Here is a 56497-nt window from a genome sequence, read left to right as displayed (position 1 = left end):
GGACAAGGTTGAAACCTTTGCCGATGTGCAGCGGCACGTCTCGGCGCGGGCAGGCGATTCTCTGAAATTTGTCGTCGAACGCAAGGGGCAGGAGGTCAGCCTGACTGCCACGCCGGAGCTGGCCGAGCAGAAGGATGCCCTGGGCAATCCGGTGAAAATTGCCGTGATCGGCGTGGTGAACAACCAGGAATACGGCAACTTCCGGCGGGTGACCTACAACCCCATCGAATCAGTCGGACAGGCGGTGCGTGAAAGCGGTTTCATCATTGCCCGGACAGGCCAGTTTTTCAGCCGCTTTTTTGCAGGCAGGGAAGACAAGTGTCAGCTGGGCGGGCCGGTCAAAATTGCCACGATGGCAGGGCAGGCGGCCAGTCAGGGGGTCGACTGGCTGATTCAGCTGACCGCCATGCTGTCGATCGGCATCGGTTTGCTCAATCTTTTCCCCCTGCCGCCGCTGGATGGCGGGCATTTGATCTTTTACGCCGTGGAAGCGGTCATCCGCAGGCCGGTGAGGCCAGCCGTTCAGGAGATTTTCTTCCGTATGGGCTTCCTTCTGGTGCTTGGATTCATGGGTTTTGTTGTGTTTAACGATCTTTTCGCCTGCCGGTGATGAAAATTAAACATTAGTGAAAATTACAGAGGTGGGGTGGAAAAGCGTTATGATCTGTTTACTATAAGCTGTGAATGGCGTGGCAGGGATGCCACGCTTTCGTGTGAAGTAAATAGATTTTAACCGTAAGCCTTGCGTGTATGTAAAAACCGGCTATGACGGTGTGCGAGTAATTGCTTAGTCCGGGATCTCGCCCGGGGACAACGAGAAACAAAGGTTTAGTAGGCCTATGGCGGCAAGTTCAAAATTCGTTGGTGCAGCGTCGGCGCTCGCCATTTCAGCGGCTCTGGTAAGTTCGGGAGCGATCGTTACGACGGTTGCGGGGATTACAGCAGCACAGGCAGCAACCGTCAGCCGCATTGAAGTGCGCGGGAATACCCGTGTGGATGCCCAGACGGTCAAGGACAATCTCGGCATCACGCCAGGCAAGCCTTTCTCCAACAATGACATTGATGCTGCCACGAAGCGCCTGTTCAACACGGGTCTGTTCGGCGATGTGCGCATCACCCAGTCCGGCGGTGCATTGATTGTCACCGTGTCCGAGCACCAGGTCGTCAATCAGGTTATTTTCCGCGGCAACAAGAAGATCAAGGATGCGCAGCTCTCCGGTGCAGTGCAGTCGAAGTCGCGCGCTGCATTCAGCCAGCAGACGCTTGATGCCGACACCGAGGCAGTCCGCGCCGCTTATCGCAACATCGGCCGCAGCGATGCTACGGTAAGTTCGCGCACCATGGATCTCGGTCAGGGTCGCGTCAACGTGGTCTTCGACATCAATGAAGGCGACCGTACCAAGATCGCCAACATCGTGTTCGTCGGCAATCATGCCTTTGGCGAACGCCGTCTGCGTGACGTGATTTCGACCAAGCGTTCCAACCCGTTGTCCTGGCTGACACGCAATGACGTGTACAGCGAAGATCGCATGCGGGCGGACGAAGAGTCGCTGCGCCGCTTCTATTACAATCGTGGTTATGCGGATTTCCGTGTGATCTCGTCGACAGCCAATCTCGACGCGGCAAGCAATGAGTACACGATCACCGTCACGGTTGAAGAGGGTGAGAAGTACAAGTTCGGCGGCGTAGAGATCCAGAGCTCGGTTGAAGGTGTCGATACATCCAAGCTGGGTGGTCTCGTCAAAACCTCCGAAGGCGATGTCTACAACGCCAAGGAAGTCGAAGACTCCATCATCAAGCTGTCCGAAAAGGTGGCTGGCCAGGGTTACGCCTTTGCCAAGGTTGAACCGCGCGGTGACCGCAACTTCGAGAACCACACGATTTCGGTCGTCTACAACATCGACCAGGGTCCGCGCGCCTATCTCGAGCGCATCGAAATCCGCGGCAACGAGAAGACGCGCGACTACGTCATCCGCCGTGAATTCGATGTGAGCGAAGGCGATGCGTTCAATCAGGTCCTGATCCAGCGCGCCAAGAAGCGTCTGGAAAACCTTGAATTCTTCCAGACCGTCAACATTTCGACCGCTCCCGGCTCGCAGCCGGACCAGGTTGTCCTGGTTGTGGATGTTGTCGAGAAGTCGACCGGTGAATTCTCCATCGGTGGCGGTTATACGACGGGTGGCGAAAGCCCCGGACCGACAGTTGAAGGCTCGATCACCGAGCGCAACTTCCTTGGCCGCGGCCAGTTCATTCGTATCGGTGCCGGTGGCGGTCTGAACAACAACCGCACCTATTCGCTGTCCTTTACCGAGCCTTACTTCCTCGGTCAGCGCATTTCGGCCGGTTTCGATCTGTTCAAGCGCCAGTCCGGCGTCAATGACAAGTACGAAACCGATTTGACCGGCGGTACGATCCGCTTTGGTCTGCCGATCACCGAAACACTGACGGCGGGTGTCGCTTACAACCTGTCGCAGGAAAAATACACGATCGAAGACGCTGCCAAACTTCCTGACGGCACACCGGATCCATCGCAGATTTCGCAGGCATTCGTTGACGCGGCAAATCGCGGTACATGGATCAAGTCGTCGGTCAGCTGGTCGCTCGTCTATGACACCATCGATGACCGCAAGAATCCGCATGATGGTCTCTATGCCAAGTTCAACCAGGAATATGCTGGTGTCGGCGGCGATGCCAACTACCTGAAGACAACGTTCAAGGGCAGCTATTACAAGACGCTTTCCCAGGAAATGGACATTGTCGGCCTCGTTGGTGTCGGCGCGGGCTACATCAAGGGATTTGGCGACGATCTGCGCGTGTTTGACACGTTCAAGAACAACCAGGACATGATTCGCGGCTTCAAATACGCCGGTATCGGTCCGCGCGACTTGAGTGTGGCGGATGCCAAGGGCAGCTTCCTCGGTGGTAACACCTACTTCAATGCCACTGTGGAAACGCAGTTCCCGCTGCCGGTTGTTCCTGAGAGCCTGGGTATCCGTGGTGCCCTGTTTGCCGATGCGGCCACGCTGTACGGCAACGACCTCAAGCAGGCATCGAACACCAGCATGGAATGGCGCGCATCCGCGGGTGTAAGTATCATGTGGGCATCGCCGTTCGGTCCGCTGCGCTTCGACTACGCTTTCCCGGTCAAGAAGGTGGATGGCGATCAGGTGCAGAACTTCAACTTCGGCATGTCGAGCAAATTCTGATAGATTGCTGACCTCCCGGGGGAGCATATTTCCCCGGGGGAGAAAGTTAGTCGATGGCCGATCCGATCTTTTATGAGCCACTGCTGAACGTGACTGTTGGTCAGATCGCCGATCTGACCAATGGCGTTCTTGTGGACAGTTCTCTGGCCAACCGGCCGGTCGTCCGCCTCGCATCCCTGGCGGACGCCGGTCCCGATGCGCTTGTGTTCATCGATGGCAAGAAGAACGCGCAAAACCTCGAAGGTTTGAAAGCCGCCGGCGTGTTGTGCACGGACGAAGTCAAGGCAAGCGTGCCCAAGAATGTTGCGGTCATCGTCAGCCGCCATCCGCAGCAGGATTTCGCCGCCATTGGCCGTGCGCTTTATCCGCGGGCGGTCAACGCGCATCTTTGGAGCGGCGAGGAGACGGGTGTTTCACCACACGCCATCATCGATCCGACGGCCGAAATAGAAGACGGTGTGACGATTGAACCCGGTGTCATCATCGGCAAGCGTGTTTCCATTGGCGCCGGGACCGTCATTGCCGCCAGCGTGGTGATCGGCAATGGCTGCAAGATCGGACGCGACTGCTATATCGCGCCGAGCTGCTCGGTGCAGTATGCTTTTCTCGGCAATCGCGTGCTGCTGCATCCGGGCGTGCGCATTGGCCAGGACGGTTTTGGCTATGTTCCGGGTAAGGCCGGCCTCGACAAGATGCCTCAGCTTGGCCGCGTCATCATCCAGGACAATGTTGAAATTGGCGCCAACACGACCATTGATCGCGGCGCACTCGCCGATACGGTGATCGGTGAGGGCACGAAAATCGACAATCTCGTGCAGATTGCCCACAATGTTCGTATTGGACGCCATTGCGTGATTGCTGCGCAATGTGGCATTTCCGGCAGTGTGGTGCTTGGTGACATGACGATGCTGGGCGGAAGTGTCGGGATCAAGGATCATGTCAATATCGGTTCCCGCGTTGAGATTGCCGCGGCAAGCGGCGTGATGAATGATATTCCGGACGGTGAGCGGTGGGCCGGTGCGCCCGCGCAGCCGTTCAAGCAATGGTTCCGCGAAATCGCGAGTGTCCGCGCGATGACCAGGACCAAGAAGGAGAGCAGTTCAGATGAATGAAAATGTACAGGCGAGCAGTCTTGGCGTCGCGGACATCCAGAAGCTTCTGGCAAATCTGCCGCATCGCTATCCCTTTCTGCTGATTGATCGCATCGTTGATATCGATCGCGATGTCTCGGCAACGGGTATCAAGAACGTCACGATCAATGAACCGCATTTCGCCGGTCATTTTCCTGAACTGCCGATCATGCCCGGCGTTCTGATCGTTGAAGCCATGGCCCAGACCGCCGGTGCCATCGTGCTGTTCCACAATGGCAGCGGCAAGCCCGGCAAGGTCTTCTTCATGACCATCGACAATGCCAAGTTCCGCAAGCCTGTCGTGCCGGGTGACCAGCTCAAACTACGCGTGACCAAACTCAAGCAGCGCGGCAACATCCACAAGTACAGCTGCACTGCTGAAGTTGACGGCGTCAAGGTGGCCGAAGCTGACGTGGCGGCAATGGTCAGCTTCCCCGAAGAAGACGAGACCGGGGCTTGATGTCCAGTTCCAGCATCCATCCCACCTCGATTGTCGAGGCGGGCGCAAAGATTGGCGACAGGGTAACCATCGGACCATTCTGCCATATCGGACCGGAAGCGGTCATTGGCAATGATGTTACCCTGCTGAGCCACGTGGTCATCATGGGCGCGACGACCCTCGGTGATGGCGCCAAGGTCTATCCCAATGCCATTCTGGGCGGTGATCCGCAGAACACCAAGCACAAGGGCGGGCACACCACGCTTGTTATTGGCCGGAACTGCACCGTCCGCGAAGGCGTCACGATGAATCGCGGCACCGATGGCAGCCGCGGCTTTACTACGGTTGGCGACAACTGCATGTTCCTGGCCTATTCGCACGTGGCGCATGATTGCGACATCGGCGATAATGTCACCTTCGCCAACAATGTCATGATCGGCGGCCATGTGTCCGTCGGCAACAATGTCATCATTGGCGGCGGCGCTGCCTTGCATCAGTTCGTGCGCGTTGGCCACCATGCTTTTGTCGGCGGGCTTGCGGCGGTGGCACTCGATGTCATTCCCTACGGCATGGTGATCGGCAATCACGCCTATCTGGGCGGCCTCAATATTGTCGGCATGAAGCGGTCGGGCATGGCCCGTCCGGAGATACACAATCTGCGCCGCGCCGTGCGCATGCTGTTTGACCGCAGCAAGCCGGTCCGCAACCGCGCCGGTGACGTGCGTCTTGCCTTTTCCCAGTCGCCGGCGGTTGCCGACCTGGTCGATTTCATCACCGCTGATACCAAACGTGCCTTCTGCACGCCGCCCCTCGGTTCCGGAATCGAGACCAGCGACAGTGACGACAACAGCTAAGACACCGGACGGGACGCGGCCAGCGGCCATAACCGGCCGCACGGCGATCGTCGCGGGCAATGGGCTCCTGCCGATTTCCATCGCGGAAAGCCTGCAGAAACAGGGCGCCAATCCCTTGATCATAGCCATCAAGGGTGAGGCATCGCCTGAGATCAATGCACGCAAGCACGCGGAAATCTCGATCGTCGAGCTGGGCGGCCTGATGAAAATCCTGAAATCGGAAGATATCAGCAATGTCGTGCTGGCGGGCGGCGTGCGCCACCGGCCGGAATTTTCAGCGGCGCTGCGGCCCGGCAATGGCAATCTCGTCGCGTTGTATCGTTTCATGCGGGCTTTCCGCCTCGGCGACGACGGTTTGCTCAAGGCCGTGATCGCAACCATTGAATCCTATGGTTTCCGGGTTGTCGGTGCGCACGAGATCGTTCCGGATATTCTTGCGCCTGAGGTGGGAACGATCACCCGGAAGAAAGCTGATCAGGCAAGCATTGCCGACATGCGGGCCGCCCGCGAGGCGGCCATCATGATCGGCTCGCTCGATATCGGGCAGGCGGCCATCGCCGTCGGCAGCCGCGTGGTAGCGCTGGAGGGCGTGGAGGGCACCGATGCCATGCTGCAGCGGGTGGCCGAACTGCGCATTGCCAAGCGGATCAACCGCAAGGGCGGCGTGTTGGTGAAATGCGCCAAGCCGCAGCAGGAGGTGCGCGCGGATTTGCCTGCTATCGGCGTGAGCACCGTGGAGAATGCAGTGAAGGCCGGCCTGAAGGGCATTGCCATCGAAGCACGGCGCACGCTGATCCTGGGCTATGCCGAAACAATCGCAGCTGCCAATGAAGCCGGTATTTTCATCGAAACTTTTGCGCAGGAGGCCGAGTGAAAACAGCAGCAAAGCCACTGCGCCTGGCCATTGTCACCGGCGAAGAGTCCGGCGACTTGCTTGGTGCCGACCTGGTTCAAGCGCTGCGCCGGCAATATCCGGGCGAGGTGACCTTGACCGGCGTTGGCGGGGAGCATCTTTCGGCTCTCGGTCTCAACTCCCTGTTCGACCAGCACGAAATCGCTCTGGTCGGCCTGACGGCCATCGTCACCAAACTGCCGCAGCTCATCCGCCGCATCGCCCAACTGTCCAAAGCCATCATCGCGGCGAAACCCGATTGCCTCGTCATTATCGACAGCCCGGATTTTACCCATCGCGTTGCCCGCAAGGTGCGGGCTGCCGACCCATCGATCCCGATTATCAACTATATCAGCCCCTCAGTCTGGGCCTGGCGCCCGGAGCGCGCCAAGGCCATGCGCGGTTATATCGATCATGTGCTGGCGATTTTGCCGTTTGAAGTGCAGGCCTTGAAAGATCTCGACGGTCCGCCCGCCACCTATGTCGGCCACAGGCTGGTGACTCATGCCCCGCTGTTGGCGGCTGCGGAACGGAACCGGGTACGGGAAAGCGGTTTCGCTGATAGAACCGAACATAATCTTGTTGTCCTGCCGGGATCACGTAGAGCTGAAATATCAAGCCTTTCCAAGCCCTTCGGCGAAGCAATTGACCTTTTGGCAGAGCGGGGAAACCGCTTCAGGCTGACATTGCCGACGCTTCCCAAGGTCGAACCCCTGGTGCGCCAGCTCACCGCCGGCTGGAAAGTCCAGCCCAACATCGTGGTGGGTGAAGCGGAGCGTCTGAAAGCCTTTGCCGAAGCCGATGCCGCGCTCGCCGCTTCGGGCACCGTATCGCTCGAACTCGCACTGGCACGCATCCCGACGGTGCTCTCCTACCGGCCTGACTGGCTGGCGCGGATGTTCATTGCGCCGCGCATCAAGGTGTGGAGCGCCGCCTTGCCCAATATCATCGCCGACAAGCGGGTCGTGCAGGAATATTTCAACCAGTTCGTTCGTCCCGGTCCGCTGGCCCGCGAAATCGAACAGTTGCTGAAGCCCGGCCATGCCAGGGCCTTGCAACTCGAAGGTTTCGATGAGATCGCGGCGCTGATGCAGACCGAACGGCCATCCGGCGAGATTGCCGCCGGGAAAGTCCTTGAATACGTGCATCAGAGGGCCTGAGGAACAGGCTTCTGGATATGAAAAAGGCGCCGAACGGCGCCTTTTTTCGTATTCTGGATGATCTTATTTGCGGTTGCCGACCGGAACGTAGTCGCGCTGCGTTGCACCGGTGTAGAGCTGGCGCGGGCGACCGATCTTCTGGTGCGGGTCTTCGATCATTTCCTTCCACTGCGCAATCCAGCCGACGGTGCGGGCAACGGCGAACAGCACCGTGAACATGGTGGTGGGGAAGCCGAGCGCCTTCAAGGTGATGCCGGAATAGAAGTCGACATTCGGATAGAGCTTCTTTTCGATGAAATATTCATCGGTCAGGGCAATGCGCTCCAGTTCCATGGCGACATCGAGCAGCGGATCGTCCTTGATGCCGAGTTCGGCGAGAACTTCCTTGGTGGTCTGCTGCATGATCTTGGCGCGCGGATCGTAGTTCTTGTAGACGCGGTGACCAAAGCCCATCAGGCGGAACGGATCGTTCTTGTCCTTGGCGCGGTTGATGAATTCGGGGATGCGGTCAACCGTACCGATTTCGCCGAGCATGTTGAGCGCGGCCTCATTGGCACCGCCATGGGCCGGGCCCCAGAGGCAGGCAATGCCCGCAGCGATACAGGCGAACGGATTGGCACCGGACGAACCGGCAAGCCGCACCGTCGAGGTCGAGGCATTCTGCTCGTGATCGGCGTGCAAAATGAAAATCCGGTCCATTGCGCGGGCAAGAACCGGATTTGGGACGTAATCTTCGCACGGCACGGCAAAGCACATGTGCAGGAAGTTGGTGGCGAAATCGAGATTGTTCTTCGGGTAAACGAAGGGCTGGCCGATATGGTACTTGTAGGCCATGGCAGCCAGGGTCGGAATCTTGGCGATCATGCGGATGGATGCAACCATGCGCTGATGCGGGTCCGAAATATCGGTCGAGTCGTGATAGAATGCAGACAGGGCGCCGACGCAGCCGACCATGACAGCCATGGGATGGGCGTCACGGCGGAAGCCGCTGAAGAAGCGCGACATCTGTTCATGCACCATGGTGTGGTGCGTCACGCGATAGTCGAAATCATGCTTCTGGCTCTTTGTCGGCAGTTCGCCGTAAAGCAGGAGATAGCAGGTTTCGAGGAAGTCGCCCTTTTCGGCGAGTTGTTCGATCGGATAGCCGCGATGCAGCAAAATGCCTTCGTCACCATCGATGTAGGTGATCTGCGACTCGCAGGAGGCTGTGGATGTAAAACCCGGATCGTAGGTGAATGCACCCGTGTTCTTGTAGAGTGTTCCAATGTCCACGACATCAGGTCCGATGGTGCCTTTTTTAATCGGTAACGCAAACTCGTGACCATTCAGATCGATGTTGACGCTATTCTCAGACATTGCCGTTCCTTTCTTGCTTCAGCTCCCGCTGACATCCCGTGTACCATTCCGAAGTTCGCTGCTTGAGCAGTAGACTCTCGTCGAACTTCGGAAGTGAAAGCACACGAGTTACTTCATATTCCAGTATGCCTTTGAAACAGGTTGTTCCTTCCAGGCAGGTGATTTTCTGACCTCTGCGTTCAGCGTACTGGCCCAAAGCCTCGACCTCTTTCCAAGGTCTTTATCCTGATTTTCTCAGGCACGACACCGTAGCCGAACGGCGCAATGTTGCAATGCAAAAAATGCACCGTCAGGGCTGCGGATTAACCTTTTATCCGGTCCTCGATACGCCCCAGCGACTCCTCGCGGCCAAGCACCGCCAGCACGTCGAAAACCCCCGGAGATGTTGCTCTTCCCGTCAGCGCGGCGCGCAGGGGCTGGGCAATTTTACCCAGCTTCAACCCGGTGTTTTCCGCATGAACCCGCACCGCCGCATCCAAGGCTTCGGCGGTCCAGTCATTGACGGCCGATAGTGCCGGGAAAACGCCGGAAAGCACGCCCAGGCCTTCTTCGTTCAGAAGGCCGGCGGCTTTTTCGTCCAGCGCCAGCGGGCGCTGTGCAAACAGGTACTTTGCACTGTCCGCCAGTTCGACCAGCGTCTTGGCACGCTCCTTCAGGCCGGGCATGGCCGCGAGCAACTGCTGGCGGGTCCGGTCATTGAGCCGCGACAGAATGTCCGCGCCGCCCTCAATCTCAGGCAGGATGTCGATCATCGCCTTGACCAGATCGGCATCGGCGGAGAACCGCATGTAGTGGCCGTTGATCGCCTCGAGCTTCTGAAAGTCGAAACGCGATGCGCCGCGATTGATATCGGAAATTTCGAACCACTCGATCATCTGGGCATCGGACATGATTTCGTCGTCGCCATGGCTCCAGCCGAGCCGGACGAGATAGTTGCGCAAGGCCGCAGGCAGATAACCCATGGCCCGATAAGCCTCGACACCGAGCGCGCCGTGACGCTTCGACAGTTTTGCCCCATCCGCACCGTGGATGAGCGGAATATGGCCCATGACCGGGATAGCCCAGCCCATCGCATCATAGATGATGGCCTGACGCGCCGCATTGGTCAGGTGATCGTCGCCGCGGATGATGTGGGTGACGCCCATATCATGGTCATCGACGACAACCGCGTGCATGTAGGTCGGATTGCCGTCGGAACGCAGGATGATGAAATCATCGAGATCCTTGTTGGGAAAGCGCACATCGCCCTGCACGAGGTCGCGCACGAGCGTTTCGCCGTCCTGCGGTGCCTTGATGCGGATAACCGGCTTGAGGCCCGCAGGGGCTTCCTTCGGATCACGATCGCGCCAGCGGCCGTCATAGCGCGGCGGGCGGCCCTCGGCGCGCGCCTTTTCGCGCATTTCCTCAAGTTCTGCCGGTGAGGCATAGCAATAATAGGCCTTGCCCTTGGCAACGAGTTCCTCGGCAACCTCCCGGTGACGGGGCGCGCGCTCATACTGCGACACCGCATCGCCATCCCAATCAAGGCCCAGCCATTTCAGGCCATCGAGAATGGCCGTGACAGCCGCTTCCGAGGAGCGTTCGCGATCCGTGTCTTCGATGCGCAGCAGCATCTTCCCGCCGGTGTGCTTGGCATAGAGCCAGTTGAACAGGGCCGTGCGGGCACCGCCAATATGGAGGTATCCGGTCGGGGAGGGTGCAAAACGGGTAACAACAGGTGACGACATAAGGACTCCAACAGACGTCTCGGCCATTAGCCTAACATCCAATCGATTTGATCTGGCGTTGATGTAGCATAGGAGCGCTGTCGTGCAAGGGCATAGGCAGAATTGGAGGCAAATGCAGGGGCCGGCCACCAGTACACAAACGAGTGAACGACAGTTTTTTGATCGTCCGGCGGACGATGAGCCGGGTATTGCGACTCAAATGCCGCGGGATAATGCTGTTGGCGCACCACGCGTGAGTCTGTCGGCAAGGCTGCGTTGGCGTATTGGGTTGGGGCGTGATCTGCTTCCAGCAATCTCCCAGGCATTCTGGCGGGACCATGATCGCGGCAGCCTTTTCCTGTTTGTTCCGGTTTTTGCCGGCAGCGGCGCCATCGTCTATTTCTGCCTGCCATCGGAACCGCGGCTGAGCGCCATTCTCTTTGGATTGACCGCCCTTGCCGGGTTCAAGCTCCTGGCGCATGAACGGCATCTGGCGGGGATGTGCCTTTCCGCTGCCCTGCTGATTGTGGCGGGCATGCTCTGCGCCAAGCTGGAAACGCTGCGTCTGGATACGCCGATGCTCGGTTCTGCCGTCACCACGCGGCTGACCGGCCGCATCGCCGCGATCAACCGTGCCGGGCGGGGCGGCTGGCGCGTGACGGTGGATGTGATAGCCACGGAACGCCCGCAACTGCGCTATGCCCCGGCAAGGCTGGTTGTATCGGCCCGCGCCCTGCCTGCGGATGCTGCCATAGGCAGCGGTTTGCGCGGACTGGTGCATCTGCGCCCGCCATCCGGGCCGGTGCGATCGGGCAATTACGACTTTGCCTTCCACAATTACTACAGGGGCATCGGCGGCAGCGGCTTCTTTCTCGGCAGGCCCGAAGCGGTTGCCCTGCCGGAACCAGCTGATTTGACAACCAGAACATTGCTCATGGTTGCCACAATGCGCCAGACACTGACCGATCGCATTGCCGGTCATATGCCCGGCGAAACCGGAGCCATTGCCGCGTCGCTGATCACCGGCCAGCGCGATGGCATCAGCGACGCCACCAACAACGCCATGCGGCTGAGCGGCCTGTCGCACATCCTCTCCATCTCGGGATTGCACATGGCGCTTGTGGCTGGAATCGTTATCGGCTCGCTGCGTGCCGGCATGGCCTTTTTCCCGGATTTTGCTGCACGCTATCCCATCAAGAAGTTTTCGGCCTGCGCGGCGTTGCTGGCGTCGGCGTTCTATCTGCTGCTCTCTGGTATGGACGTGGCGGCCCAGCGCAGCTTTGTCATGCTCGGCGTGATGCTTGTCGCCATGACGGCGGATCGTGCCGCCTTGTCTTTGCGCAATGTCGCTCTGGCTGCTCTGGTGACCATCGCCATCGCGCCGCATGAGGTGATGGGGCCAAGCTTCCAGATGTCCTACTCGGCCACGGCCGCACTGATCGCATTTTACGGCTGGTGGTCGCCGCGCAGGACCGCCCGGAATGCCCGGCGTGCATCCCGCAGCGGCCTCTTGCTGCAATTGCCCGGCAAGATCGGCGACCATGTCAGTGATATCGCCCTCACATCCCTGGTCGCCGGGTCGGCCAGCGCGATCTTTGCCGCCTACCATTTCAACAATACCGCGCCGCTTGGACTGATCGGCAACGCCTTCGCCTTGCCGGTGGTCTCGGTTCTGGTCATGCCTTTCGCCGTACTGGCGTTGCTGCTGATGCCGTTCGATCTGGATTTTCTGTCCTTCGCCGTCATGGAACGCGGCATCGACCTCGTGGTCTTCATTGCCCATCACGTGGCGGCGCTCTCGCCCTCGGGCAATCCCGGTCCGATGCCGCAGCCGAGCCTGATCCTGATGAGCGTGGGGCTTGTGATCCTCATTCTCCCGTCATCATGGCTGCGCCTTTGCAGCCTGCCGCTGTTTGCTGCCGCCGCCCTGATCATGGCACGCGCAGCGCTGCCGGATATCGTCCTGTCGGAGGATGGCCGGCTGGCCGGTGCGCGCAATGGCACGGCGTTGATGATCAATCGCCCGCTGGGCGGTGCCTTCACCCTCGACAACTGGCGGCAGGGCTATGGGCTGGATCAGATCGTCAAACCGGCAGGAAGCGGCAAAGTAGCATTGGAGGGCGCGTTCGAATGCGCCGGAAAGCTCTGTATCACGCGTGAGCCGGGCGGCCTCATCATTGCCTATACGGATGATCCCGCGCAACGGGATGCGGCCTGCAACGCGGGCAATATTGTCGTGCTGGGCTTTGCCGGTGTCGAAGCCGCTTGCCCCGTGCCCGGCCCGATGGTGATCACGCGCCGCGATCTGGCGTTGAACGGCGCCGCCGAAATCCGGTTTGGTTCGGCTGCGCAAGGGCAGGGCGACCTGACGGATGTGTCGAAAGCCGCAGAAGCATTGGAGCAAAGAGTGCAGTCGGCCCGTCTGACCTTCGCGATCGGTCCGCCGGACCGGCCATGGAACAGCTATCGCATCCATTCCAATGCGGCGCGCAACCGGCCGGAGCGTTCGCGCAAGGCCCATGCGGCCAAAGGCGTCCCGAACAATGCCGGACGGGACGCTGCGGACGGTCAGTAACGGCGGATCAGGCCGACAAGCTTGCCCTGCACCCGCACGCGGTCCGGTCCGAAGATCCGCGTTTCATAGGCAGGATTGGCCGCTTCCAGGGCAATCGAGGCACCCTTGCGGCGAAACCGCTTGAGGGTGGCTTCCTCGTCATCGACCAGCGCCACGATGATTTCGCCGGGGCTCGCGGTGTCGCCGCGCTTGATGACAACGGTATCGCCGTCAAAAATGCCCGCTTCGATCATCGAGTCACCCTTGACCTCAAGCGCGTAATGCTCGCCGCTGCCGATCATATCAGGCGGCAGGCTGAGCATGTGGGTCTGGTTCTGGATGGCGGAAATCGGCACACCGGCGGCAATCCGGCCCATGACGGGAATGCTGACATTGGCAGGCATGTCCATGTCATTGGAGGCGCGCGGCTGCGGTTTCGGCGGGGCCACATTGCGTCCGAGACTGCCCTCGATGACGCTCGGCTCGAACTTTCTCTGGCTGTTGAGGCCGGGTGCGATGGAGTCGGGCAGGCGCAGGACTTCCAGCGCGCGTGCCCGGTTGGCAAGCCGGCGAATGAAGCCGCGCTCTTCCAGCGCGGTGATCAGCCGGTGAATGCCGGATTTGGAGGCCAGATCCAGCGCATCCTTCATTTCGTCGAAGGATGGCGGAATGCCTGTCTCCTTCAGACGCTCATGAATGAAGAGAAGAAGTTCATGTTGTTTACGCGTGAGCATCGGCGATCCTTTAGCAGGGAATCGGAAAAACAAAACCAGAACAAACACTATCTGTTCCAGCATTGTTCTACAAGTGCTTAATATTCCGTTGCGGCAATGCTGGAAGCTTGGTTACGGGGCATGTGCGGGCAGAAATGCACCCATTCGGGGCATTGTTCCGTCGGTTTCCAATTGGATATCACAGTATCATGACAGCTTTCGTCCGAATCGCCGAGCGCAGACGCTTGACCAGGCGACGTCACCGGCGCGGGGCGACGGGCGGACCGCTCGACTGGCGCAGGATAAGTTCTACGGGCCATATCTCGTGGATATTCTCGACCGGTTCGCCGTCGAGGACACGCACCAGCAGCTCGGCAATACGCGACCCGGCGGAGCGGATCGACGACCGGGTGGTGGTCATGGCCGGCACCATGTTGCTGGCATTGAGATAGGGAAACACGTCGTCATGGGCGATCACGGAGACTTCCTTGCCCAGTTCGTAGCCCTTTGAGCGGATGGCGCGGAAAATGCCGAGCGCCGTCATCATCGAGCCGGCGAGAATAGCCGTGGGATGCGGCGTATAGGACAAAAGCCGCTGTGCCTCGTGAAAACCGGTCTCATCGGAAAAACGTTCATGCACGATGAAGCGCGGATCAACGGCAATGCCGCGCTCGACCAGCGCTTCGCGATAGCCCATTTCGCGGTGCTCGGAAAACGTGTGGCCCTTCAGCCCGTCAATCATCGCGATATGCCGGTGGCCAAGATCGATCAGATGCGATGCCGCCTGCCGGAAGGCGCCGGCATTGTCGATGTCGAGCCAGGCATGCGGGGCGGCGATATTGGTTCGTCCGTGCAGCACAAAGGGAAATTTCGCTTCCGTCAGCATGGCCACGCGCTCGTCCATCAGGGTGGGGCCGGTGATGATGATGCCGTCCACGCGCTTGCTGGAAATCAGCCGCCGGTAGGCCGCAAGCTCGTCATTGTTGATGCTCGGGCTCATCAGCAGGTCCATTTCGTGCTGCGACAGCTGTTCGGCCAGACCGGAGAAGAATTCGCTCGTATGCGGGCCGAAACGTTCGCTGCGGTCGCGCGGCATCAGGATGCCGATGGCGCCGATACGGCCGATGGCAAGGCGGCGGGCATTGGCATTGGCACTGTAGCCGTATTTTTGCGCCGCCTGGCTGACGCGCTCTCGCGTGGCCTTGTTGACTTCGGGATAGCCGTTCAGGGCACGACTGACGGTCGTTTGCGAGAGGCCCAGTTGTTCAGCCAGTTCCTTGAGTTTCATGGCACGCAATCCAATACAGTGTATTCAGGCAATGCAGATATGACTCCAAATACTAAACATAACCAGAGCCTAAATTCAAAGCGCTTTGGGTAATCGCTCGCGATATTGTGATCTTTGGTTGGCGAGATGCGGTTTCCGTGGGGCGCCAGCAGGGAATTCACATGTTGAGATATTCCGCATAATATATTGTAATTTATATGTAATATGTCTGGTCAGGACACCGCCAGCCAAGGCATCCGGCTTATCCCGCCAATTTGCGGCTTGACAGGCCGGAGGGGCTTTGTCATTTTTCATTCAAAGCGCTTTGAATTTTGATGTTTCAAATGATTTCCAAAGCGCTTCAGGAGGAGTTTTTGAGGAGGAGCCAAGCATCGCTGCGATGTGCGGCAGCCGATTCTGTCAGATTTTTGGGAGGAAATCATGAAAGCCAAATCATTCATTGCGACCCTTTTGACCACGACCTTGCTGGCGTCGGGGGCTTTTGCCGCCAATCTGGCGATTGTATCCGGCGACACTGGCAATGGACGCGAGTTTTTGCGCAAGCAGCTTGACCAGTTCGAGAAGGAAACCGGCAACAAGGTGTCGATCGTTGCCATGCCTGCCAACAGTTCCGACAATTTCGGCCAGTACCGCCTGTGGCTCGCCGCCGGGAATACCGATATCGACGTCTACCGCACCGACGTGATCTGGGCGCCGCAGCTGGCCGACCAGTTCCTCGACCTGAAGGAAGCCGCCAAGGACGTCATCGACCAGCACATCCCTTCGATCATCGAAAGCCAGACCGTCGGCGGCAAGCTGGTCGCCCTGCCGATGTTCACCGATGCTCCGGCGCTCTATTACCGCAAGGACCTGCTGGAAAAGTACAAGAAGCCGGTGCCGAAAACCTGGGATGAGATGGCGGCAACCGCCAAGGAAATCCAGGACGGCGAACGGGCGGGCGGCAACAAGAGCATTTATGGCTTTGTTTTCCAGGCCAATGCCTATGAGGGCCTGACCTGCAACGCGCTCGAATGGGTAAAATCCTCGGGCGGCGGGCAGATCGTCGAGGCGGACGGCACGATTTCGATCAACAATCCGGAAGCGGCAGCAGCCATCGACCGTGCCAAGGGCTGGGTCGACACCATTTCGCCCAAGGGCGTGCTTGCCTACACCGAGGAAGAGGCGCGCGGCGTCTGGCAGACCGGCAATTCCGTTTTCATGCGCAACTGGCCCTATGCCTATGCGCTGGCCGGGGCCGATGGCAGCGCCATCAAGGGCAAGTTTGACGTGGCGCCTCTGCCGAGCGGCAAGGAAGGCCAAAGCTCCGCCGCAACGCTTGGCGGCTGGAACCTCGCCGTTTCAAAATACTCGAAGGCACCCGAAGAGGCGATCAAGCTGGCGCTGTTCCTCGGCTCGCCCGCACAGCAGAAGGCGCGGGCGATTTCCCAGGCCAGCATGCCGACCATCAAGGCGCTCTATGACGACAAGGACATCGCCGCGGCGCAGCCGCTGATTCCAAACTGGAAACCGGTGTTTGAAAATTCCGTTCCGCGCCCCTCGGCGCCGACGAAGGTGAAATACAATGAAGTGTCCAACATGTTCTGGAGCGCGGTCCACGATACATTATCGGGCAATGGCACCGCTGCCGAAAACCTTGAGCTTCTGGAAGCAAAGCTGACCGAACTCAAGGGAAACAGCTGGTAGGCCCCTGCCAGCAAAGGGCACGGTGCGGATGGCGTTCACAACCTCCCGAACCCCGTTCGCACCGTTTGCCTGACGCTTTCGCTTCATCTGGAACCACACGGGCAGGAATACGAGCATGACGCCTTCCACCGCACGTTCAGAGCTTTTGCGGCAGCGCGCCCGTTCGGCGCAGCTGTTTCTCATTCCGATGATCATCGCGCTGGCCATCGTTGCCGGCTGGCCCTTGCTTCGGACAATCTATTTCTCGTTCACCGATGCCTCGCTGACCAATATGGGCGCGGCCAAATGGGTGGGATTCAAGAACTATCTCTCGTGGATCCAGCTGAAGAGCGGCCGCACGATCTTTTCAGGACTTCTGGTCGATCCGACCTGGTGGAATGCCGTGTGGAACACGGTCCGCTTCAGCATCATCTCCGTGGCGCTGGAAGCCTTTTTCGGCATGATCGTTGCGCTTGTTCTGAATGCCGAGTTCAAGGGCAGGGGCATTGTCCGTGCCGCCATCCTCATTCCCTGGGCGATTCCGACCATCGTGTCCGCCCGCCTGTGGGGCTGGATGCTGAACGACCAGTTCGGCATTCTCAATGATCTTTTCCTGCGCCTCGGTTTCATCAGCCATCCCATCGCCTGGACGGCGAGCGCCGATACGGCGATGACGGCGGTGCTGATCGTCGATGTCTGGAAGACCACGCCGTTCATGGCGCTGCTCATTCTGGCGGGCCTGCAGATGGTGCCGAAGGACATTTATGAAGCCGCGCATATCGACGGCGTGCATCCGATCCGCCAGTTCTTCCGTATCACCCTGCCGCTGATCAAGCCGGCGCTGATGGTTGCCATCATTTTCCGCCTGCTCGATGCCATGCGCATTTTCGACCTGATCTATGTTCTGACTCCCAACAGCTCGCAGACCAAGACCATGTCGGTGCTGGCACGCGAAAATCTCATCGAGTTCGACAAATTCGCCTATGGCTCGGCGCAATCGACGCTGCTGTTCCTGGTGATCGCGCTGATGACCGTACTGGCGATCTGGCTTGGCCGCGTGCGCCTCGATGGAGGAGACCGCTGATGATCTGGAATCTCACCAAGAACACGGCGTTTTATGCGCTAGTCACCCTGATTGTCGTGCTGGCGGTCTTTCCATTCTACTACGCCATCATCACCAGCTTCAAAACCGGCAGCAACCTGTTCACCGTCGAGTATTTTCCGTCGTCATTCTCGCTGGAAAACTACGTATCGGTCATCAATGCCGGCAGTTTCACCCGCAATCTGCTCAATTCGCTTATCGTGTCGACACTGGTGGTGCTGCTGGCCCTGCTGATTGCAGTCACCGCATCCTTTGCGCTGGCCCGTGTGCGGTTTCGCGGCCGTTCGCTGCTCTTGCTGACCATCCTGTCCGTCTCGATGTTCCCGCAGATCGCGGTGCTGGCGGGCCTTTTCGAGGTCGTGCGCTTTCTCGGCCTCTACAACACGCTGTGGAGCCTCGTCTTTTCCTACACGATCTTCACGCTGCCGTTCACCGTGTGGGTGCTGACCACCTTCATGCGCGATCTGCCTGTCGAAATCGAGGAGGCCGCCATCGTCGACGGTGCAACGCCCTGGGTCATCATCACCAAGGTCTTCCTGCCTTTGATGTGGCCGGCCATGGTAACCACCGGACTGCTCGCCTTCATTGCCGCATGGAACGAGTTCCTGTTTGCCCTCACGTTCACGTCTTCGACGGAGGTGCGCACGGTGCCGGTCACCATCGCGCTTCTGTCCGGAGCCAGCGCACATGAAATTCCGTGGGGCACGATCATGGCCGCATCCGTCATCGTGACGGTGCCGCTCGTTGTTCTCGTCCTGATTTTCCAACGCAAGATCATTTCCGGCCTCACCGCCGGCGGCGTCAAGGGGTAACTCAAATGACAGCTATTCGTCTCAACAATGTCCGCAAGTCCTTCGGCACCTTCGATGTCATCAAGGGCGTCGATCTGGAAATCAGCCCGAGCGAGTTCATGGTGTTCGTCGGCCCATCCGGCTGCGGCAAGTCTACGTTGCTGCGGTTGATCGCCGGGCTTGAGGATATCACCGCCGGAACGCTCGCCTTCGACGACAAGGTGGTCAACAGCCTGACGCCGTCGCAGCGCGGCATCGCCATGGTGTTCCAGTCCTATGCGCTCTATCCGCACATGACGGTATTCGACAATATGGCATTCGGGCTGAAACTCGCCAAGGGGGGCACGGAAGAAATCAAGCGGCGGGTGAACGAGGCGGCGGACATGCTGCAGATCACCGCCTATCTCGACCGCCTGCCAAAGCAGCTTTCCGGCGGCCAGCGCCAGCGCGTGGCCATCGGCCGTGCCATCGTGCGCGATCCGAAAGTTTTCCTGTTCGATGAACCGCTCTCCAATCTCGATGCTGCCCTGCGCGTGCAGACACGGCTCGAGATCGCCAAGCTGCATGCCAAGATGCACGAAACCACGATGATCTACGTCACCCACGATCAGGTGGAGGCGATGACACTCGCTGATCGCATCTGCGTGCTGCGCGACGGCATTGTCGAACAGGTCGGCACGCCGCTTGAGCTTTATGAGAAGCCGCAATCCGTGTTTGTTGCCGGTTTCATCGGATCGCCGAAGATGAATTTCCTGACCGAAAAACATGCGGATACCTATCGTGCCCACACGCTCGGCGTGCGGCCCGAGCATCTCGAAATCAAGGACAAGGGCGGCACGTGGAACGGCAAGCTGATCCTGTCCGAGAACCTCGGTTCCGAGACCTATCTCTACATCGATATTGGCGCGAAGGACCCGCTTGTCGTCAGACAGGACGGGACTGCAAGCCAGCAGCCCGGCGAACTGCTCCACATTTCGCCGATCAACGACAATGTCCACCGCTTCGATCAAACGGGCAGGCCGGCAGCGTCACACTGAAGACCGAATACACGCATCCTCCCAACCGCATATGCAATGAATAGGAAGACAAAGATGACCATCCGCACGCTCGTCTGGGGCGAAAATGTTCATGAACAGATGAACAAGACCGTCGCCGAAATCTACCCTGAAGGCATGCACAACCAGATTGCCAGGCTTCTGACGTCCGACAGCAATATCTCGGTCAAGACCGCCACCCTGCAGGAACCCGAACACGGCCTGACCGACAAGGCACTGGATGAAACCGATGTGCTGATCTGGTGGGGTCACCGCGCCCATGGCGACGTCGCCGACGAAGTGGTCGAGCGGGTGGCCAAGCGCGTCTGGGAAGGCATGGGCATCATCGTCCTGCATTCCGGGCATTTCTCGAAGATTTTCAAGCGCCTGATGGGCTCGCCCTGTGCGCTGCACTGGCGCGAAGCCGGTGAGCGCGAGCGGCTCTGGGTGGTCAATCCCGGCCATCCCATTGCAAAGGGCCTGCCGCGCTATTTCGAGCTGGAAAACGAAGAGATGTATGGCGAGCCGTTCTCCGTACCGGAACCGCTCGAGACCATCTTCGTCTCGTGGTTCCAGGGCGGCGAGGTGTTCCGTTCCGGCCTGACCTACCGCAAGGGTGCGGGCAACGTGTTCTATTTCCGTCCCGGCCATGAAACCTATCCGACCTATCACGACGAGACGGTCGGGCTTGTCCTGCGCAATGCGGTGAACTGGGCCTACAATCCCAACCGCTATCCGGAACTCAACACGGCGCCGAACACGCCGGTTGAACAGGCCATCGAACCCATCGCCGCCCGCGGCGGCAGCCTGCACGACGCCGGCGAGGAAGGTTTCCGCTAAACGCCGATCCGATCAGGTGCGGCCGCCGGCGCGGCCGTTTCCAATATCCGCAGTATCAATGCCGGCACCGCGTTGCAGCGTGCGGCACATTCATGTGAAGGACTGGACCAATGCGTCTTTTGATCTTGGGCACCGGCAGTATGGCCAATTCCCATGCCAAGAATTTCGCTGAAATCGAAGGGGTGACACTGGCGGGCGCGGTCGATGTCGATCCGGGCCGGGCGGAAGCATTCCGCGCGGAATATGGCATCGAGCGGGCCTTTACCTCGCTGGAGGAGGCGCTTGCCTGGGGCGATTTCGATGCGGTGGCCAATGTCACGCCCGACAGCATCCACCACGCCACCACCTTGCAGTGCATTGCGGCGGGTAAGCACGTGTTCTGCGAAAAGCCGCTTGCGGCCAATTACGAAGATGCCGCCGAAATGGCCGACAAGATCGAGGCAGCCGGTCTCGTCGGCATGGTGAACCTGACCTATCGCAATGTCGCGCAGCTGCAGGCGGCCCGCAAACTGGTCACCAGCGGCCAGATCGGCAAAGTCAGGCATGTGGAGGCATCGTACCTGCAAAGCTGGCTTGTCTCGAAAATGTGGGGTGACTGGCAGACCGAAAGCCGCTGGCTCTGGCGCCTGTCGAAAAAGCACGGCTCCAACGGTACGCTTGGCGATGTCGGCGTGCATATTCTTGATTTTGTCGTTTATGGCACCGATACGGAAATCGACGAGGTGTTCTGCCGTCTCAAGGCATTCGACAAGGCGGAAGGCAATCGCATCGGCGAATATGAACTTGATGCCAATGACAGTTTCACCATGACGGTGAGCTTCACCAATGGCGCGCTGGGTGTCGTCCATTCAAGCCGCTGGGCCACGGGCCATGTCAACGAGCTGCGCCTGCGCGTCTACGGGGACAAGGGCGCGTTCGAAGTGGTGCACCGCCATGACGGCTCGAAACTTTTGGTCTGCCTTGGCGATGATGTCGAAACGGCGGTCTGGAAAGAGGTCGAGGTTGAGCCTGTCGCGACGAATTACCAACGGTTTGTGGAGGCGGTCAAACAGGGCAAAACACTCGAGCCATCTTTCCGGCACGCGTCTAGGTTGCAAAAAGCAATAGACCTTGCCAATATAACGGAAAGTGACCGTAGAGAGCACCGGTTAACTGCCTGATTTGAGTATAGAATTGCCTTGGGTTGCTCTCAGGCGATACCGCTCTGGAGTTGTGGACTGACCCACGACTCCAGAGGCCCGGTCTAAAAGTTACCGCAACATCAGGATCGTGCAGGCCGAGCCCGCGGCACGGGCAGGCGCATGCGGTTCGCGGATGATCAGGCCATTGGCATCGGCGAGAAACTTCAGCATGGATGAATCCTGCAACGGAAACGGCGTCGCGGTCAGCGTGCCGTCGGGTCCGGAGACGATGCGCGCCCGGACATAGTCCTGCCTCTGGTCATTGGTGGGCATATCAGTGCCGAGAACCGCAGCGCGCAGATCGGGCGTGTGCGGCAGGCCCATGAAGGTGCGGATGAGCGGCGTCAAGAAAATATGCGCGCAGATCAGGCTCGAGACGGGATTGCCGGGCAGGCCGAGAATGCGCATGCCCTGAAGATGACCGAACATCAGCGGCTTGCCGGGGCGCAGGGCGATTTTCCAGAAATCGAGCGCCATGCCGCGCGCGGCAAGGGCAGGCTGGACCAGATCATGGTCACCGACCGAGGCGCCGCCCAGCGTCACCAGAATATCGGCCTGCGCCGCAATTGCGCGGTCGAGCGCCTCGCTCAGTGCTTCGAGCCGGTCTTCGGCAATGCCCAGATCAATGGCAATGCCGCCCGCATTGCGGACGATTTCCGCAAGACCGTAACTGTTCGAAGCAATGATCTGGTCGGGGCGATAGCTTTCGCCGGGGCTGACCAGTTCGTCGCCCGTTGCCAATATCGCAACGCGCGGACGCCGCACGACGGACAGATGCGGATGATCGGCGGATGCGGCAAGGGCAAGGGCAGCCGGATCAAGCTGCCGGCCCGCGGTGAGCAAAACATCGCCGCTGTTGAAATCGAGGCCGGCCGCGCGGATGTTGCGGCCAAAAGCAATGGTCTCGACAATCTCCACCTCATCGCCATGCGGCACGGTGTTTTCCTGGATGACCACACTGTCGGCACCCGCTGGCACCGGGGCGCCGGTGAAGATGCGCACGGCTTCACCCGGATCGACCGAGCCTTGAAAGGCGTGACCGGCAGCGGACTGACCCACAAGCTTCAGGCGGACAGGCGTGCTGGCGACATCGGCGGCGCGTACGGCATAGCCATCCATCGCCGACGCGGCAAAGGGCGGCTGCTGGCGCTGGGCATGCAGGTCGGCAGCGAGCACGCGTCCGCCCGCATCGGCGAGCGCAACGGTTTCCGGTTCCAGCAGATCCACATTGGCCAGGATGCGCCGCAGCGCTTCGTCAACCGGAAGGAGGTCTGCCATCGTTCAATTCCCGTTTGAAGTTTCCGCGGACCAATCGCCCGATTTTCCGCCCGATTTCTGCAACAGGCGAATATCCTGAATGATCATACCCTTATCGGCGGCTTTTGCCATGTCGTAGATCGTCAGGCATGCAATGGAAACCGCGGTAAGCGCTTCCATTTCGACACCGGTTTTACCCGTCAGCTTGACCGTGGCACGCACCCGCAGCCCCGGCAGGGCCTTGTCGGCATCGATATCGACACTGATCTTGTTCAGAAGCAGCGGATGGCAGAGCGGAATAAGCTCATGGGTTTTCTTGGCGGCCATGATCCCGGCGATACGCGCCGTGCCGATGACATCACCCTTCTTGGCATTGCCGGACAGGATCAGGTCGAGCGTTTCCGCCAGCATCCGCACGGACCCTTCGGCCACGGCAACTCGCTCGGTCTCGGCCTTGCCGCCGACATCGACCATATGGGCCGCGCCGCTACTGTCGAGATGGGTCAGCTTCGGTGCGGTTGTCATGCGGCGCTTGTCTGCTGGTCCGTCGAGCCATGCAGAAGCGTGCGGGTGGCCGCCGCCACATCGCTCTGGCGCATCAGGCTTTCGCCGACAAGGAACGTGCCAATGCCGGATTGGGCAAGACGCTGGCAGTCCGCATGGGTGAAGACACCGCTTTCGCTGACGAGCAGTTTGTCCGAAGGCACCATTCTGGCCAGCCGTTCCGATACGGCGAGATCCACATGGAACGTGCGCAGATCGCGGTTGTTGATGCCAAGAAGAGTCGAGGTGAGTTTTAGCGCCCGTTCCATCTCGGCTTCATCATGCACCTCGACCAGCACATCCATGCCGAGCGCCATGGCCGTCTCTTCGAGCGCTGCAGCCAGGGCATCGTCGACGCTGGCCATGATGATCAGAATGCAATCGGCACCCCAGCTGCGGGCTTCAAACACCTGATAGGTGTCGAAGAGGAAATCCTTGCGCAGGGCGGGCAGGCTGACGGCGGCGCGGGCAGCGGTCAAAAACTCCGGCGCACCCTGAAACGACGGTGCATCGGTCAGCACGGAAAGGCAGGCCGCACCGCCCTGTTCATAGGCCCTGGCCAGCGCAGGCGGATCGAAATCAGGGCGAATCAGGCCTTTTGACGGGCTCGCCTTCTTGATCTCGGCAATCAGGCCGAATGCGTTGGCCGCGCGCTTCTGGCGCAAAGCATTGAGGAAACCGCGCGGTGCGTCCTGATCGCTGATCCGGGCCTTGAGTTCATCGACGCTCCAACGCATCTTGGCGGCAGCAATCTCTTCACGCTTGTAGGCTTCTATCTTGCGAAGAATATCAACCATGGTCAGTCGGCCTTGCTGTTGGATACATGCACCAGCTTCTTTAGCACATGTCGCGCCGCACCGCTGTCGATGGAATGGGCGGCCATGCTGATGCCGGTTTTCAGATCGCTCGCGACGCCGGCGACAACCAGGCCAGCGCCCGCATTGAACAGGGTGATGTCGCGATAGGCGCCATGCGCGCCATCGAGAACGGAGAGCAGCGAGACCGCATTCTCTTCCGCCGTTCCGCCCTTGAGATCCTGAGGATCGACCAGGCGCAGGCCGAAGGCCTCCGGCTCGATCTCGAAGGTGCGGATGACGCCGTTTTCAAGAGCGGCGACTTTGGTAACGCCCGCCGTGGTGATTTCATCAAGACCGTCGCCATGCACGACCCATACGGATTGCGAACCGAGGTTCTTGAGCACCTGCGCGATGGGTTCTACCCACTCCGGCGCATAGACACCGACGAGCTGGCGGGTAACGCCGGCAGGATTGGTCAATGGTCCCAGCAGATTGAAGATGGTGCGGGTGCCAAGTTCGACCCGGGCCGGACCGACATGCTTCATCGCCGGATGATGCGACGGCGCGAACATGAAACCGATACCGGCTTCCTCGATGCAGGTGGAGATCAGATCGGGGCCGATTTCGATGTTGATGCCAAGAGCCGCCAGCGTGTCGGCCGCACCGGAGCGCGAGGACAGGGCGCGATTGCCGTGCTTGGCCACCGGGACACCGGCGCCAGCCGCGACGAAGGCGGCGCAGGTTGAAACATTATAGGAACCCGACTGGTCGCCGCCGGTGCCGACGATATCGATAGCGCCGGGCACGGCCTTCACGGGAAGCATCTTCGAGCGCATGGCCGAGACGGCACCGGCAATCTCGTCAACCTGCTCGCCGCGAACGCGCAGCGCCATCAGCAGGGCGCCGATCTGCGCCGGGGTTGCCTGTCCCGACATCATGATGTCGAAGGCTTCCACGGCTTCCTCGCGGGAAAGGGCTTTTCCCGCTGCCGCAATGCCGATGAAACGTTTCAGTTCAGCCATTCCCGGATCTCACTGCATTCACTGGCGGGCAAGCGCCTGATCGATAACGGTCTTGTTGATGGTGACGGGGTAGACGGTCTGCAACTGCATGACCAGCTGGTCGAGCAGGTCGTCCGACAACCGCGATGTGAAGGAATCCTTCTCCGCCTTGGTCAGCGAGTCCGGTCCCACATTCACAGGTTCGATCGATTCCGTCACTTTGAAGATCAGCTTCGACTGGTCCGCCGCCGATTCAGTCACGCCGACAAGGCCGTTCGGGCCGTCAAACACCGAGGCAACGCCGCCCACGCCAAGGTCGGTATCCTTTGACTGGCGCGTGATGCCGCGTTTGGTTTCCTTGGTGAATTTGAATTCAGCCGCGATGTCGTCAAGCGACGTGCCGGAGGCGACGCGCTTGCGCACTTCCTCGGCCTTCTCGTTGAGGCGTTTTTCAAGTTCCGCCGTCCGCCAATTGTCGGTGACCCGTGCCTTCACCTCATCGAGCGTGCGGTCGCGTGCCGGGGTGATGCCGGTGACATCATACCAGAGGAAACTGTTCGGACCGATGTTGAGCGGCTCGTTGTCAAACCCCTGGTCGGCGAGGAAGGCGGCGGCCAGAAGGTTTTCACCGAACGGAATACCGGGAATCTCCTTGTCGTCCGGTCCGCGGCCCGACTGATCGACGGCGTCAATGGTCACCATCTTGAGGTTTTGCTTGGCGGCGGCATCGGCCATGGTTGCGCCGTCGGCCCGTGCATTTTCATAGGCGTCGTGCACGGACATGACAGAGGATGCTGCCAGGGAAAGCGCGATCGTCTCGCGAATATCCTTCTCCACCTCGGAAAGCGGCTTGATGACTTGCGGTGCAGCGGCGGTTACACGCACGATGACCGGGCCAAAGGCACCGGTAATCACGTCGCTGACACCGCCGGCCTGAAGCTTGAAGATGGCATCGGCAATGGTCTGGTCGGGCAGGGCATTGCGCTGGAATGTGCCAAGGCCGACATCGCTCATCGTCTTGCCTTCGGCCTTTACTTCATCTTCGAACGACGTACCTGCTGCCAGACGGTCGTGCGCAGCCTTGGCGGCATCGGCATTGGCAAAGGTCAGCTGTTCGATGGTGCGGGTTTCCGGCGAGGTGTAGCGCGCGATGTTCTTGTCGTATTCCGCCTTGATCTCTTCCGGCGAAACCGACGCCTGGTCGGCAATGTCCTTGGGCTCAAGCTTGACGTAGGTGATCTTGCGATATTGCGGCGCTGCGTAAGCTTCCTTGTTCGCGTCGAAATAGGTCTTCAGGTCCGCATCGCTGGGGGCAGGGATGTCGGTGATGAAGGATTTGGGCATCGAGACGTAATCGATGGTGCGGGATTCGCCCTTGTAGGTCGCGACTGCCTTCAGCAGCGTATCAGGTACCGTGATGCCATCGGCGACGGCTTCGACGATCTGCTGGCGGCGGGCAATCTTGCTGCGGCTGTCGAGATAGCCCTGCGGGGTCATGCCGGCATTGCGCAGCACCAGATCAAACTGGCCGGGATTGAAGCGGCCATCGGGACCCTGAAACGCCGGATCTTCGGCAGCCAGCTGCGCCAGACGGTCCTTTGACAGACCGAGCGACATCTTCCGCGCTTCCTCATCGAGCACCACACCGGCGACAAGCTGCGCCTGGACCTGATTGCTCACGCCGATGGCATCGGCCTGTTCACGTGTGAAACGCTGGCCAAAACGCTGCTGCAGGGCGGCAAGCTGCCGGTCATAGGCCAGACGATACTCGACCGGTGAGACTTTCGAACTTCCGGCACTGATTGCCGATCCATGGCCGACGGCGCTGAGAATGGTATTGGAAACGCCCCAGCCAACAAAACTGACGCCAAGAAGAGCGAGAAGCAGCTTGGCTACCCAGGTCTGGGCCACGTCGCGCAAGGAATCGAGCATAGAAAGTCACCGTAACAGTATGAGGCTCACATTGAATTGCCTAGGGGAATAGCGTCATGAAGGGCTTGTGTCGATTGCTTTATCAAGTGAATTTGCTAGTCAGACAATCAAATGACCGAGAAATCATCAAATCTATCGTCTTGAGGAACGCCGAATGACCCCTGATGTCCGTCCACTCGTCGCTGGTAACTGGAAAATGAACGGGACGGGAGAGTCCCTGGATGAACTGCGTATTATCGTCAACCGGCCGAATTCAGCCATCGGCGAGAAGATCGACGCACTGATCTGCGTGCCGGCCACGCTTGTTTTCCGGGCAGCCCAGTCGGTGGAAGGCGAGGCGCTTCACATTGGCGGCGAGGATTGCCACGCGAAAAAGTCCGGTGCGCACACGGGTGACATCTCGGCTGCCATGTTGAAGGATGCCGGCGCGTCGCATGTCATTGTCGGGCATTCGGAGCGGCGCACGGATCACGGTGAAACCGATGCCATGGTCAACGCCAAGGCCGTGGCGGCATGGGACGCCGGACTGGTTGCGATCATCTGCATCGGTGAAACCGAGGCACAGCGCAAGGCCGGAGCGACGCTCGATATCATTGCAACGCAGCTGGCCGGTTCCATTCCCGATGGCGCCACCGCTGCCAATACGGTGATCGCCTATGAGCCGGTATGGGCCATCGGCACGGGATTGACGCCGACCGCCGAGGATGTCCGCGAGGTTCACGCGTCGATCCGCGCGGCACTGGCAGCGCGTTTTGGGGGGCAGGGAGCGCGGCAGCGCATTCTCTATGGCGGCTCGGTAAAGCCCTCCAACGCGGTTGAACTTCTGGGCATCGAGAACGTCGACGGCGCACTTGTTGGCGGTGCGAGCTTGAAAGCTGTCGACTTCCTGGCCATCTGTGAAGCGTATCATTCGCTCTGAAGAGCATCGAAAGCGCCGAATTGCCGAGAAAACTGTCCGCTGACGGGCTTGGTTTATTACGAGATACGGTGTAAAGAGCCGCGTCCGACACCTAGAAAGCAGAAAATACCCCATGCAAACCGTCGTTATCGTCATTCACCTTCTGATTGTACTTGCCCTCGTTGGAGTTGTGCTGATGCAGCGCTCTGAAGGTGGCGGTCTTGGAATCGGTGGCGGCTCGGGTTTCATGAGCGCACGCGGTGCTGCCAACGTGCTCACGCGGGCAACGGCAATTCTTGCAACGGGCTTTTTCATCACGTCCCTGGCGCTCGGCATCATGTCCCGCTACGCCGAAAGCCCGACGGATATTCTCAACCGTATTCCGGCAACGACGGGCGGACAGCCTGCAACCGGTGGCCAGCCAGGATCGGGCGGCATTCTCAACCAGCTTCCAGGCGCTGCGACAACCACGCAGCCGGTATCCGGCACTCCGGCACCGGCCGCATCGGGTAACGCGGCACCTGCGCCAGCGGCTCCGGCACCGGCCGAATCAACAGCGCCTGCGCCCGCTGCTCCGGCCGCGCCAGCACAGCCTGCCAACCCGGTTCCCAATTCCCAGTAACGGCCGCGGAAACTGATTCTTTACGGATGCGCAGCAAATGTGTTGCGCTTCCGCAACCCTTGGCGGTGAAGAATCAGTCCGGACAGTTCTTCACGGTGATTTGCATTGAGTGAAAAACAGTCTTCGGATATCGCCATAGTCAGGTTTGGCCTAGGGGGCCTGGCAAGCGCCGCTGATGGCGCGTGCATATTATCCGGGAACTAACACTATGATTTCACGTCGCTCTCTGCTCATCGGAATTTCTGTTCTGGCCATGTCCGGATCAGCATTCGCTCAGTCTACCGTCAATACGGCCGCAACGCCCGCCGATGCGGCAAAGGTTGATACGGCGCCAACCGCTTCCACAGCCAAACCAGCCAAGGTTTCGCAGGTCCGCAAGCCAGCCCGCGCAACCGCGGCGGCCGCCAAGCGCAACTACTCGCTGGACCCGAAATATCTGCCGCAGGATGTGTCCTTCACCGGTTACAAGACCGGCACCATCGTCATCGATCCGAAGCAGAAGTTCCTTTATCTCGTTGAATCGCCCACGACCGCACGCCGCTACGGCATTGCCGTCGGCAAGGAAGGCCTTGAATTCAAGGGTACCGCCGAAATCCGCACCAAGCGCGAATGGCCCCGTTGGATCCCGACCAAGGAAATGATCGAGCGCGAACCAAATCATTACGCCAAGTATGAGAACGGCATGGACGGTGGTCCAGGCAATCCGCTCGGCGCGCGCGCTCTCTACCTTTCACAGGGCAACAAGGATACCTATATCCGTATCCACGGTACTGTGCAGCCATGGACCATCGGCAGCTCCGCTTCAAACGGCTGCTTCCGCATGGTCAATGATCACGTGATCGATCTTTACAACCGCGTCACTGTTGGCACGGAAGTGGTTGTACTGTAAGAACTATTCGTCGCTGAATTGAAACGGCCAGACATAATGTCTGGCCGTTTTGTTTGTTTGAAAAAGATATTGGCACGGGAAAAACGGCTTTCAGGCCGATTTTTTTGTGGCCAAATCACTCACAAAGGACTAACGAGATAAGCCCATGGCCCGATATGTTTTCATCACTGGCGGCGTGGTTTCTTCCCTCGGAAAAGGCATCGCCGCAGCTGCTTTGGCAGCCCTCCTTCAGGCTCGTGGATACCGTGTACGGATTCGCAAGCTTGATCCTTATCTCAACGTCGACCCCGGCACGATGTCGCCGTATCAGCACGGCGAGGTCTTTGTGACCGACGATGGCGCTGAAACTGACCTCGATCTTGGTCATTACGAGCGCTTTACGGGGCGTCCTGCCAACAAGCAGGACAATATCACCACCGGACGCATCTACCGCAACATCATCGAGAAGGAACGCAGGGGCGACTACCTCGGCGCCACCGTTCAGGTGATTCCGCACGTGACCGATGAGATCAAGAATTTCATCGTTGACGGCAATCAGGACTATGATTTCGTCCTGTGCGAAATCGGCGGTACGGTCGGCGATATCGAAGCGATGCCATTTCTTGAGGCGATCCGCCAGCTCGGCAACGACCTGCCGCGCGGCAGCGCCGTCTATATCCACCTGACCTTGATGCCCTATATCCCCGCAGCGGGCGAACTGAAGACCAAGCCGACCCAGCACTCCGTCAAGGAACTGCGCTCGATCGGTATAGCACCTGACATTCTGCTGATTCGTGCGGATCGCGAGATTCCGGAATCGGAACGCCGCAAGCTGTCGCTGTTCTGCAATGTCCGCTCGTCCGCGGTCATTCAGGCACTCGATGTCGATACGATCTATGACGTTCCGATGGCCTATCACAGGGAAGGCCTCGATTCGGAGGTTCTGGCGGCATTCGGGATCGATCCTGCGCCAAAGCCCCGCATGGAGCGTTGGGACGAGGTCAGCAAGCGTATCCACAATCCGGAAGGCGAGGTCACCATCGCCGTCGTCGGCAAGTACACCGGCCTCAAGGATGCCTACAAGTCGCTGATCGAAGCCCTGCACCATGGTGGCATGGCCAACAAGGTGAAGGTCAATCTCGACTGGATCGAATCGGAAATTTTCGAACAGGAAGACCCGACGCCTTACCTGCAGAAGGTGCATGGCATTCTGGTGCCGGGCGGCTTTGGCGAGCGCGGTTCGGAAGGCAAGATTCTGGCGGCAAAATTCGCCCGCGAGAAAAAGGTGCCGTATTTCGGTATCTGCTTCGGCATGCAGATGGCGGTCATCGAGGCGGCCCGTTCACTGGCTGGCGTCGAAAAGGCATCGTCCAGCGAGTTTGGCCCGACGAATGAACCGGTCGTCGGTCTCATGACTGAATGGCTCAAGGGCAACATGCTGGAGAAGCGCACGCAGGCTGGCGATCTCGGCGGTACGATGCGTCTTGGCGCCTACGAAGCCATGCTGAAATCCGGCACGCGGATTGCCGACATCTATGGTTCGACCGATATATTCGAGCGGCATCGTCACCGGTATGAAGTGAACATCGACTACAAGGACCGTCTGGAAGATTGCGGTCTGGTGTTTTCGGGCATGTCGCCGGACGGCGTTCTGCCTGAGACTATCGAATATGCCGATCATCCATGGTTCATCGGCGTCCAGTACCATCCGGAATTGAAATCACGGCCGTTTGAACCGCATCCGCTGTTCGCCTCGTTCATTCGGGCGGCCATGGACCAGAGCCGGCTGGTCTAAATCTATACGGGGTGTGGCTTGAATTGCATTGCTCTTTAAGGCACACCCTTTCCCCATGACCACCATTTCACCGCGCACCCCCCGGCCTGTCGATCATCTGGTTCTGCCAACGGCGGATCTCGATACGGCGCGCCGGCGTCTTGAAACACTCGGCTTTACCGTGGCGCCTGCCGGCGTCCATCCTTTCGGCACCGAGAATGCCTGCGTTTTCTTCAGTGATGACACATTTCTGGAGCCGCTCGCCATCGCCCAGCGCGAAACCTGTGAAATCGAGGCGCGCAACGGCAATGTCTTCGTCGCCCGCGACCAGGCCTATCGTTTCCGCAATGGTCAGGAGGGCTTTTCCGCACTGGTCATGGGTACGCAGGATGCCAATGCGGACAATGATGCGTTTGTGCAATCGGGAATTTCCGCGGGTCGAATGCTGGAATTTTCCCGGGGCTTTAAAACACCCGATGGTGCAGAAGGGGTAGCGGGCTTTCGCCTTGCCTTTGCCGCCGATCTGCGGGCGCCGGATGCGTTTTTCTTCACTTGCGAACGTGTCAATCCACCGAAAGTCGATCGTTCGGCCCTGCAAACTCACAGAAATGGTGCGGTAGGTTTGCGCGAAATCGTACTGTCGGAAGTCAATCCGACGGATTTCCAGTATCCTTTGCAGGAACTGGTCAACCAGCGCGACGTCAACGCTCATTCCTTCGGCATGGATATCCGTGCTGCCAATGCCAATATCACCGTGCTGACACCCGCGGGTCTTCGATCCTTTCTTGGTGTTGATGCACCGGAAAACGAGCGGGGTCTGCGCCTGCAGGCCTTTGTCGTTGGCGTCCGTGATCTGGCTGCGGTTGAAACTCTGCTTGCCAACAACAATATCTCCACCGAAAAGCGCGGCTCCCGCCTGATTGTGCACAAGGCACCGGGACAGGGCGCTGCCATTGTATTTGAGGCTGCCTGATGTCCCTGAATTCCACTGTCTCCGCCGGTCCGGTTGCCTTTTCCAATACGGCCCAGTTTTCACTGATTGCCGGTCCGTGCCAGATGGAAAGCCGCCAGCATGCCTTCGACATGGCGGGCGCGCTGAAGGAACTGACGGGCAAGCTCGGCATCGGACTGGTCTACAAGTCTAGCTTCGACAAGGCCAACCGGACGTCGCTGACCGGCAAGCGCGGCTTTGGCCTTGAGAATTCGCTGCCGGTTTTCGCCGATATCCGCAAGGAGTTCGGACTGCCGACGCTGACCGACGTGCACACGGAAGAGCAGTGCGCGGTTCTGGGCGAGGTGGTCGATGTGCTGCAGATCCCGGCCTTTCTCTGCCGTCAGACGGATTTGCTGATCGCCGCCGCCAGGACCGGCAAGGTGGTCAACATCAAGAAGGGCCAGTTCCTCGCACCCTGGGACATGAAGAATGTCATTGCCAAGGTAACCGAAAGCGGCAATCCGAATGTGATGGTGACCGAGCGGGGCGCCTCCTTCGGTTACAACACGCTGGTATCCGACATGCGCTCGCTGCCGATCATGGCGGGTTTCGGCGCGCCGGTCATTTTCGATGCCACCCATTCCGTGCAGCAGCCGGGCGGGCAGGGCGGCTCCACCGGCGGGCAGCGCGAATTTGTCGAGACGCTGGCGCGGGCCGCCGTTGCTGTTGGCGTGGCCGGTGTGTTCATCGAAACGCACCAGGACCCGGACAATGCGCCATCGGACGGTCCGAACATGGTGCCGCTCGACCAGATGCCGCGCCTTCTGGAAAAGCTGCTGGAGTTCGACCGGATCGCCAAGGCGGCATGAGTTGATTTGCTGGAAAAGGCCGTCTCTGACGGCCTTTTTTCTGTTTTGATCAACAAATCGTCCTCATGGGGATTTTCCTTGTCATCTTCATTCGCTATTCCAGTGACGAATGCTGCCCAATGCAAATTGAAGGAAAAGCCTTATGACTGCTATTGTCGATATTATTGGCCGTGAAATTCTGGATAGTCGCGGGAACCCGACTGTTGAGGTCGACGTCATTCTCGAAGACGGCTCCCTGGGCCGCGCCGCGGTTCCATCCGGCGCATCGACGGGTGCACATGAAGCTGTTGAACTGCGCGATGGCGGCACACGCTATCTCGGCAAGGGTGTTTTGAAGGCTGTCGATGCGGTCAATGGCGAGCTGTTCGATGCGATCGGCGGTCTCGACGCGGAAAACCAGATCCACATCGACAAGACCATGATCGATCTCGATGGCACGCCGAACAAGAGCCGTCTTGGCGCCAACGCCATTCTCGGCGTATCGCTCGCCGTTGCCAAGGCCGCCGCTGAATCCTCCGGCCTGCCGCTCTACCGCTATCTCGGCGGACCCAACGCCCATGTCCTGCCGGTACCGATGATGAACATCATCAACGGCGGCGCACATGCCGACAATCCCATCGATTTTCAGGAATTCATGATTCTCCCGGTTGGCGCATCGTCGCTGGCGGAAGCCGTGCGTTACGGTGCGGAAGTCTTTCACACGCTGAAGAAGCGCCTGAAGGATGCCGGCCACAACACCAATGTGGGCGACGAGGGCGGTTTTGCGCCGAACCTGAAGACGGCACCGGCTGCATTGGACTTCATCATGGAATCCATCGAGAAAGCCGGTTTCAAGCCGGGCGAAGAAATCGCCATCGGTCTGGATTGCGCTGCAACCGAATTCTTCAAGGACGGCAATTACGTCTATGAAGGCGAGAAGAAGAGCCGCGATCCGAAGACCCAGGCAAAGTATCTGGCCAAGCTGGCGGCTGACTATCCGATCATCAGCATCGAAGACGGCATGTCCGAAGATGACTGGGAAGGCTGGAAATACCTGACCGATCTGATCGGCGACAAGTGCCAGCTCGTCGGCGACGATCTCTTCGTCACCAATTCGGCCCGTTTGCGCGATGGCATCAAGATGGGCGTGGCCAATTCCATTCTCGTCAAGGTCAACCAGATCGGCACACTGTCGGAAACCTTCGACGCGGTCGATACGGCGCATCGCGCTGGCTATACCGCCGTCATGTCGCACCGCTCCGGTGAAACCGAAGACTCAACGATTGCCGATCTCGCCGTCGCCACCAATTGCGGGCAGATCAAGACCGGCTCTCTTTCCCGCTCCGACCGGATCGCCAAGTACAACCAGCTGATCCGCATCGAGCAGGAACTTGGACCGCAGGCCCGCTATGCCGGCCGCGGGATTTTCCGCGGCCTCTGATACGAGCGCATTCACGTGTGATCGAGATGGCGGGCCCTGTGCCCGCCATTTTGTTTTGGCGGGGTTGCCCGGAGCAGTCGGAGCGGCGAATTTAATCGGCTGTTAAGCAAAACATTGTTTTATGGCCATGTGACTAATCGGGCCATCGTGACCTGATTCCGCATCCCTTCGGGTCATTTGCCATGTGGACAAAACAGAGACGGAAAACCAATCGCGGGCGGCTTGTCGTGCCGATCCTTGCCACGATGTTTTTCGCCTATTTCGGTTTTCATGCCTATCACGGTGAATACGGTCTCTACTCCACCATCAAGCTGCAGGATCAGACCCGGTTGCTGCGTGCCCAGTACGACGCGGTCAAGGCATCGCGCACGGAGCTTGAACGGGAAGTGCAACTTATGCATGATGGAACAATCGAGCGGGACATGTTAGATGAACAGGCCCGCAAGGCGTTGAATGTATCGCGGCCGGACGAAGTCACAATTATGCGTGGCTCGGGTGATTTAACTATTAACTGAATTCCGGTTAATTCGCTTTTTATCGTGCGTTTTGAACGTCTTATTTGCATAGCTCTTATTCAATTCTGCATATTGTAAGTTCTGCTCCGGCTGCTATTGTCGTCCGACAAAATAACAGGGAGTGAGATATGGCTACGAGGGCGAAAAAAAGCCCTGCGCGTTCTGCGCAGACCTCTGCTGTCAAAGCACCAAAACCAATCGAGTACACAAAGGAGCAGGAGCTCCACGCCTACCGCGAAATGCTGCTGATCCGGCGCTTCGAAGAAAAGGCCGGCCAGCTCTACGGCATGGGTTTCATCGGCGGTTTCTGCCATCTCTATATCGGTCAGGAAGCTGTTGTGACCGGCATGCAGGCCGCACTGGTCGAAGGCGATCAGGTCATCACCGGTTATCGCGACCACGGCCACATGCTGGCCTGCGGCATGAGCGCCCGGGGCGTCATGGCCGAACTGACCGGACGCCGCGGCGGCCTTTCCAAGGGCAAGGGCGGCTCCATGCACATGTTCTCGAAGGAGAAGAACTTTTACGGCGGTCACGGCATCGTCGGTGCGCAGGTCTCCCTTGGTACGGGCCTCGCTTTTGCCAATCGCTACCGCGACAACGGCAATGTCTCCCTGGCTTATTTCGGTGATGGCGCGGCCAACCAGGGCCAGGTCTACGAAAGCTTCAACATGGCGGCGCTCTGGAAGCTGCCGGTCATCTACATCATCGAAAACAACCGTTACGCCATGGGTACGGCGGTTTCCCGCGCTTCGGCCGAAACCGATTTCTCCCGTCGCGGCATTTCCTTCAACATTCCCGGTATTCAGGTCGACGGCATGGATGTCCGCGCTGTTCAGGCTGCCGGCGAAGAAGCCACGGCCTGGGCGCGCTCCGGCAAGGGCCCGATGATCCTGGAAATGCAGACATACCGGTATCGCGGTCACTCCATGTCGGATCCGGCCAAATACCGTTCCAAGGACGAAGTGCAGAAGATGCGCTCCGAACACGATCCCATCGAGCAGGTGAAGAGCCGGTTGATCGACAAGGGCTGGTCCAGCGAGGACGACCTGAAGAAGATCGACAAGGACGTTCGCGACATCGTTGCCGACGCAGCGGATTTCGCCCAGTCCGATCCGGAGCCGGATGCATCCGAGCTCTATACCGACATTCTGCTCTAAGGGAGGCGCAACCATGCCTGTAGATATTCTGATGCCAGCGCTCTCGCCGACCATGGAAGAGGGCAAACTGTCGAAATGGCTGAAAAAGGAAGGTGACAAGGTCACGTCCGGCGACGTTCTTGCAGAAATCGAAACCGACAAGGCGACGATGGAAGTGGAAGCGGTCGATGAAGGCACCATCGGCAAGATTCTTGTTGCCGAAGGCACCGACAATGTGAAGGTCAATACCGTCATCGCCGTTCTCCTGGGCGACGGTGAAAGCGCCGATAGCGCGCCAAAGGCTGCTGCAGCCGAAGCGCCTGCCAAGGCGGAAGCAGCCCCGCAGCAGGAAGCGGAGGCTGCAAAGCCCGCCGCGACCGTTCCGGCTGCACCGAAGACCGAAGTCGCCGCCGATCCGGATATTCCGGCAGGCACCGAGATGGTATCGACCACCGTGCGTGAAGCCCTGCGCGATGCCATGGCCGAAGAAATGCGCCGTGATCCCAACGTCTTCGTCATGGGTGAAGAAGTTGCCGAATATCAGGGTGCCTACAAGATCACGCAAGGGTTGCTCGACGAATTCGGCCCGCGCCGCGTTGTCGATACGCCGATCACCGAGCACGGCTTTGCCGGTGTGGGTGTTGGTGCGGCGATGACCGGCCTGCGTCCGATCGTTGAATTCATGACCTTCAACTTCGCCATGCAGGCGATTGACCAGATCATCAATTCGGCGGCCAAGACGCTCTATATGTCCGGCGGCCAGATGGGCGCGCCGATGGTGTTCCGCGGTCCTTCCGGTGCGGCTGCCCGCGTTGCTGCCCAGCACTCCCAGTGCTATGCCGCATGGTACAGCCATATTCCGGGCCTCAAGGTCGTCATGCCCTACACGGCTGCCGATGCGAAGGGTCTGCTGAAGGCGGCGATCCGCGATCCGAACCCGGTCATCTTCCTCGAAAACGAAATCCTGTACGGTCATTCCTTCGATGTGCCGAAGCTTGATGATTTCGTCCTGCCGATCGGCAAGGCCCGCATCCACAAGAAGGGCACGGACGTTACGCTCGTCTCCTTCGGTATCGGCATGAACTATACGGTCAAGGCAGCGGAAGAACTGACGAAGCTTGGCATCGATGCTGAGATCATCGATCTGCGCACCATCCGTCCGATGGACATTCCGACGGTTGTCGAATCGGTCAAGAAGACCGGCCGCTGCGTCACCATCGAGGAAGGCTATCCGCAGTCCTCGGTCGGTACGGAAATTGCCACCCGCGTCATGCAGCAGGCTTTCGATTATCTCGATGCGCCGATCCTGACGATTGCCGGCAAGGACGTTCCGATGCCTTACGCCGCCAATCTGGAAAAGCTGGCATTGCCGAGCGTCGCTGAAATCGTCGAGGCCGTCAAAGCTGTGACATACACAGCATAAAGGGGAGGAAATCGATATGCCGATCAATATCACCATGCCGGCTCTTTCTCCCACGATGGAAGAGGGCAATCTTGCCAAGTGGCTTGTCAAGGAAGGCGATAAGGTTGGTCCCGGCGATGTGATTGCCGAGATCGAAACCGACAAGGCAACGATGGAAGTCGAAGCGGTCGATGAGGGCACGGTCGCCAAGATCGTGGTCCCCGCCGGTACGGAAGGCGTCAAGGTCAACGCGCTGATCGCCATTCTGGCGGCTGACGGCGAAGATGTCGGCGCTGCTGCCAAGGGCGGCGATGCTGCTCCTGCGAAAGCAGAAGCGGCACCTGCGCCCGCCAAGGCCGAAGCGCCCAAGGAAGCGGCACCGGCACCGGCGGCACCAGCCGCCGCCGCTGCTGCTCCGGCAAAGTCCGGCGACCGGACATTCTCCTCGCCGCTGGCCCGCCGCATCGCCAAGGATGCCGGTATCGATCTTTCCGCTGTAACGGGTTCCGGCCCGCATGGCCGCGTCATCAAGAAAGACGTCGAGGCAGCAATCTCCGGTGGCGGAGCCAAGACGGCCGCAGCTCCGGCTGCAAGCGCATCTGCACCCGCGGCGGCACCCAAGCCGATGTCCGATGATACGGTGCTGAAACTGTTCGAGGAAGGCTCCTACGAGCTCGTGCCGCATGACGGCATGCGCAAGACGATTGCCAAGCGTCTCTTGGAAGCCAAGTCGACGGTTCCGCATTTCTATCTGACGGTCGATTGCGAACTTGATGCACTGTTGGCGCTGCGTGCCCAGATCAATGCGGCATCGCCGATGCGCAAGACGGAAAAGGGCGACGTTCCCGCCTACAAACTGTCCGTCAACGACATGATCATCAAGGCGATGGCTCTGGCCCTGCGCGATGTTCCAGACGCCAATGTGTCCTGGACCGAAGCCAACATGGTCAAGCACAAGCATTCCGATGTGGGCGTTGCCGTGTCGATCCCCGGCGGCCTGATCACGCCGATCATCCGCAGAGCCGAGGAAAAGACCTTGTCCACCATCTCCAACGAGATGAAGGATCTGGCCAAGCGTGCGCGCGACCGCAAGCTGAAGCCCGAGGAATATCAGGGTGGCACGACAGCGGTTTCCAACCTTGGCATGTTCGGCGTGAAAGACTTCGCCGCCATCATCAACCCGCCGCATGCCACCATTCTGGCAATCGGTGCGGGTGAAGAGCGGGCGGTCGTCAAGAAGGGTGAGATCAAGGTCGCCACGGTCATGTCCGTGACGCTTTCGACCGATCACCGCGCCGTCGATGGAGCCCTGGGTGCCGAGCTTGCTCAGGCCTTCAAGCGCCACATTGAAAACCCGATGGGCATGCTGGTCTGAGGCCGACAATGAAAACGGTGCTCTGCTATGGCGATTCACTGACCTGGGGGTATGTTCCCGACGGGTCAGGACGCCATGCGCTGGAGGATCGCTGGCCGCAGGTTTTGCAGGCCGGGCTTGGCGGCAGCGTCAGCGTTGTCGCCGATGGTCTGAACGGGCGGACAACCGCCTTCGACGACCATCTCTCAGGGTTTGAACGCAATGCTGCCAAGACGCTGACCACGGCCCTTGGCACGCATTCTCCGCTCGATCTGGTGATTGTCATGCTCGGCACCAACGACATGAAGAGCTTTATCTGCGGCAATGCGTTGGGCGCCAAGCGCGGCATGCAGCGGCTGATCGAGATCATCCGCACGGCACCGTACCAGCTTGATGCGAAAGCGCCTGACATCCTGATCATGTCGCCACCGCCGCTGGGCGAGACGGACGGACCGGAATTCCGGCTGGTGTTCGAGCAGGGCATCGAACAGTCCCGCCTGCTCGCCGCCTTTTTTGAAGATGCCGCCCGGCAGGCCGATTGCGCGTTTTTCGATGCGGGATCGGTGGCGAAGACATCGCCTGTCGATGGCGTGCATCTGGATGCAGACAATACACGGGCAATCGGCAAGGCCATTGCACCAATCGTTCGAGGCATACTCGATATTTAGTTCAGTCTTAGGAGGACCGAGACTTGGCCAATACTTACGACGTGATCATCATTGGTTCCGGCCCGGGCGGCTATATCGCCGCTATCCGTTCCGCGCAGCTGGGATTGAAGACGGCCATCGTGGAGCGCGAGCATCTCGCGGGTATCTGCTCCAACTGGGGCTGCATACCGACCAAGGCACTGCTGCGCTCGGCTGAAATCTTTCATTACGCCGAACACGCGAAGAATTACGGACTCAAGGTCGAAGGCAGCGTGACCGCTGACCTCAAGGCCATCGTCGCCCGCTCGCGCGGCATTGCCGAACGCATGAATGGCGGCGTCGGCTTCCTGATGAAGAAGAACAAGGTCGATGTCATCTGGGGCGAGGCCAAGCTGACCAAGCCCGGCGAGATCGTCGTATCCAAGACCACCAAGAAGCCGGTTGAGCCGCAGGCGCCGCTGCCCAAGAATACGCTGGGCGAGGGCACTTATACGGCCAAGCATATCATCATCGCCACCGGTGCCCGTCCGCGCGCGCTTCCGGGTATCGAGCCGGACGGCAAGCTGATCTGGACCTATTTCGAGGCGATGAAGCCGGAAGAAATGCCAAAGTCGCTGCTCGTCATGGGCTCCGGCGCCATCGGTATCGAATTCGCATCGTTCTACCGCACGATGGGTGTCGATGTAACCGTGGTCGAAGTCATGTCGCAGGTCATGCCGGTCGAGGATACCGAGATTTCCAATTTTGCCCGCAAGCAGTTCGAAAAGCAGGGCATGAAGATCATTCTCGACGCCAAGGTCACCAAGGTCGAGAAATCAGCCAATTCCATCACCGCCCATGTGGAAAAGAAGGATGGCAAGGTCGAAAAAATCACCGCGGACCGCATGGTCTCGGCAGTCGGCGTGCAGGGCAATATCGAGAATATCGGCCTTGAGGCACTCGGCATCAAGACCGATCGCGGCTGCATCGTCATCGACGGCTACGGCAAGACCAATGTTCCCGGCGTCTATGCCATCGGCGACGTCGCCGGACCGCCCATGCTGGCGCACAAGGCCGAGCACGAGGCTGTCATCTGCGTCGAGAAGATCGCCGGGCTGCCGAATGTGCATCCGATGGACAAGGCCAAGATCCCGGGCTGCACCTATTGCAACCCGCAGGTCGCTTCCGTCGGTTTGACCGAAGCCAAGGCAAAAGCGGAAGGCTATGACGTCCGTGTCGGCCGTTTCCCGTTTGTCGCCAACGGCAAGGCGATTGCGCTTGGGGAAGACCAGGGCATGGTCAAGACCGTCTTTGACAAGAAGACAGGCCAGCTCCTCGGCGCCCACCTCGTCGGTGCTGAGGTGACCGAATTAATCCAGGGTTTCGTGGTTGCGATGAACCTTGAAACGACTGAAGAAGAACTGATGCACACGATCTTCCCGCATCCGACCCTGTCGGAAACGATGAAGGAAAGCGTGCTGGATGCCTATGGACGTGCACTGAACGCCTGATAGCGAAAGGAATTCCGGTCCGTTGGTCACCATCAAGGATAGCAAACCCTGGATCCGCCTGTCATGGGCAATCCTCAAATGGTCGACCCTGATCGGCTTTGGGCTGGGGTTTGCTGCGTCTGCCTTGAGTCTGCTTTCCGGCAACACCATATCCATCAATGGTACTGCCATCGGCGGATGGACCGGGGTGTGGGTGGTGACTTTTGCCTGCGGGTTGGGTGGTTTTCTTTTCGGTGCTATATGGGCTCTGGTGTTTCGTGCCATTGCGATTGCATCAGGACGATAGGGCGAGCGAGGGAAGATGGATCAGCCAGTCGGTATCATGAGCATGCCCGGTGTCGGTTTCTTCGGAATGCTGGTCATCGGCTTCATCGCCGGATATGTCGCGGAAAAGGCGATGAGCCGCAATCATGGCTTGTTCACCAATATTCTTGTTGGTATTGCCGGATCGTTCGTAGGCGGCACGCTGGCCGGATTGTTGAATTTCAACTTTTACGGCTTTTTTGGAAATCTGATCGTTGCGACGGCGGGCGCAATTATCATTCTGTGGATTTTTGGCAAAGCCAGATCCTCGAATTAAACTAGGAAGTCCTGATGGTAACGGTTCTCGATACGATCGATCAAAAGCGGCGCCTGCGGCATCCCGAAAAGGCGCATCGTCCGGATACGGAAATTCTGAAGAAGCCGGACTGGATTCGCGTCAAGGCGCCGGTTTCCAAGGGCTATGCCGAGACGCGCGATATCGTCCGCTCGCACAGTCTCGTGACCGTGTGCGAAGAGGCCGGTTGCCCGAACATCGGCGAGTGCTGGGACAAGAAGCACGCCACCTTCATGATCATGGGCGAAATCTGCACCCGCGCCTGCGCGTTCTGCAACGTCGCAACGGGATTGCCGACCGCGCTTGATCCGAACGAGCCGGAAAACGTCGGCAAGGCCGTCAAGAAGATGGGCCTGACCCATGTGGTCATCACCTCGGTCGACCGCGACGATCTTCCCGATGGCGGTGCCCAGCATTTTGCCGATGTCATCAATGCGATCCGCGCGATTTCACCCGGTACGACGGTTGAAATCCTCACGCCCGATTTCCTGCGCAAGGACGGCGCGCTCGAGATCGTCGTTGCCGCGCGCCCCGATGTGTTCAATCACAATCTGGAAACGGTGCCGTCCAACTACCTGAAGGTGCGTCCGGGTGCCCGTTATTTCCATTCCATCCGCCTGTTGCAGCGGGTGAAGGAACTCGATCCGACCATCTTCACCAAATCCGGCATCATGGTCGGGCTCGGCGAAGAGCGCAACGAAGTCCTGCAGCTGATGGACGACCTGCGCTCCGCCAATGTCGACTTCATGACCATCGGCCAATACCTGCAGCCGACGCGCAAGCATCATCCGGTCCTCAACTATGTCACGCCAGACGAATTCAAGTCCTATGCGACCATCGCCAAGACCAAGGGCTTCCTGGTGGTTGCATCGAGCCCGCTGACACGCTCATCGCACCATGCGGGTGATGATTTCGCCAAGCTGAAGGCTGCACGCGAGGCGCTGCACGCCAACAGAAGCTGACTGAATGCCGAAGTTCGATACGACACGCCCCGTGGTGCATCGGGCCGAGCAGATGTTCGATCTGGTGGCGGATGTGGAAAGCTATCCGCAGTTTCTGCCGATGTGCGAAAGCCTGAAGGTGCGTTCGCGCAAGGAGCGGGACGGCAAGACGCTGCTCATCGCCGATATGACCGTAGGCTACAAGCTGATCCGCGAGACTTTTACCAGCCAGGTCCTGCTCAAGCCGGACGAGAAGGTCATCGAGACCAAATATGTCGACGGGCCGTTCCGCTATCTCGACAACAAATGGCAGTTCGTGCCCTCGGCAAACCCGGAACATTCCGAGGTCAAATTCTACATCGATTATGAATTCAAAAGCCGCACGCTCGGTTTTTTGATGGGGTCGATGTTCGATATTGCCTTCCGGAAATTCACCGAAGCCTTTGAAAAACGCGCCGATCAGATTTACGGGCGCGATTCATAACGCAAAACCGTCTTTTTGATTTGCCGGATAACTAAAACACCCCACCGCAAGAATCGCCGCCGTGGGGTGTCTTGTTTCAGCTGTTTACCTGTCTGCTTGCCGCATCCATGATCCTGCTGCGTTCTGGTTCGTTGGAAATATCCATGAGAACGGCCAGACCGTCTCCAATGCTTTTGCGCAGAATGTTGCGACCGGATGGCGCCGTCGACAGCAGGCCATCGCGTTCCAGTGTCTGTATCCGGCTGCGGGATAAAGCCAGTTCCGATGCCAGAAGCCGGTCCAGGCGCACGGTTGTTGTCAGCGGCAGTCTGAGTTCAATCGACAGGTGCGTGACATCCGGTGCCTGCGACAGAAGCTTCTTGGCGACGAAAACATCGGAGAATTCCGTCCCGTCCTTCGTCTTCTGTTGCAGTTCCGTCAGATTGAACGCCAGATCTTCGAGCCATTCCGGATCGTTGGTCTGAAGCGCTGCGAGGGTTTGCGGGTCGATATCCCGGACATGCCTGCGCTCAAAGATCGTGCGGTTCCACGTGTTGTCGCAGACCGTGCATTTGTAGATGAGCCAGGCGTCGAGTTTGCGGCCATTGGCGTTGAGCCGGGCCTTGCCGCTGGATTTGAAGGGCCGCACGCACCGGCAATGGCTGCAGGCGATGAGAGGCTGGGGAGCCGTTCTTGGAACAATGGTCCATTGGACGCTAAGAATATTGGACATGCCGTCTTGATCTTCCTTTTGGAAGTTCAGCAAGAAGGCTGTCAGACAGTCATGGACTGAGCGCGGTGTGGCGTTTTCGGGAACGAAGAAGAGTTTTGGGCCGATGCGTCTGCTGAAAGCATACGCTTGCTTTGCCAACCGGCCTCTAACTCTGCCACCCGCTGAACATGTATCAGCACTGCCGTAACACAACGCGCGTTGTCAGCAGTACAGGGTAATACAGGCGAGACCGGTCTTTACGATGGCAAAATGAAACTCCGGGCAGATCAAAACTCTTCCGCGTTGAGCCGTATCAAAATCCGGGTGCTATTGGAAGCCCCCGGATTCTCTCAATTAAACGGTCTCTTACGGGCTTCAGCGCTGTGCGGAAACCAGCAGGAACATCGGGCGCTCCAGTTCCTCGGCAAGTTCGGGTCTTGCCTCAATCTGTTCCTTCGTCGGCTTCCATTCCTCCACGTGAGTGATCGTGAAGCCGGCTGCTATCAACAGATTGAGGATGGTGCCGATTGTCCGGTGCTGTTTGATGACGCCCTTGGCCAGCCAGTCCGTCACACGCGGCCCCTCGACCAGGTAACCGTCGACGGGCCAGGATTTGCGGCCATCCGCATCGATCAGCCAGCCGGGACGGGATGGTGCCATAAAGATGGGATGTTCCATCGAGAAAATGAACGCCGCTCCAGGTACAAGCGCCTTGTGCACAGCCTTGAACAGCCCGGCCAGATTGTCGATGTAGTGCAGGGTGAGCGAGCTGTAGGCAAGGCCGAAGGACGCCTCGGGAAGATCAAGCATCTCCAGATCGGCCTGATCATAGGAAATTGCCGTGTCTTGTGTCATCGATCGCGCCCGTGCCAGCATGTTTTCCGAAACATCGAGGCCGAGCACCTCCGCGGCACCGTTCTCGCGCGCCCAGCGGGAAAACCAGCCGAAACCGCAACCGAGATCAACGGCGCGCAGGCCGTGAAGGTCTGGCATCAGCGCCTGCAGGGCAGGCCATTCGGCCGCGCTCGCAAGACCGCCCACCGAGCGGCCCAACTGGCTGTAGCCCTCAAAGAAGGCCGGCGTATCATAGATATTCTGTGTCATTGCGTTCTCCATCTTGATGCCGATGGACGGCGCACACCATAAAAAAGCCCCGTCCGTTGCCGGCGGGGTTTGCTGGTGACGAGTTACGCTTTTCGATCAGCGTGCACGAAGTCCCTGCATCCCGCCTGTTGGGATGCCGGCAATCCGCGCAACAATCAAAACGTCATTCTCGATCATGGAACCGATATCCCATGCCGGCGGTGATGATGTCAAGAATGGCAAGTTTCCGTGTCCCGGATGATTGATCGCAACGGGACGATTCAGCTAGAACTGCGGCGCAATCAGATTGGGAGAGAATGATGAGCGGCGCTGAACCCGATTACACGCTTCACAGGGAAGCACCATCCGTCGACGACTATTGCCGGTTGCGGGTGATTTCCGGTTTGAGTCCGAAGAGCCGTGAGGCGGCTCTCATCGGACTTCCCAACACGGTTTGCGGCGTGACGGTGACACTGGACGGCAAGGCCGTCGGCATGGGCCGCATCGTCGGGGATCGCGGCTGCTTCTATCAGGTGGTGGACATAGCGGTTGATCCCGCCCATCAGGCGCGCGGGCTTGGCAAGAAAATCATGGCAGCGCTGATGGACTATGTGGCGGCGGAAGCGCCTGATGGCGCCTATATCAGCCTTATCGCCGATGGCCCGGCCAAACATCTCTACGCAAAATTCGGCTTCAAGCCGGTGACGCCGGAATCCATCGGCATGGCGTTCCGGGTGTCGCGCACCTGAGTTCAGGAGGCGAGCGTCTTCAACACCAGATCGAGCGCCGTTTCGACGGCGCTTTGCCGGATGCGCGCGCGTCCCTGATCGGGAAAAACATGACGCACAGCCTGCGGTGCCTGTCCCTTGAGAGCGACACCGAACCAGACGAGACCAACCGGCTTTGCCGCCGATCCGCCACCGGGTCCTGCGACACCTGTCACCGCTACGGCGATGCCGGCGCGCGACTGTTTTACGGCACCCGCGGCCATGGCAAGCGCCACTTCTTCCGATACGGCGCCATGCGCTGCGATCAGATCCATGGGAACGCCAAGCATATCGTGCTTGGCTTCGTTGGAATAAGTGATGAAGCCGCGATCCACCACATCGGACGAACCGCCAATATCGGTAAGGGAGGCTACAATCAGCCCGCCTGTGCAGGATTCCGCCGTGGCAAGCAGCATGCCTCTGGCACGGCAGGCTTGCAGAACCGCAATGGCTTTTGTCTCAGCGATCAGTCCGCTCATTCCGGCAATCCTCCCGGATAAATCACCGATGCCGTGGCAATGGCGGCGATGCCTTCCTTGCGGCCGATAAAGCCCATCTTTTCATTGGTCGTCGCCTTGACCGACACGCGGTCGGGCGTAATCCCGAGCATTTTCGACAGGGCGGCGGTCATTGCCTCGCGGTGCGGGCCGACTTTCGGTTCTTCGCAGATCAGGGTGATATCGGCATTGGCGATGCGCCCGCCCGCCGCCTTGACGATCCTGACCGCGTGTTCGACGAAAATATGCGAGGCTGCGCCTTTCCATTGCGGATCGGATGGCGGGAAATGCGTGCCGATGTCGCCCGCGCCGCGTGTGGCCAAAAGGGCGTCGGTCAGTGCATGCAAGGCGACATCCGCATCGGAGTGGCCATTGAGCTTGCGGTCGTGTTCGATGAAGACACCAGCGAGGGTCACGCCATTGCCGGGCTCGAAAGAATGCACGTCATAGCCATTGCCCGTGCGCACATCCGGGAAGGCGGCATGCCGTTGCGACAGTCGGTCATCAGCCATATCGATATCCTTTGCCCAGGTGAGTTTGGTATTGTCGGCCGATCCCTCGACAATGCGCACCGGCAGGCCCTGCCACTCGGCAATGGCGGAATCGTCGGTGAAATCGGAACGGCCGATGGCGAATGCGGCATCGTGCGCGGCCATGATCGGCCCATAGGGAAAGGCTTGCGGCGTCTGGGCCGCATAAAGCCCGGCACGCGGCACCGTGGCACTGACCATGGCATCATGCCCCGCCGCCTTCAGCGTATCGGACACCGCCAGCACTGGCAGCACGCCGATATGCGGCGTCAGGTTGAAAATTACCCGCTCGAGCAGGTCGGTGGAGATGAACGGCCGCACACCGTCATGGATAAGCACGTGGTCCGGCGCCTGGTCCTTCAGGGCAAGCAGGCCGAGCCGGGTTGATTCCTGCCGTGTCGGCCCGCCGGTCACGCATGTGACCCGTGCCGCATAGTCTCCGGCCGCCTGGGCGAAGAGGGATTTGTCTTCCTTGTGGATGACAACAATGACATCGTGGATGAACGGGCAGCCGAGAAATGCCCGCAGCGTGTGCGCCAGAACCGCTTCACCGCCGATCTTGCGATATTGCTTCGGTCCTTCAACGCTTTGGCCCGCGCGTTCTCCGCGACCAGCCGCCACAATGACGGCTGCCACCCGCATCTGCTTGTCGTTTGTACCTGCCGCCACACTTCTCTCCGTAACTCCAGACTGCGTTACCTCTTGCCGAGGCGAAAGACCAGAGGTTTAAACGAAATCTCGTCCATTCACGGTGCTCTTTGCCTTGCCTAGTCCAGTGTTCCTGTCTAAAGGATAGGCGATTGGAAAATTGCATACGAAACAGGCAATAATGACGTGATCGATCTGAATCAACCACTCGACATAGGCGGCGTGCAGCTGCGTAACCGGGTGTTCCTTGCGCCGATGTCCGGAGTGTCCGACCTGCCGTTCCGCCAGCTGGCGTGGAAGGCCGGTGCCGGCATGGTCGTGTCCGAAATGGTTGCGAGCGCCGAGCTGTGCACGCGCGAGCGCGGCAACCTGCTGCGGCTGCGCGGCGATGGTCTTGGCACCCATGTGGTGCAGATCGCCGGACGTGAAACCAGATGGATGGCGGAAGCCGCGCGCATTGCCGAAGGCGAGGGCGCGCATATCATCGATATCAATATGGGCTGCCCGGCCAAGAAGGTGACCGGCGGTTTTTCCGGTTCGGCCCTGATGCGCGATCTCGACCATGCCTTGACGCTGATCGAGGCGACCATTGGCGCGGTGAAGGTTCCCGTGACGCTGAAAATGCGTTTGGGCTGGGATGACGGCAGCATCAATGCGCCGGAGCTTGCCGCGCGCGCCGAACAGGCGGGCGTGCAGATGGTGACGGTGCATGGGCGCACGCGCTGCCAGTTCTACGAGGGCAAGGCGGACTGGCATGCCATCCGTGCCGTCAAATCAGCCGTTTCTATTCCGCTCGTCGCCAATGGCGATGTGCTGAACCGCTACGATGCCAATGGCATTCTCGAGGCGTCTGGCGCCGATGCCGTCATGGTCGGACGTGGCTCCTACGGGCAGCCCTGGCTGCCCGGAACAATTGTGCATGGCATGCAGAGCGGGCAGGATGCGGGCCTGATTGCCGACTATGCGGTCGCCCATTATGAGGCGATGCTGGCCCATTATGGCGAGCCGACCGGCATTCGTCATGCGCGCAAACATCTCGGCTGGTATCTGGACAAGCACGGTGTCGATATCGGCGCCGCCGAACGCGCCGCGATCATGACCGAGACCAATCCGCGTCTGGTTGCCGGGCGCCTGCATGCCGCACTCGCGCGGCCGGACGAACACGACATGAAGAAGGTTGCATGATGACATCGGCGGACAATGTTGCGATGGATGACAAGCTGGCGGGGATCGTTCTCAATGCGATCCGCCATCCGGTGATCATGCTCGATGAAACCGGGCATATTTCCTATGCCAATGCCGATGCGGAAGCGTTCTTCCGCTCCAGCGCCAGCATATTGAGCCGCAACACGCTGGACATGCTGCTGCCATTCGGCAGCCCTCTGCTGGCACTGGTCAAGCAGGTGCGGGAAAGCCCGTCGCCGGTCAATGAATATCGTGTCGATGTTTCGTCGCCGCGCCTCGGACAGGACCGGATCGTCGATCTCTACGTGACGCCGGTCAGCGAAGCGCCGGGATCGATCGTCATCCTGTTCAAGGAGCGGTCCATGGCGGAAAAGCTCGACCGGCAGATGACCCATCGCGGCGCCGCCCGCTCGGTGACCGGCCTTGCTTCCATGCTGGCGCACGAAATCAAGAACCCGCTGTCGGGCATTCGCGGTGCGGCGCAGCTGCTGGAAACAGGTCTCAACGATGATGACCGGGCGCTGACACGTCTGATCACCGACGAAACCGACCGGATCGTCTCGCTTGTCGACCGGATGGAAGTGTTTTCCGACGAACGTCCGATCGAGCGCGAGGCCGTGAACATCCACGTGGTGCTGGATCACGTCAAAGCCATCGCCAGGAACGGTTTTGCCAGCCACATCAAGTTTCACGAGGATTATGATCCGTCGCTGCCTTACGTCTTCGCCAATCGCGACCAGCTGGTGCAGGTGTTCCTGAACCTGGTGAAAAACGCGGCGGAATCCATCGGCACCAGCGAGCCGGGCGAAATCACGCTGTCGACGGCGTTCCGCCCCGGCATCCGCCTGTCCATTCCTGGCATCCGCAACCGTGTCTCCCTGCCGCTCGAATTCTGCGTGCAGGATACCGGTGCCGGCGTTTCGCCTGACATCATGCCGCATCTCTTCGATCCGTTCATCACGACAAAGCCGAACGGCTCGGGTCTCGGCCTGGCGCTGGTTGCAAAAATCGTCGGCGATCATGGCGGTGTCATCGAGTGCGATTCCGTGCCGCGCAAGACAACATTCCGTATTCTGATGCCCGCATGGCAAAGCGATCCTTCGGACGATGACCATGCGGATGAAATGATTATATCGAAGAAGGCAGGATTCTGATCATGAGCTTGGGCAGCATTCTCGTTGCGGATGACGACGCAGCAATCAGAACGGTCCTCAATCAGGCGCTGTCGCGTGCCGGTTACGATGTGCGCATCACGTCGAATGCAGCCACCCTGTGGCGCTGGATTTCCGCCGGTGACGGCGATCTTGTCATCACCGATGTGGTGATGCCCGATGAAAACGCTTTCGACCTTCTGCCACGCATCAAGAAATCGCGCCCCGATCTGCCGGTTATCGTCATGAGCGCGCAGAACACGTTTATGACGGCCATCCGTGCATCGGAGGCGGGGGCCTATGAATATCTGCCAAAGCCATTCGATCTGACCGAGCTTGTCAGCATTGTCGGCCGTGCACTGGCGGAGCCGAAGAAAAAGCCGGAAAAATGGGCCAATGACGACCAGCCGGATACAATGCCGCTGGTGGGCCGCTCGCCGGCCATGCAGGACATTTACCGGGTTCTCGCCCGGATGATGCAGACTGACCTGACGGTGATGATTTCAGGGGAATCCGGCACGGGCAAGGAGTTGGTGGCGCGGGCGCTGCATGAGTACGGCCGTCGCCGCAAGGGACCGTTTGTCGCCATCAACATGGCAGCTATTCCGCGCGACCTGATTGAATCCGAATTGTTCGGCCATGAGCGGGGCGCGTTCACCGGTGCGCAGAACCGGTCGAGCGGCCGGTTCGAACAGGCCGATGGCGGCACGCTCTTCCTCGATGAAATCGGCGATATGCCGATGGAAGCCCAGACCCGGCTGCTGCGCGTACTCCAGCAGGGCGAATACATGACGGTGGGCGGGCGCACGCCGATCAAGACCGATGTGCGCATCGTGGCGGCCACCAACAAGGATCTGCGCACGCTGATCAATCAGGGCATGTTCCGCGAGGATCTCTATTACCGTCTGAACGTGGTGCCGCTGCGCCTGCCGCCGCTGCGTGAGCGCGGCGAGGATATTCCCGATCTTGTCCGGCATTTCTTCAAGATGGCGGCAAAAGACGGCCTGCCGGAAAAACGCATCACCGCCGATGGCCTCGACCTGATGCGCCGCTATCCCTGGGCCGGCAATGTGCGCGAACTGGAGAACCTGGTGCGCCGTCTTGCAGCGCTTTATCCGCAGGAAGAAATCAATGCGGATGTGATCGAGGCGGAACTCAAGGCCGACCTGCGGCCGGCGGAACCATCCTCGTCGTCGATGTCCAACGAGGATATCACCATCGCCCAGGCGGTGGAACTCAACATGCAGCGCTACTTCCTTTCCTATGGCGATGATCTGCCGCCGGTTGGGCTTTACCAGCGTGTGCTGGAGGAAGTGGAATACCCGCTCATCCTGTCGTGCCTGACCGCCACCCATGGCAACCAGATCAAGGCAGCCGAACTGCTTGGGCTCAACCGCAATACGCTGCGCAAGAAAATCCGCGAACTGGGTGTCAACATCTACAAGAACACCAAGAACGATCTGGGGCGTTGATTCATCCGTTCGCTGCTTGAGCGGCGGATTTAAATGTTGGTTTTCCCAGAGCTTGCTATTTTGTACAAACGGGATCGTACGCGTGCACGATCCCGTTTTTGCATTTATTCAGCCTTGAATGTCTGATCAACTGAAAGCTCTACTCTTTCATCGCAAGCCATTGTGGCGAAGTATCGTCCTATACGCTTGCCATCGCTTTTAACGTAAACTGTGACTTCCCAGCCGTGAATGCCAGAATTGTATCCAAAATCGTCTCCCAACTCGAGGTCGTCATACTGTAAGCCATTTTTTGCAATTTTAGAGACGTAAAAAAGTATGCCGTACTTAACTGTTGCGGTTGGCATCTCCGGGCATTGCGTTGTTCTGTCTCTGAGCAAAGGGATGCCGTAGACGACAAATACGGCAAACAAGAACAACACCACCACGATGGTTACTATGACGCTGAGGATCCATAAGAAAAACTTCTTCATCATCGTCCTTCGAACGGTATTGGGAATTTCTGCTTCTTCCGGATTGACTCAAAACATCAAAATGAAAATCCGCTTCGCCAATTCAGGCCGGACAGACACGAAAAACAAGGGACGTCATCACCTTTGAATCAGGCTGGGAAAATGGGATTCTGCGTATTAAATGTTCTAAATATCAGACATTATTGATAAATATGATTATAATAGTCAAGAAATAACTGCGACGCGTTGCTGATGGCTTCCTTTGTGGGGAAGAATGCCGGGCGGGGCGATCGGCGACCTTCCGCGAAACCGGTTGAAATCGGTCCTATCCTTGCTCCGAATTTCCAGAAAATAGCCGAAATCGCCCGCCGCACAGCAGATAGTAAGCGGTCTTTCCCTGTCGCCGTTCATATAATTACCCGACTAACTATTGTCTCTGCTTGCACGATCAAGCACGTGGATGCCCCTTTGATCCTAGAGCGGACCCTTGAACACGAAGAATGCACCGCCGCAGATCATCGCGAAGCCGACGAGGTGGTTGATGGTGATTTTTTCACCGAGATACATCACCGAAAACCCGGCAAAGACCAGGAGCGTGATCACTTCCTGAATGGTCTTCAGCTGGGCGGCCGAATAGATCTCGTGACCGTAGCGGTTTGCCGGTACCGCAAGGCAGTATTCGGCAAAGGCAATCATCCAGCTGATAAGGATGACCAGAAAAAGCGGCCGGTCCGCGAATTTAAGATGGCCATACCAGGCAAATGTCATGAAAACATTTGAGCCGAGCAGCAGCAGGATGGGGCGGATATAATCAAAGGAGGGCATGAAGTGTCCTTGGTTGTAAGCGTCTTTGGGCATGAAATGCAGTAACGTTCAAACGTCAAGCAGGCTTAAATCAAGTCGCGTGCAGCGGAAAGGGCGATCTGCGGTTCGGCGACAAGACGTGCGCGGTGTGGCCCAAAGGCCATAGCCTTGATCAGACGTTATCAGGCTGTTGTGGCGGGCGCGTCAGATGGATGCAGGCAAAACCCGCCGAAACAAACAGCATCGCGAATCCCAGAAAGGAAAACAGGCTGGTCAGGTGCCCCGGCACATCGCTCCAGTGCGGCTTGATGATGTCGGCGGTGTTGTAGGGATCGCCGCTATACTGGCACATGACGAAAGAGCCGCCATTGCGCACGAGTTCGGTATCCAGATCAGAGACGAGGGTACTGACCGCGTCCCGGTGTTCGGGCATGTCGCGCATATACACCAGCACTGCCTTTGCCGCAGCAAGGTAGGCATGTGAACAGGCGTTGAACGGGCTTTGCTCATCGCTGATACTGCCGGGAACAATGCCCCAGAGACAATAGCTGTATTGGATATTGGTATAATTCAGCAGCCGCCGGAACTTTTCATCGGTGCGGGTCATCCGTGCTGCCAGATCGAGGATCGGCTTGCGGTAGTCGGCGATAATGGCCATCTCACCGTGGGAGAGGCTCGGAATGGAAATGCCCGAAGTGTCGGTTCCGGCGCTGCTGCTATGCGCCCAGCCGCTGCCGGTCTGCAACAGGAGCAACGACGCAACCAGAACCAGAAACCAGCCTGCCGGGCGGCGCATGGGGATATTGAGGTGTTGCGGTCTCATGCCAGCTCCATCGGCGGCGGAAGCCTGAACGCCCGCAAGGGGGCGTTCAGGAATGGCCGACTGCGCTCAGCGCGCCGCCTGCAGGCGATAGCGCGGCCGTTGTCCGGCCAGAACCCGTTCAGCCAAAGCGCCGAAGAGCAGACCAAGCGTGGTCCAGACGATCACATGGATCCCCAGCGATGCGACGCGGAAATTCCACAGAACCGTCGGTGAGAACTGTTCGGGAACTTCGTTGATGGCGGGAAGCAGGTATTGAACCAAGGCTATGAACACGACATAGGCGGCACCGGCGATCAATGTCGCGTTCCATGCGCCGTGCTGGGCATAAAGGCGCTTTGCCAGTCCAACGGCGGCGGCAAGGGCGCCGAGCGAAACCACCAGCATGACGAAGAACAGTTCCGTTCTGGCCCCAATGGTATCCGGACTGCCGACCGCAGGCGGATTCATCGGATATTTGATGCAGGGAACGAGAACGATTGCCACAAAACCTGCAAGGGCAAGCAGAGCCGCCGTGCTGCGCGGGCTGAGCGAGCTGACCCGGCCATGCACAAAGGCAAAGACCAGGGAAAACAATCCGCCAAGCGCGGCGCTGTAGACAACGATGCCGGTAAACAGGCCGATGCCGGCCTGTGTCGCCCGCGTGACAAGCTCCGGTTCAGCCGCTGCACCGGCCGCCTGGCTCATCTTTTCCTCAAAGGCGATGGCGTGATCAACCTGCGGTTCGCCGAACACCCGGGCAAAGCCGAACGCCAGCAACCCGGCGATGACCCCTACGATCATGCCGCGGATCAAAAGATCTCTTGTCATTGTTTCGTTTCCTCAGTGGCAGGGAAAACCGAGGAGATGGCGGCCGTCATGAACGAATTCGTGCACATACATGCCCGAGAAGAGCGACATCGCCCCTTCTTCCGCGCCAATGAAATAGATTGCGAGCAGCATGATCAGCCCGCCGAAAATAGCCCAGGGCAAGACTTCGCCGAGAGGAATGGGGGTGACGCTGGCTGATGGCGTAAGAGCGATATCGGACATGAACTTTTCTCCCAGAATGACGCGTTCACTAACGGAATTAATGATGTTGCGGCCAGGGTCTGGCTTTCAATCAGCGAAAAAAGACTGATTAATTACAGTGGCGCGACCGCTCCGGAATTTCACCGGCTTCCAAACTCGCAACAGCACGGTTATATCTGTGCGCGCCGCAGACTGTCAATGAACGGTCAGGGCGCCATTTCCGTATTTTTCCTGAGGGTTTTTGAGGGATATTTTGGCCAAAGCCACGCGGTTAACCCTTGTTTGCCATGGCGCCACGCCTGCGGTGCGGACCGGTGCTTTTCCCGCCGACGAAGCGCTTGAACCTGGTGAAATCCAGCGCGCGCAGGCTATTGCAGGGCATTTGCGCCACGCGCACCGTGTTTTGACCAGTCCGGCACTGCGGGCCCGGCAAACGGCCGATGCCCTCGGACTGGAAGCCATTGTCGATGCGGCGCTGGCGGAGATTGATTACGGGCAGTGGGCCGGACAGGCATTCACTGCTGTTCACGATGCCCAGCCGGACGATGTGGCCGATTGGATGCACAATCCCGTATCGGCGCCGCATGGCGGCGAATCCATCCATGATTTTCTCGTCAGGATTGCGGATTGGATGCGCTCCCATCTGAACGATGGCGGCCACACAATCGTCGTGACGCACGCCTCCGTCGTCCGCGCCGCTGTTCTCAGCGCCTTGCAAGCACCGGATTCCGCGTTTTGGCGCATCGATGTCGAACCGCTCAGCTGTATCGAAATGAGCAGCGACGGCGTCAGGTGGATGCTTCGCGCTGCCGCCTGTTTGCCGACGCGTGCCGCGGGGATTCTGCCATGATCCGGGCTAAAATCAGGCATAGCTTTCGCCGCGCGGTCGCATCCACATCCCGGGTTTTCAATCTCTGCCCGCTTACAGGAGTTCTCATGTCACAGCTCTTCCGTATTCTCGCTGTCGCAACCGTCGTCAATGCCGGTCTGTTGGGACAGGTATTCGCCCACGCCCATCTCAAATCGGCAGTTCCAGCCGAAAACGCGACGGTGAAGGTCTCGCCCGTCGAGATCGACCTGACATTTTCCGAAGGGCTGAACCTGAAATTCTCAGGGGCAACCATTACCGGTCAAGGAAACGCGACGATATCGACCGGTCAGGCCAAACTGGCCATCAGTGACCAGAAAACACTGGTCATCCCGTTGTCGACCCCGCTTGTCCCGGGTGCCTACACCGTCAACTGGACGGTGCTTTCCACCGACGGTCACAAGACCAAGGGCAGCTATACATTTACCGTCAAGCCCTGATGGGGTTGGAGACGGCGCTTGTTCTCTGCCGCTTCGCGCACAATGTGTCCGCGATGTTCCTGTGGGGGACATTTGCCTATCTTGCGCTGCTGGTGCCCAAAAGCCTCGCCGTGGAAATCGGGCAGCGCCTGCGCCCGGCGAGCGGGATCGCGGTCTTTCTGATTGTCGCGACGACGTTTCTGGCTTTGCCGCTGCAGGCAGGAACGATCGGGCAGGGCTGGACCGATGTTGTTGATCTCGGAACAATCCGTGACGTGCTGCTCGAGACGAGCGTCGGCCGCGGCTGGGCGCTACAGGTTGCAGCTGCCCTGCTGCTTTTACCCGCATTGGCTCTGACGCCGCGCCGGGCGCACGCCGCGCTTGCAGTGGCGTCAGGGCTGGTTCTGGCCAGTCTGGCATTTTCCGGCCATGCCACAATGCAGGAGGGCTGGATCGGTCTGGCCCATCGCAGCAATGATATGCTGCACGTGCTCTCAGGCGGCGCATGGATCGGAGCACTTGTGCCGGTTATTGTGGTGCTTGACCGGTTGCGCCAGGCGGAATGGCGTATGGCGGCGCAAACGGCGCTCATGCGGTTTTCGTCGGCCGGTCATGTGGCCGTTGCACTGGTGATTGCCTCCGGCGTGGTCAACACCACGCTCGTCCTTGGACATCTGCCGGCCGATTGGACCTCTCCCTATCAGCTCTT

56 protein-coding genes and 1 riboswitch (2 of these 57 running past the window's edge) are annotated in these 56497 nt (G+C 59.1%); of the genes, 38 read left to right on the top strand and 18 right to left on the bottom strand.

Going from position 1 to position 56497, the window contains the following annotated elements; translation table 11 throughout:
- The 7 genes from rseP to lpxB all read left to right on the top strand — a co-directional run.
- On the top strand, positions 1-610 hold the 3' portion of the coding sequence (gene rseP, locus C5750_RS06090) for an RIP metalloprotease RseP (RefSeq protein ID WP_105732887.1). 530 nt of this gene lie to the left of the window's left edge; 610 of the gene's 1140 nt are visible here — the last part of the coding sequence; its start codon lies off the left edge, out of view; it ends in the stop codon at positions 608-610.
- Between the two features lie 229 nt (positions 611-839).
- Positions 840-3206, top strand: coding sequence for an outer membrane protein assembly factor BamA (gene bamA / locus C5750_RS06085; RefSeq protein WP_105732886.1), 2367 nt, complete (start codon positions 840-842; stop codon positions 3204-3206).
- A gap of 53 nt (positions 3207-3259) precedes the next feature.
- Positions 3260-4318, top strand: coding sequence for a UDP-3-O-(3-hydroxymyristoyl)glucosamine N-acyltransferase (gene lpxD, locus C5750_RS06080; protein WP_105732885.1), 1059 nt, complete (start codon positions 3260-3262; stop codon positions 4316-4318).
- Positions 4311-4796 (top strand): 3-hydroxyacyl-ACP dehydratase FabZ, encoded by a 486-nt coding sequence (gene fabZ, locus C5750_RS06075; protein ID WP_105732884.1) that lies wholly within the window; start codon positions 4311-4313, stop codon positions 4794-4796. The genes lpxD and fabZ overlap by 8 nt, the downstream gene beginning before the upstream one ends.
- Positions 4796-5629 carry an acyl-ACP--UDP-N-acetylglucosamine O-acyltransferase gene (gene lpxA / locus C5750_RS06070; protein WP_105732883.1) on the top strand — a complete coding sequence of 278 codons (834 nt, stop codon included), beginning with the start codon at positions 4796-4798 and terminating at the stop codon, positions 5627-5629. Before fabZ ends, lpxA begins: the two co-directional genes overlap by 1 nt.
- Positions 5613-6503, top strand: coding sequence for an LpxI family protein (locus C5750_RS06065; RefSeq protein WP_105732882.1), 891 nt, complete (start codon positions 5613-5615; stop codon positions 6501-6503). Before lpxA ends, C5750_RS06065 begins: the two co-directional genes overlap by 17 nt.
- On the top strand, positions 6500-7681 hold the full coding sequence (gene lpxB / locus C5750_RS06060; RefSeq protein ID WP_105732881.1) for a lipid-A-disaccharide synthase: 1182 nt from the start codon (positions 6500-6502) through the stop codon (positions 7679-7681). Before C5750_RS06065 ends, lpxB begins: the two co-directional genes overlap by 4 nt.
- 63 nt (positions 7682-7744) lie before the next feature.
- Here the strand turns inward: lpxB and gltA are convergent, their stop codons facing one another.
- On the bottom strand, positions 7745-9037 hold the full coding sequence (gltA, locus tag C5750_RS06055; RefSeq protein ID WP_105732880.1) for a citrate synthase: 1293 nt from the start codon (positions 9035-9037) through the stop codon (positions 7745-7747).
- Between the two features lie 302 nt (positions 9038-9339).
- Positions 9340-10764, bottom strand: coding sequence for a glutamate--tRNA ligase (gene gltX / locus C5750_RS06050; RefSeq protein WP_105732879.1), 1425 nt, complete (start codon positions 10762-10764; stop codon positions 9340-9342).
- 268 nt (positions 10765-11032) lie between these two features.
- Here gltX and C5750_RS06045 point away from each other — a divergent pair, with 268 nt between their 5' ends.
- Positions 11033-13318, top strand: a complete 2286-nt coding sequence (locus C5750_RS06045) for a ComEC/Rec2 family competence protein (RefSeq protein ID WP_158531249.1) — start codon at positions 11033-11035, stop codon at positions 13316-13318.
- Here the strand turns inward: C5750_RS06045 and lexA are convergent.
- Together lexA and C5750_RS06035 are read right to left on the bottom strand one after the other, a co-directional pair.
- Positions 13312-14031, bottom strand: a complete 720-nt coding sequence (gene lexA / locus C5750_RS06040; protein WP_105733144.1) for a transcriptional repressor LexA — start codon at positions 14029-14031, stop codon at positions 13312-13314. The two genes, C5750_RS06045 and lexA, sit on opposite strands and share 7 nt — an antisense overlap.
- Positions 14032-14269: 238 nt before the next feature.
- Positions 14270-15298, bottom strand: a complete 1029-nt coding sequence (locus tag C5750_RS06035) for a substrate-binding domain-containing protein (protein ID WP_105732877.1) — start codon at positions 15296-15298, stop codon at positions 14270-14272.
- 420 nt (positions 15299-15718) lie between these two features.
- Here C5750_RS06035 and C5750_RS06030 point away from each other — a divergent pair, with 420 nt between their 5' ends.
- The 6 genes from C5750_RS06030 (at position 15719) to C5750_RS06005 (ending at position 21887) form a co-directional block, all read left to right on the top strand.
- The gene (locus C5750_RS06030; RefSeq protein WP_105733143.1) at positions 15719-16981 is read left to right on the top strand and encodes an ABC transporter substrate-binding protein; all 1263 of its coding nucleotides are present in this window, start codon (positions 15719-15721) and stop codon (positions 16979-16981) included.
- A 115-nt stretch (positions 16982-17096) separates the two neighbouring features.
- On the top strand, positions 17097-18044 hold the full coding sequence (locus C5750_RS06025; protein ID WP_105732876.1) for a carbohydrate ABC transporter permease: 948 nt from the start codon (positions 17097-17099) through the stop codon (positions 18042-18044).
- On the top strand, positions 18044-18874 hold the full coding sequence (locus tag C5750_RS06020; protein WP_105732875.1) for a carbohydrate ABC transporter permease: 831 nt from the start codon (positions 18044-18046) through the stop codon (positions 18872-18874). The genes C5750_RS06025 and C5750_RS06020 overlap by 1 nt, the downstream gene beginning before the upstream one ends.
- Positions 18875-18879: 5 nt before the next feature.
- On the top strand, positions 18880-19890 hold the full coding sequence (locus tag C5750_RS06015) for an ABC transporter ATP-binding protein (RefSeq protein WP_105732874.1): 1011 nt from the start codon (positions 18880-18882) through the stop codon (positions 19888-19890).
- A gap of 54 nt (positions 19891-19944) precedes the next feature.
- Positions 19945-20727, top strand: a complete 783-nt coding sequence (locus C5750_RS06010; protein ID WP_105732873.1) for a ThuA domain-containing protein — start codon at positions 19945-19947, stop codon at positions 20725-20727.
- Between the two features lie 110 nt (positions 20728-20837).
- Positions 20838-21887 carry a Gfo/Idh/MocA family protein gene (locus C5750_RS06005; RefSeq protein ID WP_105732872.1) on the top strand — a complete coding sequence of 350 codons (1050 nt, stop codon included), beginning with the start codon at positions 20838-20840 and terminating at the stop codon, positions 21885-21887.
- A gap of 90 nt (positions 21888-21977) precedes the next feature.
- Here C5750_RS06005 and C5750_RS06000 read toward each other — a convergent pair whose 3' ends face one another.
- From C5750_RS06000 to C5750_RS05980, 5 genes are read right to left on the bottom strand one after another with little or no spacing between them, the layout of a single operon-like run.
- Complete coding sequence (locus tag C5750_RS06000; RefSeq protein ID WP_105732871.1) at positions 21978-23186, bottom strand: molybdopterin molybdotransferase MoeA; 1209 nt, start codon at positions 23184-23186, stop codon at positions 21978-21980.
- Positions 23187-23189: 3 nt separating this feature from the next.
- Positions 23190-23690 carry a cyclic pyranopterin monophosphate synthase MoaC gene (moaC, locus tag C5750_RS05995; protein WP_105732870.1) on the bottom strand — a complete coding sequence of 167 codons (501 nt, stop codon included), beginning with the start codon at positions 23688-23690 and terminating at the stop codon, positions 23190-23192.
- On the bottom strand, positions 23687-24505 hold the full coding sequence (gene trpC / locus C5750_RS05990) for an indole-3-glycerol phosphate synthase TrpC (RefSeq protein ID WP_105732869.1): 819 nt from the start codon (positions 24503-24505) through the stop codon (positions 23687-23689). The genes moaC and trpC overlap by 4 nt, the downstream gene beginning before the upstream one ends.
- A 2-nt stretch (positions 24506-24507) precedes the next feature.
- Positions 24508-25527, bottom strand: a complete 1020-nt coding sequence (gene trpD, locus C5750_RS05985) for an anthranilate phosphoribosyltransferase (RefSeq protein ID WP_105732868.1) — start codon at positions 25525-25527, stop codon at positions 24508-24510.
- A gap of 18 nt (positions 25528-25545) precedes the next feature.
- A complete protein-coding gene (locus C5750_RS05980) occupies positions 25546-27438 on the bottom strand; it encodes a SurA N-terminal domain-containing protein (protein WP_105732867.1) in 1893 nt (630 codons plus the stop codon).
- Positions 27439-27592: 154 nt separating this feature from the next.
- Here C5750_RS05980 and tpiA point away from each other — a divergent pair, with 154 nt between their 5' ends.
- The 17 genes from tpiA (at position 27593) to C5750_RS05895 (ending at position 43393) form a co-directional block, all read left to right on the top strand.
- Positions 27593-28357, top strand: coding sequence for a triose-phosphate isomerase (tpiA, locus tag C5750_RS05975; RefSeq protein ID WP_105732866.1), 765 nt, complete (start codon positions 27593-27595; stop codon positions 28355-28357).
- Positions 28358-28469: 112 nt separating this feature from the next.
- Positions 28470-28958, top strand: coding sequence for a preprotein translocase subunit SecG (secG, locus tag C5750_RS05970; protein ID WP_105732865.1), 489 nt, complete (start codon positions 28470-28472; stop codon positions 28956-28958).
- Positions 28959-29166: 208 nt separating this feature from the next.
- Positions 29167-29847 carry a L,D-transpeptidase gene (locus C5750_RS05965; protein WP_105732864.1) on the top strand — a complete coding sequence of 227 codons (681 nt, stop codon included), beginning with the start codon at positions 29167-29169 and terminating at the stop codon, positions 29845-29847.
- 145 nt (positions 29848-29992) lie between these two features.
- Positions 29993-31621 (top strand): CTP synthase, encoded by a 1629-nt coding sequence (locus C5750_RS05960; protein ID WP_105732863.1) that lies wholly within the window; start codon positions 29993-29995, stop codon positions 31619-31621.
- A 55-nt stretch (positions 31622-31676) separates the two neighbouring features.
- Positions 31677-32573 (top strand): VOC family protein, encoded by an 897-nt coding sequence (locus C5750_RS05955; RefSeq protein WP_105732862.1) that lies wholly within the window; start codon positions 31677-31679, stop codon positions 32571-32573.
- On the top strand, positions 32570-33403 hold the full coding sequence (gene kdsA / locus C5750_RS05950) for a 3-deoxy-8-phosphooctulonate synthase (protein ID WP_105732861.1): 834 nt from the start codon (positions 32570-32572) through the stop codon (positions 33401-33403). The genes C5750_RS05955 and kdsA overlap by 4 nt, the downstream gene beginning before the upstream one ends.
- Positions 33404-33545: 142 nt before the next feature.
- Positions 33546-34823 carry a phosphopyruvate hydratase gene (gene eno / locus C5750_RS05945; RefSeq protein WP_105732860.1) on the top strand — a complete coding sequence of 426 codons (1278 nt, stop codon included), beginning with the start codon at positions 33546-33548 and terminating at the stop codon, positions 34821-34823.
- Between the two features lie 182 nt (positions 34824-35005).
- Positions 35006-35338, top strand: coding sequence for an FtsB family cell division protein (locus C5750_RS05940; protein WP_105732859.1), 333 nt, complete (start codon positions 35006-35008; stop codon positions 35336-35338).
- A 128-nt stretch (positions 35339-35466) separates the two neighbouring features.
- Entirely contained in the window at positions 35467-36498 is a 1032-nt protein-coding gene (gene pdhA / locus C5750_RS05935) for a pyruvate dehydrogenase (acetyl-transferring) E1 component subunit alpha (protein WP_105732858.1), read from the top strand.
- A 13-nt stretch (positions 36499-36511) separates the two neighbouring features.
- On the top strand, positions 36512-37900 hold the full coding sequence (locus C5750_RS05930) for a pyruvate dehydrogenase complex E1 component subunit beta (RefSeq protein WP_105732857.1): 1389 nt from the start codon (positions 36512-36514) through the stop codon (positions 37898-37900).
- 16 nt (positions 37901-37916) lie between these two features.
- The gene (locus C5750_RS05925; RefSeq protein ID WP_105732856.1) at positions 37917-39254 is read left to right on the top strand and encodes a pyruvate dehydrogenase complex dihydrolipoamide acetyltransferase; all 1338 of its coding nucleotides are present in this window, start codon (positions 37917-37919) and stop codon (positions 39252-39254) included.
- 8 nt (positions 39255-39262) lie between these two features.
- Positions 39263-39901: an SGNH/GDSL hydrolase family protein gene (locus C5750_RS05920; protein WP_105732855.1), complete on the top strand. Its 639-nt coding sequence runs from the start codon at positions 39263-39265 to the stop codon at positions 39899-39901.
- 23 nt (positions 39902-39924) lie between these two features.
- Entirely contained in the window at positions 39925-41370 is a 1446-nt protein-coding gene (gene lpdA / locus C5750_RS05915) for a dihydrolipoyl dehydrogenase (RefSeq protein ID WP_105732854.1), read from the top strand.
- A 22-nt stretch (positions 41371-41392) separates the two neighbouring features.
- Positions 41393-41656 (top strand): hypothetical protein, encoded by a 264-nt coding sequence (locus tag C5750_RS05910; RefSeq protein WP_425350412.1) that lies wholly within the window; start codon positions 41393-41395, stop codon positions 41654-41656.
- A 15-nt stretch (positions 41657-41671) separates the two neighbouring features.
- Positions 41672-41950: a GlsB/YeaQ/YmgE family stress response membrane protein gene (locus C5750_RS05905; RefSeq protein WP_105732853.1), complete on the top strand. Its 279-nt coding sequence runs from the start codon at positions 41672-41674 to the stop codon at positions 41948-41950.
- Between the two features lie 14 nt (positions 41951-41964).
- Positions 41965-42930 carry a lipoyl synthase gene (gene lipA, locus C5750_RS05900; RefSeq protein ID WP_105732852.1) on the top strand — a complete coding sequence of 322 codons (966 nt, stop codon included), beginning with the start codon at positions 41965-41967 and terminating at the stop codon, positions 42928-42930.
- Positions 42931-42934: 4 nt separating this feature from the next.
- Positions 42935-43393 (top strand): type II toxin-antitoxin system RatA family toxin, encoded by a 459-nt coding sequence (locus C5750_RS05895; RefSeq protein ID WP_105732851.1) that lies wholly within the window; start codon positions 42935-42937, stop codon positions 43391-43393.
- Positions 43394-43469: 76 nt separating this feature from the next.
- Here C5750_RS05895 and C5750_RS05890 read toward each other — a convergent pair whose 3' ends face one another.
- Positions 43470-44105, bottom strand: a complete 636-nt coding sequence (locus tag C5750_RS05890) for a DUF1062 domain-containing protein (RefSeq protein ID WP_105733141.1) — start codon at positions 44103-44105, stop codon at positions 43470-43472.
- Positions 44106-44459: 354 nt separating this feature from the next.
- A complete protein-coding gene (locus C5750_RS05885; RefSeq protein ID WP_105732850.1) occupies positions 44460-45188 on the bottom strand; it encodes a class I SAM-dependent methyltransferase in 729 nt (242 codons plus the stop codon).
- 299 nt (positions 45189-45487) lie between these two features.
- Between C5750_RS05885 and C5750_RS05880 the strand changes: the two genes are divergently transcribed.
- On the top strand, positions 45488-45916 hold the full coding sequence (locus C5750_RS05880; RefSeq protein WP_105732849.1) for a GNAT family N-acetyltransferase: 429 nt from the start codon (positions 45488-45490) through the stop codon (positions 45914-45916).
- Between the two features lie 2 nt (positions 45917-45918).
- Here the strand turns inward: C5750_RS05880 and C5750_RS05875 are convergent, their stop codons facing one another.
- Both C5750_RS05875 and C5750_RS05870 read right to left on the bottom strand, forming a co-directional pair.
- Complete coding sequence (locus C5750_RS05875) at positions 45919-46413, bottom strand: CinA family protein (RefSeq protein ID WP_105732848.1); 495 nt, start codon at positions 46411-46413, stop codon at positions 45919-45921.
- On the bottom strand, positions 46410-47603 hold the full coding sequence (locus tag C5750_RS05870) for a bifunctional 2-C-methyl-D-erythritol 4-phosphate cytidylyltransferase/2-C-methyl-D-erythritol 2,4-cyclodiphosphate synthase (RefSeq protein ID WP_105733140.1): 1194 nt from the start codon (positions 47601-47603) through the stop codon (positions 46410-46412). Before C5750_RS05870 ends, C5750_RS05875 begins: the two co-directional genes overlap by 4 nt.
- Positions 47604-47795: 192 nt before the next feature.
- Between C5750_RS05870 and dusB the strand changes: the two genes are divergently transcribed.
- Genes dusB through ntrC form a run of 3 tightly spaced genes read left to right on the top strand, consistent with a single transcriptional unit; the run spans position 47796 to position 51417 of the window.
- Positions 47796-48794: a tRNA dihydrouridine synthase DusB gene (gene dusB / locus C5750_RS05865; RefSeq protein ID WP_105732847.1), complete on the top strand. Its 999-nt coding sequence runs from the start codon at positions 47796-47798 to the stop codon at positions 48792-48794.
- The gene (locus C5750_RS05860; protein WP_105732846.1) at positions 48791-49948 is read left to right on the top strand and encodes a two-component system sensor histidine kinase NtrB; all 1158 of its coding nucleotides are present in this window, start codon (positions 48791-48793) and stop codon (positions 49946-49948) included. Before dusB ends, C5750_RS05860 begins: the two co-directional genes overlap by 4 nt.
- A gap of 2 nt (positions 49949-49950) precedes the next feature.
- On the top strand, positions 49951-51417 hold the full coding sequence (gene ntrC / locus C5750_RS05855; RefSeq protein WP_105732845.1) for a nitrogen regulation protein NR(I): 1467 nt from the start codon (positions 49951-49953) through the stop codon (positions 51415-51417).
- Positions 51418-51521: 104 nt separating this feature from the next.
- Here the strand turns inward: ntrC and C5750_RS05850 are convergent, their stop codons facing one another.
- From C5750_RS05850 to C5750_RS05830, 5 genes are all read right to left on the bottom strand, one after another.
- Positions 51522-51890, bottom strand: a complete 369-nt coding sequence (locus C5750_RS05850; protein ID WP_105732844.1) for a hypothetical protein — start codon at positions 51888-51890, stop codon at positions 51522-51524.
- A gap of 450 nt (positions 51891-52340) precedes the next feature.
- Complete coding sequence (locus tag C5750_RS05845) at positions 52341-52691, bottom strand: DMT family protein (protein WP_105733139.1); 351 nt, start codon at positions 52689-52691, stop codon at positions 52341-52343.
- Between the two features lie 151 nt (positions 52692-52842).
- Positions 52843-53493: a hypothetical protein gene (locus tag C5750_RS05840; RefSeq protein ID WP_199537966.1), complete on the bottom strand. Its 651-nt coding sequence runs from the start codon at positions 53491-53493 to the stop codon at positions 52843-52845.
- 66 nt (positions 53494-53559) lie between these two features.
- Entirely contained in the window at positions 53560-54300 is a 741-nt protein-coding gene (locus tag C5750_RS05835) for a CbtA family protein (RefSeq protein ID WP_105732843.1), read from the bottom strand.
- 12 nt (positions 54301-54312) lie between these two features.
- Positions 54313-54522: a CbtB domain-containing protein gene (locus tag C5750_RS05830; RefSeq protein WP_105732842.1), complete on the bottom strand. Its 210-nt coding sequence runs from the start codon at positions 54520-54522 to the stop codon at positions 54313-54315.
- A 33-nt stretch (positions 54523-54555) separates the two neighbouring features.
- Positions 54556-54706: riboswitch (cobalamin riboswitch) on the bottom strand.
- Between the two features lie 48 nt (positions 54707-54754).
- Here C5750_RS05830 and C5750_RS05825 point away from each other — a divergent pair.
- The 3 genes from C5750_RS05825 to copD all read left to right on the top strand — a co-directional run.
- Entirely contained in the window at positions 54755-55351 is a 597-nt protein-coding gene (locus tag C5750_RS05825; protein ID WP_105732841.1) for a histidine phosphatase family protein, read from the top strand.
- A gap of 86 nt (positions 55352-55437) precedes the next feature.
- Positions 55438-55809 carry a copper homeostasis periplasmic binding protein CopC gene (gene copC / locus C5750_RS05820; protein WP_105732840.1) on the top strand — a complete coding sequence of 124 codons (372 nt, stop codon included), beginning with the start codon at positions 55438-55440 and terminating at the stop codon, positions 55807-55809.
- Positions 55809-56497: the 5' portion of a copper homeostasis membrane protein CopD gene (copD, locus tag C5750_RS05815; protein ID WP_105732839.1), read on the top strand. It continues 196 nt past the right edge of the window; the window shows 689 of its 885 coding nt (coding positions 1-689); it begins with the start codon at positions 55809-55811; its stop codon lies off the right edge, out of view. Before copC ends, copD begins: the two co-directional genes overlap by 1 nt.

It is taken from the genome of Phyllobacterium myrsinacearum, from assembly GCF_002980555.1.
GTDB classification, from domain to species: Bacteria; Pseudomonadota; Alphaproteobacteria; order Rhizobiales; family Rhizobiaceae; genus Phyllobacterium; species Phyllobacterium myrsinacearum.
This window is presented reverse-complemented; position numbering and strand designations above follow the sequence as displayed.

Excerpts from the sequence above, each read along its gene's own strand:
- gltX (WP_105732879.1), bottom strand. The coding sequence starts at position 10,764 with ATGTCGTCACCTGTTGTTACCCGTTTTGCACCCTCCCCGACCGGATAC.
- trpD (WP_105732868.1), bottom strand. The coding sequence starts at position 25,527 with ATGGCTGAACTGAAACGTTTCATCGGCATTGCGGCAGCGGGAAAAGCC.
- C5750_RS05890 (WP_105733141.1), bottom strand. The coding sequence starts at position 44,105 with ATGTCCAATATTCTTAGCGTCCAATGGACCATTGTTCCAAGAACGGCT.
- C5750_RS05965 (WP_105732864.1), top strand. The coding sequence starts at position 29,167 with ATGATTTCACGTCGCTCTCTGCTCATCGGAATTTCTGTTCTGGCCATG.
- C5750_RS06035 (WP_105732877.1), bottom strand. The coding sequence starts at position 15,298 with ATGAAACTCAAGGAACTGGCTGAACAACTGGGCCTCTCGCAAACGACC.
- tpiA (WP_105732866.1), top strand. The coding sequence starts at position 27,593 with ATGACCCCTGATGTCCGTCCACTCGTCGCTGGTAACTGGAAAATGAAC.
- C5750_RS05870 (WP_105733140.1), bottom strand. The coding sequence starts at position 47,603 with ATGCGGGTGGCAGCCGTCATTGTGGCGGCTGGTCGCGGAGAACGCGCG.
- gltA (WP_105732880.1), bottom strand. The coding sequence starts at position 9,037 with ATGTCTGAGAATAGCGTCAACATCGATCTGAATGGTCACGAGTTTGCG.
- C5750_RS05885 (WP_105732850.1), bottom strand. The coding sequence starts at position 45,188 with ATGACACAGAATATCTATGATACGCCGGCCTTCTTTGAGGGCTACAGC.
- C5750_RS05830 (WP_105732842.1), bottom strand. The coding sequence starts at position 54,522 with ATGTCCGATATCGCTCTTACGCCATCAGCCAGCGTCACCCCCATTCCT.
- copC (WP_105732840.1), top strand. The coding sequence starts at position 55,438 with ATGTCACAGCTCTTCCGTATTCTCGCTGTCGCAACCGTCGTCAATGCC.
- moaC (WP_105732870.1), bottom strand. The coding sequence starts at position 23,690 with ATGACAACCGCACCGAAGCTGACCCATCTCGACAGTAGCGGCGCGGCC.
- C5750_RS05930 (WP_105732857.1), top strand. The coding sequence starts at position 36,512 with ATGCCTGTAGATATTCTGATGCCAGCGCTCTCGCCGACCATGGAAGAG.
- lpxA (WP_105732883.1), top strand. The coding sequence starts at position 4,796 with ATGTCCAGTTCCAGCATCCATCCCACCTCGATTGTCGAGGCGGGCGCA.
- lexA (WP_105733144.1), bottom strand. The coding sequence starts at position 14,031 with ATGCTCACGCGTAAACAACATGAACTTCTTCTCTTCATTCATGAGCGT.
- C5750_RS05960 (WP_105732863.1), top strand. The coding sequence starts at position 29,993 with ATGGCCCGATATGTTTTCATCACTGGCGGCGTGGTTTCTTCCCTCGGA.
- C5750_RS06030 (WP_105733143.1), top strand. The coding sequence starts at position 15,719 with ATGAAAGCCAAATCATTCATTGCGACCCTTTTGACCACGACCTTGCTG.
- trpC (WP_105732869.1), bottom strand. The coding sequence starts at position 24,505 with ATGGTTGATATTCTTCGCAAGATAGAAGCCTACAAGCGTGAAGAGATT.
- C5750_RS05980 (WP_105732867.1), bottom strand. The coding sequence starts at position 27,438 with ATGCTCGATTCCTTGCGCGACGTGGCCCAGACCTGGGTAGCCAAGCTG.
- C5750_RS05925 (WP_105732856.1), top strand. The coding sequence starts at position 37,917 with ATGCCGATCAATATCACCATGCCGGCTCTTTCTCCCACGATGGAAGAG.
- C5750_RS06010 (WP_105732873.1), top strand. The coding sequence starts at position 19,945 with ATGACCATCCGCACGCTCGTCTGGGGCGAAAATGTTCATGAACAGATG.
- C5750_RS05920 (WP_105732855.1), top strand. The coding sequence starts at position 39,263 with ATGAAAACGGTGCTCTGCTATGGCGATTCACTGACCTGGGGGTATGTT.
- C5750_RS06020 (WP_105732875.1), top strand. The coding sequence starts at position 18,044 with ATGATCTGGAATCTCACCAAGAACACGGCGTTTTATGCGCTAGTCACC.
- secG (WP_105732865.1), top strand. The coding sequence starts at position 28,470 with ATGCAAACCGTCGTTATCGTCATTCACCTTCTGATTGTACTTGCCCTC.
- C5750_RS05840 (WP_199537966.1), bottom strand. The coding sequence starts at position 53,493 with ATGAGACCGCAACACCTCAATATCCCCATGCGCCGCCCGGCAGGCTGG.
- bamA (WP_105732886.1), top strand. The coding sequence starts at position 840 with ATGGCGGCAAGTTCAAAATTCGTTGGTGCAGCGTCGGCGCTCGCCATT.
- C5750_RS05880 (WP_105732849.1), top strand. The coding sequence starts at position 45,488 with ATGAGCGGCGCTGAACCCGATTACACGCTTCACAGGGAAGCACCATCC.
- C5750_RS05940 (WP_105732859.1), top strand. The coding sequence starts at position 35,006 with ATGTGGACAAAACAGAGACGGAAAACCAATCGCGGGCGGCTTGTCGTG.
- eno (WP_105732860.1), top strand. The coding sequence starts at position 33,546 with ATGACTGCTATTGTCGATATTATTGGCCGTGAAATTCTGGATAGTCGC.
- C5750_RS06005 (WP_105732872.1), top strand. The coding sequence starts at position 20,838 with ATGCGTCTTTTGATCTTGGGCACCGGCAGTATGGCCAATTCCCATGCC.
- C5750_RS05895 (WP_105732851.1), top strand. The coding sequence starts at position 42,935 with ATGCCGAAGTTCGATACGACACGCCCCGTGGTGCATCGGGCCGAGCAG.
- C5750_RS05860 (WP_105732846.1), top strand. The coding sequence starts at position 48,791 with ATGATGACATCGGCGGACAATGTTGCGATGGATGACAAGCTGGCGGGG.
- pdhA (WP_105732858.1), top strand. The coding sequence starts at position 35,467 with ATGGCTACGAGGGCGAAAAAAAGCCCTGCGCGTTCTGCGCAGACCTCT.
- C5750_RS05875 (WP_105732848.1), bottom strand. The coding sequence starts at position 46,413 with ATGAGCGGACTGATCGCTGAGACAAAAGCCATTGCGGTTCTGCAAGCC.
- C5750_RS06015 (WP_105732874.1), top strand. The coding sequence starts at position 18,880 with ATGACAGCTATTCGTCTCAACAATGTCCGCAAGTCCTTCGGCACCTTC.
- C5750_RS05955 (WP_105732862.1), top strand. The coding sequence starts at position 31,677 with ATGACCACCATTTCACCGCGCACCCCCCGGCCTGTCGATCATCTGGTT.
- C5750_RS05845 (WP_105733139.1), bottom strand. The coding sequence starts at position 52,691 with ATGCCCTCCTTTGATTATATCCGCCCCATCCTGCTGCTGCTCGGCTCA.
- ntrC (WP_105732845.1), top strand. The coding sequence starts at position 49,951 with ATGAGCTTGGGCAGCATTCTCGTTGCGGATGACGACGCAGCAATCAGA.
- C5750_RS05835 (WP_105732843.1), bottom strand. The coding sequence starts at position 54,300 with ATGACAAGAGATCTTTTGATCCGCGGCATGATCGTAGGGGTCATCGCC.
- C5750_RS06000 (WP_105732871.1), bottom strand. The coding sequence starts at position 23,186 with ATGGCAGACCTCCTTCCGGTTGACGAAGCGCTGCGGCGCATCCTGGCC.
- lpxD (WP_105732885.1), top strand. The coding sequence starts at position 3,260 with ATGGCCGATCCGATCTTTTATGAGCCACTGCTGAACGTGACTGTTGGT.
- lipA (WP_105732852.1), top strand. The coding sequence starts at position 41,965 with ATGGTAACGGTTCTCGATACGATCGATCAAAAGCGGCGCCTGCGGCAT.
- C5750_RS06025 (WP_105732876.1), top strand. The coding sequence starts at position 17,097 with ATGACGCCTTCCACCGCACGTTCAGAGCTTTTGCGGCAGCGCGCCCGT.
- C5750_RS05850 (WP_105732844.1), bottom strand. The coding sequence starts at position 51,890 with ATGATGAAGAAGTTTTTCTTATGGATCCTCAGCGTCATAGTAACCATC.
- fabZ (WP_105732884.1), top strand. The coding sequence starts at position 4,311 with ATGAATGAAAATGTACAGGCGAGCAGTCTTGGCGTCGCGGACATCCAG.
- C5750_RS05905 (WP_105732853.1), top strand. The coding sequence starts at position 41,672 with ATGGATCAGCCAGTCGGTATCATGAGCATGCCCGGTGTCGGTTTCTTC.